This is a genomic window from Bacteroidota bacterium, assembly GCA_005882315.1.
In the GTDB taxonomy this organism is placed as follows: Bacteria; Bacteroidota; Bacteroidia; order Chitinophagales; family Chitinophagaceae; genus VBAR01.
Genome location: VBAR01000001.1, coordinates 2,595,213 through 2,652,883, shown reverse-complemented (window position 1 = coordinate 2,652,883; position 57,671 = coordinate 2,595,213). Strand labels below are relative to the sequence as shown.

The 57,671-nt window shown below is 38.8% G+C and carries 42 protein-coding genes, 2 tRNA genes and 2 pseudogenes (2 of these 46 cut by a window edge); 23 read left to right on the top strand and 23 right to left on the bottom strand.

Annotation, left to right across the window (positions count from 1 at the left end):
- The 8 genes and pseudogenes from E6H07_11000 to E6H07_10965 all read right to left on the bottom strand — a co-directional run.
- Nucleotides 1-721, bottom strand: the 5' portion of a protein-coding gene (locus E6H07_11000; protein ID TMI66392.1) for a hypothetical protein. 1,676 nt of this gene lie to the left of the window's left edge; only the first 721 of its 2,397 coding nucleotides appear in the window; it begins with the start codon at nucleotides 719-721; its stop codon lies beyond the left edge, outside the window.
- Nucleotides 722-742: 21 nt separating this feature from the next.
- Nucleotides 743-3,160: a DUF5110 domain-containing protein gene (locus E6H07_10995; protein ID TMI66391.1), complete on the bottom strand. Its 2,418-nt coding sequence runs from the start codon at nucleotides 3,158-3,160 to the stop codon at nucleotides 743-745.
- Between the two features lie 54 nt (nucleotides 3,161-3,214).
- Nucleotides 3,215-4,068 (bottom strand): annotated as a pseudogene (locus tag E6H07_10990) (sialate O-acetylesterase).
- 88 nt (nucleotides 4,069-4,156) lie between these two features.
- Nucleotides 4,157-5,446, bottom strand: coding sequence for a mandelate racemase/muconate lactonizing enzyme family protein (locus tag E6H07_10985; GenBank protein ID TMI66390.1), 1,290 nt, complete (start codon nucleotides 5,444-5,446; stop codon nucleotides 4,157-4,159).
- 89 nt (nucleotides 5,447-5,535) lie between these two features.
- Nucleotides 5,536-6,486, bottom strand: a complete 951-nt coding sequence (locus E6H07_10980) for an RraA family protein (GenBank protein ID TMI66389.1) — start codon at nucleotides 6,484-6,486, stop codon at nucleotides 5,536-5,538.
- Nucleotides 6,487-6,525: 39 nt separating this feature from the next.
- On the bottom strand, nucleotides 6,526-7,638 hold the full coding sequence (locus E6H07_10975) for a bile acid:sodium symporter family protein (GenBank protein TMI66388.1): 1,113 nt from the start codon (nucleotides 7,636-7,638) through the stop codon (nucleotides 6,526-6,528).
- A gap of 77 nt (nucleotides 7,639-7,715) precedes the next feature.
- Nucleotides 7,716-9,239, bottom strand: a complete 1,524-nt coding sequence (locus E6H07_10970) for a gluconokinase (GenBank protein ID TMI66387.1) — start codon at nucleotides 9,237-9,239, stop codon at nucleotides 7,716-7,718.
- Between the two features lie 10 nt (nucleotides 9,240-9,249).
- Nucleotides 9,250-10,131, bottom strand: a complete 882-nt coding sequence (locus tag E6H07_10965) for a helix-turn-helix transcriptional regulator (GenBank protein ID TMI66386.1) — start codon at nucleotides 10,129-10,131, stop codon at nucleotides 9,250-9,252.
- 189 nt (nucleotides 10,132-10,320) lie between these two features.
- Here E6H07_10965 and E6H07_10960 point away from each other — a divergent pair, with 189 nt between their 5' ends.
- The 16 genes from E6H07_10960 to E6H07_10885 all read left to right on the top strand — a co-directional run bounded on the left by E6H07_10960 (nucleotide 10,321) and on the right by E6H07_10885 (nucleotide 33,687).
- Nucleotides 10,321-13,533 carry a SusC/RagA family TonB-linked outer membrane protein gene (locus E6H07_10960; GenBank protein ID TMI66525.1) on the top strand — a complete coding sequence of 1,071 codons (3,213 nt, stop codon included), beginning with the start codon at nucleotides 10,321-10,323 and terminating at the stop codon, nucleotides 13,531-13,533.
- 4 nt (nucleotides 13,534-13,537) lie between these two features.
- Nucleotides 13,538-15,133 (top strand): SusD/RagB family nutrient-binding outer membrane lipoprotein, encoded by a 1,596-nt coding sequence (locus E6H07_10955; GenBank protein ID TMI66385.1) that lies wholly within the window; start codon nucleotides 13,538-13,540, stop codon nucleotides 15,131-15,133.
- Between the two features lie 283 nt (nucleotides 15,134-15,416).
- A complete protein-coding gene (locus E6H07_10950; GenBank protein TMI66384.1) occupies nucleotides 15,417-17,006 on the top strand; it encodes an aldehyde dehydrogenase (NADP(+)) in 1,590 nt (529 codons plus the stop codon).
- 23 nt (nucleotides 17,007-17,029) lie between these two features.
- Complete coding sequence (locus E6H07_10945) at nucleotides 17,030-18,763, top strand: dihydroxy-acid dehydratase (GenBank protein ID TMI66383.1); 1,734 nt, start codon at nucleotides 17,030-17,032, stop codon at nucleotides 18,761-18,763.
- Nucleotides 18,764-18,835: 72 nt separating this feature from the next.
- Nucleotides 18,836-19,705 (top strand): esterase family protein, encoded by an 870-nt coding sequence (locus tag E6H07_10940; protein ID TMI66382.1) that lies wholly within the window; start codon nucleotides 18,836-18,838, stop codon nucleotides 19,703-19,705.
- Nucleotides 19,706-19,728: 23 nt separating this feature from the next.
- Complete coding sequence (locus tag E6H07_10935; GenBank protein ID TMI66381.1) at nucleotides 19,729-20,562, top strand: 2-hydroxyhepta-2,4-diene-1,7-dioate isomerase; 834 nt, start codon at nucleotides 19,729-19,731, stop codon at nucleotides 20,560-20,562.
- 40 nt (nucleotides 20,563-20,602) lie between these two features.
- Entirely contained in the window at nucleotides 20,603-21,286 is a 684-nt protein-coding gene (locus E6H07_10930) for a DUF1080 domain-containing protein (protein ID TMI66380.1), read from the top strand.
- A gap of 32 nt (nucleotides 21,287-21,318) precedes the next feature.
- Nucleotides 21,319-22,311, top strand: a complete 993-nt coding sequence (locus E6H07_10925) for a glycoside hydrolase (protein TMI66379.1) — start codon at nucleotides 21,319-21,321, stop codon at nucleotides 22,309-22,311.
- On the top strand, nucleotides 22,311-24,806 hold the full coding sequence (locus E6H07_10920; GenBank protein TMI66378.1) for a glycoside hydrolase family 95 protein: 2,496 nt from the start codon (nucleotides 22,311-22,313) through the stop codon (nucleotides 24,804-24,806). Before E6H07_10925 ends, E6H07_10920 begins: the two co-directional genes overlap by 1 nt.
- Before the next feature lies 1 nt (nucleotide 24,807).
- Complete coding sequence (locus E6H07_10915; GenBank protein ID TMI66377.1) at nucleotides 24,808-26,397, top strand: glycosyl hydrolase 43 family protein; 1,590 nt, start codon at nucleotides 24,808-24,810, stop codon at nucleotides 26,395-26,397.
- A 29-nt stretch (nucleotides 26,398-26,426) separates the two neighbouring features.
- Nucleotides 26,427-27,773: a carbohydrate-binding protein gene (locus E6H07_10910; protein TMI66376.1), complete on the top strand. Its 1,347-nt coding sequence runs from the start codon at nucleotides 26,427-26,429 to the stop codon at nucleotides 27,771-27,773.
- Between the two features lie 51 nt (nucleotides 27,774-27,824).
- Complete coding sequence (locus tag E6H07_10905; protein ID TMI66375.1) at nucleotides 27,825-29,495, top strand: glycoside hydrolase family 43 protein; 1,671 nt, start codon at nucleotides 27,825-27,827, stop codon at nucleotides 29,493-29,495.
- A 296-nt stretch (nucleotides 29,496-29,791) separates the two neighbouring features.
- Nucleotides 29,792-30,865, top strand: a complete 1,074-nt coding sequence (locus tag E6H07_10900; GenBank protein TMI66374.1) for an SMP-30/gluconolactonase/LRE family protein — start codon at nucleotides 29,792-29,794, stop codon at nucleotides 30,863-30,865.
- A gap of 120 nt (nucleotides 30,866-30,985) precedes the next feature.
- Nucleotides 30,986-31,321 carry a hypothetical protein gene (locus E6H07_10895; protein ID TMI66373.1) on the top strand — a complete coding sequence of 112 codons (336 nt, stop codon included), beginning with the start codon at nucleotides 30,986-30,988 and terminating at the stop codon, nucleotides 31,319-31,321.
- A gap of 111 nt (nucleotides 31,322-31,432) precedes the next feature.
- Nucleotides 31,433-32,194 carry an acetylxylan esterase gene (locus tag E6H07_10890; GenBank protein TMI66372.1) on the top strand — a complete coding sequence of 254 codons (762 nt, stop codon included), beginning with the start codon at nucleotides 31,433-31,435 and terminating at the stop codon, nucleotides 32,192-32,194.
- 50 nt (nucleotides 32,195-32,244) lie between these two features.
- Nucleotides 32,245-33,687 (top strand): glycoside hydrolase, encoded by a 1,443-nt coding sequence (locus E6H07_10885; protein TMI66371.1) that lies wholly within the window; start codon nucleotides 32,245-32,247, stop codon nucleotides 33,685-33,687.
- A gap of 207 nt (nucleotides 33,688-33,894) precedes the next feature.
- Here E6H07_10885 and E6H07_10880 read toward each other — a convergent pair whose 3' ends face one another.
- From E6H07_10880 to E6H07_10870, 3 genes are all read right to left on the bottom strand, one after another.
- A complete protein-coding gene (locus E6H07_10880; GenBank protein TMI66370.1) occupies nucleotides 33,895-34,290 on the bottom strand; it encodes a hypothetical protein in 396 nt (131 codons plus the stop codon).
- 421 nt (nucleotides 34,291-34,711) lie between these two features.
- Nucleotides 34,712-34,786 (bottom strand) — tRNA-Glu (locus E6H07_10875).
- 154 nt (nucleotides 34,787-34,940) lie between these two features.
- Complete coding sequence (locus tag E6H07_10870; protein TMI66369.1) at nucleotides 34,941-35,513, bottom strand: DUF4136 domain-containing protein; 573 nt, start codon at nucleotides 35,511-35,513, stop codon at nucleotides 34,941-34,943.
- A 151-nt stretch (nucleotides 35,514-35,664) separates the two neighbouring features.
- Between E6H07_10870 and E6H07_10865 the strand changes: the two are divergent.
- A pseudogene (locus E6H07_10865) lies at nucleotides 35,665-35,936 on the top strand (DUF4242 domain-containing protein).
- Between the two features lie 4 nt (nucleotides 35,937-35,940).
- On the opposite strand, the gene E6H07_10860 reads toward E6H07_10865, so the two are convergent.
- Genes E6H07_10860 through E6H07_10845 form a run of 4 tightly spaced genes read right to left on the bottom strand, consistent with a single transcriptional unit; the run spans nucleotide 35,941 to nucleotide 39,858 of the window.
- Nucleotides 35,941-37,344: an MBL fold metallo-hydrolase gene (locus E6H07_10860; protein TMI66368.1), complete on the bottom strand. Its 1,404-nt coding sequence runs from the start codon at nucleotides 37,342-37,344 to the stop codon at nucleotides 35,941-35,943.
- A 44-nt stretch (nucleotides 37,345-37,388) separates the two neighbouring features.
- Nucleotides 37,389-37,721, bottom strand: a complete 333-nt coding sequence (locus E6H07_10855; GenBank protein ID TMI66367.1) for a hypothetical protein — start codon at nucleotides 37,719-37,721, stop codon at nucleotides 37,389-37,391.
- On the bottom strand, nucleotides 37,718-38,134 hold the full coding sequence (locus E6H07_10850; GenBank protein ID TMI66366.1) for a DoxX family protein: 417 nt from the start codon (nucleotides 38,132-38,134) through the stop codon (nucleotides 37,718-37,720). Before E6H07_10850 ends, E6H07_10855 begins: the two co-directional genes overlap by 4 nt.
- A 2-nt stretch (nucleotides 38,135-38,136) precedes the next feature.
- Nucleotides 38,137-39,858, bottom strand: coding sequence for a phospho-sugar mutase (locus E6H07_10845; GenBank protein ID TMI66365.1), 1,722 nt, complete (start codon nucleotides 39,856-39,858; stop codon nucleotides 38,137-38,139).
- Nucleotides 39,859-39,936: 78 nt separating this feature from the next.
- On the opposite strand from E6H07_10845, the gene E6H07_10840 reads away from it, so the two are divergent.
- Nucleotides 39,937-40,995, top strand: coding sequence for a DUF2279 domain-containing protein (locus E6H07_10840; protein ID TMI66364.1), 1,059 nt, complete (start codon nucleotides 39,937-39,939; stop codon nucleotides 40,993-40,995).
- Nucleotides 40,996-41,138: 143 nt separating this feature from the next.
- On the opposite strand, the gene E6H07_10835 is transcribed toward E6H07_10840, so the two are convergent.
- On the bottom strand, nucleotides 41,139-41,636 hold the full coding sequence (locus tag E6H07_10835) for a phosphoribosyltransferase (GenBank protein TMI66363.1): 498 nt from the start codon (nucleotides 41,634-41,636) through the stop codon (nucleotides 41,139-41,141).
- Between the two features lie 99 nt (nucleotides 41,637-41,735).
- Here E6H07_10835 and E6H07_10830 point away from each other — a divergent pair, with 99 nt between their 5' ends.
- Both E6H07_10830 and E6H07_10825 read left to right on the top strand, forming a co-directional pair.
- Nucleotides 41,736-43,052 (top strand): (Fe-S)-binding protein, encoded by a 1,317-nt coding sequence (locus E6H07_10830; protein ID TMI66362.1) that lies wholly within the window; start codon nucleotides 41,736-41,738, stop codon nucleotides 43,050-43,052.
- A 152-nt stretch (nucleotides 43,053-43,204) separates the two neighbouring features.
- Complete coding sequence (locus tag E6H07_10825) at nucleotides 43,205-43,732, top strand: hypothetical protein (GenBank protein TMI66361.1); 528 nt, start codon at nucleotides 43,205-43,207, stop codon at nucleotides 43,730-43,732.
- Here E6H07_10825 and E6H07_10820 read toward each other — a convergent pair.
- From E6H07_10820 to E6H07_10805, 4 genes are read right to left on the bottom strand one after another with little or no spacing between them, the layout of a single operon-like run.
- Nucleotides 43,729-45,123 (bottom strand): amino acid permease, encoded by a 1,395-nt coding sequence (locus tag E6H07_10820; protein ID TMI66360.1) that lies wholly within the window; start codon nucleotides 45,121-45,123, stop codon nucleotides 43,729-43,731. The two genes, E6H07_10825 and E6H07_10820, sit on opposite strands and share 4 nt — an antisense overlap.
- A 21-nt stretch (nucleotides 45,124-45,144) precedes the next feature.
- Nucleotides 45,145-45,639, bottom strand: coding sequence for a hypothetical protein (locus E6H07_10815; protein TMI66359.1), 495 nt, complete (start codon nucleotides 45,637-45,639; stop codon nucleotides 45,145-45,147).
- A 9-nt stretch (nucleotides 45,640-45,648) separates the two neighbouring features.
- Nucleotides 45,649-46,380 carry a lysine transporter LysE gene (locus E6H07_10810; GenBank protein TMI66358.1) on the bottom strand — a complete coding sequence of 244 codons (732 nt, stop codon included), beginning with the start codon at nucleotides 46,378-46,380 and terminating at the stop codon, nucleotides 45,649-45,651.
- 19 nt (nucleotides 46,381-46,399) lie between these two features.
- Complete coding sequence (locus E6H07_10805) at nucleotides 46,400-47,443, bottom strand: hypothetical protein (GenBank protein TMI66357.1); 1,044 nt, start codon at nucleotides 47,441-47,443, stop codon at nucleotides 46,400-46,402.
- An 85-nt stretch (nucleotides 47,444-47,528) separates the two neighbouring features.
- Here E6H07_10805 and E6H07_10800 point away from each other — a divergent pair, with 85 nt between their 5' ends.
- The 3 genes from E6H07_10800 (at nucleotide 47,529) to E6H07_10790 (ending at nucleotide 48,955) form a co-directional block, all read left to right on the top strand.
- Nucleotides 47,529-48,308, top strand: a complete 780-nt coding sequence (locus E6H07_10800; GenBank protein ID TMI66524.1) for a (Fe-S)-binding protein — start codon at nucleotides 47,529-47,531, stop codon at nucleotides 48,306-48,308.
- A gap of 9 nt (nucleotides 48,309-48,317) precedes the next feature.
- Nucleotides 48,318-48,851, top strand: coding sequence for a hypothetical protein (locus E6H07_10795; protein ID TMI66356.1), 534 nt, complete (start codon nucleotides 48,318-48,320; stop codon nucleotides 48,849-48,851).
- Nucleotides 48,852-48,879: 28 nt separating this feature from the next.
- Nucleotides 48,880-48,955: transfer RNA gene (locus E6H07_10790), tRNA-Gly, on the top strand.
- Nucleotides 48,956-48,964: 9 nt separating this feature from the next.
- Here the strand turns inward: E6H07_10790 and E6H07_10785 are convergent.
- The 3 genes in view from E6H07_10785 to E6H07_10775 are tightly spaced (at most 31 nt apart) and all read right to left on the bottom strand, a layout consistent with a single transcriptional unit that may run on beyond the window.
- Nucleotides 48,965-52,651 (bottom strand): hypothetical protein, encoded by a 3,687-nt coding sequence (locus tag E6H07_10785; GenBank protein ID TMI66355.1) that lies wholly within the window; start codon nucleotides 52,649-52,651, stop codon nucleotides 48,965-48,967.
- Between the two features lie 31 nt (nucleotides 52,652-52,682).
- A complete protein-coding gene (locus E6H07_10780) occupies nucleotides 52,683-56,339 on the bottom strand; it encodes a hypothetical protein (protein ID TMI66354.1) in 3,657 nt (1,218 codons plus the stop codon).
- Between the two features lie 26 nt (nucleotides 56,340-56,365).
- Nucleotides 56,366-57,671, bottom strand: partial view of a CHAT domain-containing protein gene (locus tag E6H07_10775; protein ID TMI66353.1) — the end only. 1,640 nt of this gene lie beyond the right edge of the window; only the last 1,306 of its 2,946 coding nucleotides appear in the window; its start codon lies beyond the right edge, outside the window; the stop codon is at nucleotides 56,366-56,368.

Here is a 57,671-nt window from a genome sequence, read left to right as displayed (position 1 = left end):
AATATTTTGAATCGCTGGTCATCTCGTATGCATCAGCAAAAATTTCATTCATACCGCCATGCTCCATATCCAGCATGGATTGCATTTGTGTATCTGTTAATGATGCCGTGATATTTATTCCCCAGTCGCAAAATTTCAAAAAGATTTCTTTTGCATCTTTGTTACCTGTGTACATCCATGCATCCCGCAAGCCTGCGTACATTTTATGTACATTGTACCAGGGTACCCATGCAGACCGGTAAGCTGCAAAATCACCTTGTTGTAAACTGCTCCATATTTTTTTCCCATTGGGCACAGCTCCTACATACCCTTTTCCCCAACCTGGATTATTTATACCGTTTGCATCCTGGCAAGCTTTCAATTCTGTAAGCATATAGTCCATCCGTTTTTTACATTCAGCATTTCCGGTCGAAGCATAATTCATCGCAAGCGCAGATAAATAATGTCCGCCCACATGTCCATCCAATCCATCCCAATTTGTAAATATTTTTGCTTTTTCAGGTAAACCGGCTTCCTTTCTGTAACCAGCTAATAAACGGTCAACATCATACTCCAAAAGAACTTTGATGTTCAGATCACGGGCATGTTGAAAAGGCCCATCGAGCAATTTTACATCTGCTAATGAAAATTCATTGCTATATAGTCTATTCTGGGCATCAGTAGAACTGACAGTTAGTGATAGGCAAGTAACAATAAACAGAATTATACTTATTTTTTTCATTTTTATTTTTATCGCAGCCTTTTAAAATTTCACAACTATTTTCTTTCCTGCGTAGCTAATTACTTTATCTGCGGCAGCTACTGTATTTTCTCCAACAGCTCTATTATTACTTACTATTACAATATTGAATGTTCTACTTTCCAACATTCCCGGGAAAGAACCGTTTCTATCAGCAATGGTTAACGTTCTTTTTGAGTTGTCCCAACTAAACGTAACAGTTGAATAAACTCCTTTTTCATAATTGTAATTATCGTTCTCATCCTCATACAATACAAATTTTCCATTCGCTTCCGGATAGATTCTTATTTCCAGATTATCCCATTTTTTTTCTTCGGCATATTGTACGCTTGGTCCAATAGGAATAATAGAACCTGCTTTTATATAAAGAGGAATAATATCAAGCGGAGTCTGTTTCGTTACTTTATTTCCCCCTGCTATTTTTTCACCGGTCCAGAAATCATACCAGTCAACGCCGACAGGCAAGTATGTTTCCTTTGATTTGATAGGGTTGAAATATTCCACCTGTATCGTATCTCTCCCATTTACACTGGGTTTAACATACATCGGGTTCGTAACAGGGCTTACCAGCAAAGATTTTCCAAACATAAACTCGTCGTTTATATCCAATGCATTCTTATCTGAAGGGAAATCCATCATCAATGCCCGCATCATGCTTGATTGGTTGGCCGTAACATCCCATGATGCAGAATAGATGTAAGGCAACAAACGGTAACGAAGGTTGATGTATTTTTCAATAGCATCGTAGTATTTTGTTCCTTTCGTTCCGAATTGATAAATTTCTCTTGGAGCATCAGCACCATGCGAACGCATTAAAGGACAGAAAGCGCCAAACTCCAGCCAGCGAACAAATAACTCACGGTATTCAGGGTCTTCTAATTTCCTGCGAAATTTTGAAAGAAAAAATCCACCAATATCACTGTTCCAGTATGGAATGCCAGTGAGTGAAAAATTTAATCCTGCAGAGATCTGATTTCGCAAAGCAGTCCATGATGATGTTACATCACCTGACCATGTATTGGCTCCATAACGTTGCTGACCGGCAAATGCCGAACGTGTAAGAATAAATACTCTTTTACTTGAATCAACTGCACGTTGATGCTGAAATACACCTCCAACCGTCATCAGGGGAAAAGCATTGCGAACTTTACGGAATGAACCCAAATAAGTTTTATTGTCTAAATCAGAAGGTTTAAAATCAAGATGGTCTGGTTCTGAAGAATCCAGCCACCAGCCATCAATCTTTAATGAATGTAAATATTTCAGGTAACGCCAATATATATCACGGGCAACAGGATTATAGGGATCATACACTCTTACACCGGATGGATAATCTTTCCTGGGTGGCCATTTTTCAGAACCGGATTGCGGCCATGTGCTAAAGTTCATTAAGGCGCCAATACTATCCAATTCCCTGTATTGTTTTGTATGAGGACCAAAGGAATTCCAGATGGAAATGGTTAAGTGTGCATTCAACTTATGTACATCATCAACAAACTTTTGCGGGTTGGGAAAGTCTACATTCAGAAACTCCATTGCATTCCATAAATAATTGTTACCCCAATATTGCCAGTCCTGTATAATACCATCAAGCGGCACACCCAATTCACGGTATTTCTTTACCACATCTACAGTTTCATCCTGGCTTTTATAACGTTCTTTACTTTGAAAGAAACCATAAGTCCATAAAGGGAACATCGGCACTTGCCCGGTAAGTGTACGCATCTTTGCGATCACTCCGTCTGCATTACCGCCATTCATGAAATAATAATCTATACAATCGCCAACATCTGATTTAAATGAAGTGCCCGCAACGCTATCAACAAACTGTGTGGGAGAATAATTATCCCAAAATAATCCATAGCCTTTTACCGATAGAAAGAATGGTACATAATCACTCGTATTATTCTGTATCATATTCAATTTTAAATTGCGCTGTATCATTTTACCCTGCTGTTGCTGACCTAAACCATAGATCGCTTCATCTTTATCTAAAACGTAAGTTTGTTCTATTGAGTAAGTATTACTTCCGGCATCATTGAAAGATTTAAATGAAGTGCTGTTTTCTTTTTCGTTTAATAATACAACTCCTGCATTGCTTGAAAAAGTTATTGTTCCGGTTGTAAGGTTGCATCGCACACTTATGCTTTCACTTTTCAATACAAGCATACCGGTCTCCTGCTTTGTACTAAAATTTATTTTTTCAGGTGTTGCAATAACGGAAAGACTTTTTTTAGTAAAAGTTGATCCTTCAAGCGATTTAATTATCCTTACGGTTGATGGATTATAAAATTCTATTTCAATATCAACTTTGTTGACAGTTGTTTTTATACCAGCATTCTTTTTTTGCCATATTTGTGCTTTACCGGTAAAGCCAACAGCTACCAGCATACAAATCATTATTAAAATTCGTTTCAGCATTCTTTTATTTTTTGAACATCTGGTCGATTAATAATTTTATATCATGTTTAAAAATTAGTCTGTCGCTTTTATTTTAACGTTCAGAAGTTTCATCATTTGCTCTGCATATCTTTTACCCAACATTCTATAACCCTCCGCTGTGAAATGCAGATTATCTGCAGCGTCGGGACAACCAGCAGAAGATATTACGTAGGAGTTCTTTATCATTTGTGGCAGCGTGGCTATGATCTTGTTCATGCCCGCACAAATGCCACCCTGATCTGCATTTACTGTTTCGCCAGCGAGCAACGGAACTTTTTTAGCTTTCAGGTGCAGGTCTTTTAATAAATTATCATACACCGTTTTTACTTTTCTCGTCCATAAAGAATCATTAGGATTTGATTCACCCTGGTGCAATAATATTCCTTTAATAATACCATCCTTTTGTGAATTTTAGCCAGCTCGACCAATCTTGCATAAGGATTACCATCGTATTGATTGATCATGCCGATCATCCAATTGGGTGCTTTTGTTATATACGTCTGATAATTATCTTTATCAAACAATTCGATTTTGCAGCCGCCTACTGCTACATTAATAATACCTACTCTTACATCCTTTGGTAAATTGGCAACTAATGTTCTGCCAAAATAATCAGCGGGAGTTAGTCCGGTTTTGCACCTGCTCAATGGCGGCACGGCAGTGTACCAATTACCTTTTATCCTGTGGAAATCGGAACAATCCACTGCTTGCAATACCTGGAAACGTTGATCCACGTTTACGGTATCCTGCGGTTGAATTTTTGCATTGCCTTCCATATTGGATTGGCCAAAACAAAGAAAGATGTAGAATTTTTTATCCTGCGAGAAGGATTTAAAACAAATAAGTATCGTCAGCGTAAGAATAATTCCGCATATTTTCAGCTTCATGTTATAGTGTTTCAAATGTGAAAAACATTTAGTACCATAAAAGCCATGATTTCATTCAGAATAATTTTTCAGTCCGACAGTGAAACTCTTACTCAAAAAATGGTACACCCTGTGTAGCATATTTCTTTAAACCTTCTTCGTTTATTTCTACACCGATTCCCGGTTTGTTTAATACTGTCAAAAATCCCTTATCATCAATAAAAGGCTTATCACTACCCTCATACTTAACAATCTCTTTCCACTTGGGTACTGTATCGAATTGGCTTTGCCATTCCAGAATATGGAAATTAGGAACTGCTGCGCAAACATGGGCGGTAGCCATGCAACCAAGGAATGAACCAACCATATGCGGCGAAAAAGGTGTGAAATAAGCATTAGCCATGTTTGCTATGCGCAGCCCTTCACCAAGCCCTCCGCATTTCTGAAGGTCAGGCATGATTAAATCGACTGCTCCTTCTGATAACAAACGGGCAAAACCGTAGGTCAGATAAAAATTTTCTCCACCACAAATTGGCGTACTTGTTTCTTGTGTAATGAATTTATATTGGTCAATATTGTCTGCGGGAACAGGTTCTTCCAACCACATAAGGTTCAGAGGCTCCATCACCTTTGCCACTTTTCTTCCTGTCGGTGCATCATATCGTGCATGCATATCGCAACAAATATCAATATGCGGACCGATTTCTTTCCGGACAGCAGCCATGCAATTATACATTCTTTCTACTTCAGCAAGGCTGGCAGTCCAGTTGACTCTGTCATACCTGTTAGGATCATTTGCTTCGTCAAGATCAAATTTAACCGCAGTATATCCTCTGTCAACTGCAGCTCTTGCCACTTTTGCAAATTCCTCAGGTTTGGGATTGCTGACAGAGTATAACTGCGTATCGCAATACACTCTTACTTTATCACGATACTTACCACCCATTAATTGGTAAATGGGAACGCCTAATGCTTTCCCGCATAAATCCCACAAGGCAGCATCAAAAGCGCTTAACACAGCTACATACATACCTCCCTGCGGTCCTCCAAAAGGATTTGCACGGAATTGGGTAAAAATGGCATTAGGATTTAAAGGACTTGCTCCTCTTCGTACTAACGCTCTGCCCATGTTCTGAACTAAATGATAAGTTCCGCCAACGGCATCTACTCCTTCGCCCCACCCCACTATATCCTGGTTCGTAAGAATTTTTACAAATAATCCTCCGCCGGAGTAAGCGCATTTAACATCGGTAATTTTTAAATCGGATGGCGCCGAAGACTTTGGTGCTTTATCAATTGCTTCTGTAAGCCCCTGTCCAAAAGTTGATAATGTTGCAAATGGTGTCATAGCTGCAGCTAATGCAGCTTTCGATATGAATGATCTTCTTGATTTTGACATTGTTTATTTTTTTATTTTTAATAAAGTAAAATTGAATTACAGTTATGCGTTGCCCGCTTTTTATTTTTGAATTTTAAATTCTGTTTCTCTTACCATGTACGGTCTTTTAGATATTCCTGTATCTGTGCTTTTCCAACAGGTAATTCATTGATGTGATCGTTCAACCACTTGGAAAAATCTTTTTCAATCTCATCTGACCACCTTGTATCAATTTGCCCGGCTGTGTATTTACCTTCTTTTAATCTTTGATGCCCAAACATATCTCTCAGTCGTACAATTTCAGAAGTAGTTACAACTCTTTCTGCCAGATGTGGTGGTATGAAAACAACTACACCTAGTTTTCCTAATACAACATCACCGGGCATAACTGTTACGGTGCGTATACGGGTGGGTTTGTTAATACCTATAATCATTGTAGTTAAATCTCTATTGGGCCCACCGCCGGGATTATGATAAGATGGATCATAACTGGTATAGAAAGATGTGAATCCGCCGATTTCTTTTAGACCTTCCACATCTCTTAATGCACCGTCATATACAATTCCGTTTCCTGTTCTGGCATAGATAGCATTGCCTACATTATCTCCAATCGTGGGTCCGTTTCTTTTAGCTCCGAACTGATCAGCAACATATACATCACCTTTTACCAACATTTCTACGGCCCATACATTTTGGGCTCTCCTTCCTTCTTTTTTTCCAAACGAGTCAATGGCCTTCCATACATCCGGACGTCCGGGCATGAAAGTTGTAGTTACCGCACGACCTACTAATACACTATCGGGGTTTATTACTTCCCATCCTTCTGCAATTTGGTAACGATAACCTGCATTGCTCAAAGTTGCCCATGCTTCTTCCACACTCACTGATTTCATTCTGCGGATAATGTCATCTGGCACTTTAGGTCTTCCATCAGGAAAACGTTCGCCTTTCCATTCGGGAGTAAGTGCTATTAATTCTTCTTTACTTATTTGTACCTGCTGGCTATTGGATTTCAGTCCAACGCTAATCGTTATTAAAAAAAGCAACAAATACCTGATCATGATTCTTATTTTTAAAAGTGATAAATGATTTTTAATCTGTCATAACAGTTCTTTTTCTGGTGGTTCATCTCCTGGTGTCCGGTTGTGCCACCAGCTTGCCAGCGATGAGCCAGTTACGTTCATCATCGTTCCGAATATTACGGAAGCCAATCCTACAGTGGCAATTTTACCCATGCTCTTAGCAAGTGCTGAAGCAAGCCCGGCATTTTGCATACCTACTTCCAAAGCAATTGTCCGGCAATCCCTTTCCGGAAATTTCAATAGACGAGCCGACCAATAACCAAGAAAATAACCGCCCATGTTGTGTATAAATGTGGCTACTATCAATAGCCCTCCTACTTTTAATAAATTATCTCGTCCAGCCGCGGTAATAACAAGTAACACCAATGCAATACCTATCATTGAAATAACCGGCATTACTTTATCTAGCCATTTTACTTTTCCCCGAACGATATAGTGAAATGCGAGTCCTGCTGCGATAGGGATTATCACAATCTTTGTTATATCCCAAACCATTGCCCATAGATCTATTTTTATATAACTACCACCAAGCAATTTCATCAGTAATGGAGTTAAGAACGGTGCTAATAATGTAGAGACAGTTGTAACCGAAACCGACAAGGCAAGATTAGCCTTGGCCAGATAGCACATAACATTTGAGGCAAGGCCACTGGGGCAACAGCCAATCAAAATAATTCCTGCTGCAATTTCACCGGGAAAATTAAAAAGGTGAGCTATTGTAAAACCAACTAATGGCATAATTGTATAATGGCATACGATGCCGACGATTACTCCTTTAGGCATTCGCATCACCCTTGCAAAATCTTTAAGGCTTAATTCTGTTCCCATTCCAAACATAATCACCTGCAACAGAATCGGAATAAAAAATGAAGCTTCTTTTCCACCAACTGTTTTAAAGTATTGCGGAAAATACATTGCTAAAGTAGCCACGGCAAGAATCACTACACTGTACCAGTAACCTTTAAACATCCTGCTTCCTCTGAACGCTATGGCAAGACTTACAAAAAATAAAGCCAGTAAACATCCACCCCAACTATGCATTTTCTGGTAGCTGGCAAAAGCAAAAGCCAATAATAAAATTATTGCTACTATGTAACAAGTGGTATAAAATGATTTTTTTAAAGTAGCCATAAGTCAGATTGGTTTTAACTTCGATCTTTAAAATAAAAATGTGCCGCAGTAACGTTCACATGTTCGTTCTTTAAAAATTATTGCAGTTTGACGACGTTCTCGAAATCATCTTTAAGCTTAGTACTAAGTTTTTCGAAAATTTCAAAATGCTTCATATAAATTCCATGAAGGTTGTTTTTAGGAAAATATTGTTCTGTTAACGTAATGCTTTTTGCCGCCTCATCAAGATTATTGTAAATACCCATTTCAATAGCACTCAGCAAATAGGCTCCAATCCCTACACTATAATTATGTTGGCTAATGCCGACAGGCTTATTAAAAATATCAGCAATAATTTGTGCACACAGGGGAATAGTTGCAAAGCTTCCGTTGATTGACAAGCTGTTGATCTTGCACTGCTCTTCCAGTATTTTTCCAATACTGTATATCTCGTATAAAATACCTTCAATTACCGCCCTGATAAAATGTTGGCGTTCATGTTTAATATTAATACCAAAATAAACACCCCTTGCATTTGCGTCCCATATCGGTGCCCTTTCTCCAAGTAAATAAGGAAGAAAAATAAGACCATCAGAGCCGGCACCAACTTTAGTTGCCACTGCAATGAGCTCATCCATTGTATGCTCTATATCGTATGGATTCTTAAAATCACCAAACTGTTTTGCAAACCATTCGAAAATAACACCCCCGCTGTTTGTTGGCCCGCCAGACACATAATAATTTTCCGTGAGCAGATAATTGAAAAACCGCTGTTTCTTATCATTCAGTACTTTTTTACCTATCACACGGACTGCTCCGCTGTCTTCAATTGTTATAGTTGCCTTACGTCCATCCCATACACCAGAACCAAGTGTTGCAAGACATCCATCACTTGAACCCACAATAATCTTTGTATCTCCATTAATTCCTAATGAACTTTGATATGCATTTTTAAGCTTTCCGGCAGATGCAAAAATGGGTACAACCTCAGCAAGCATACCCGGATTAATGCCCGCATATAGCAATGCTTCAGGCTCCCATTTTACTTTATGAATGTTTAGTAACCCTGTAGCAGATGCCAAACTGTAATCAATCAGATATTCACCGGTAAGCTGCTGGATAATATAAGTTTTTAATTGAATGAATTTACTCGCCTGCTTAAACCTCTCTTTATCGTTGTTCTTAAACCAGGCTATTTTAAAAAGTGGCGACATGGGATGCATAGGGGTTCCTGTAGCTGTATAAATAATTTTGCTTGCGGAAGAATTTTTCAGTTTTTGTGCTTCTTTCTTAGCTCGGTTATCTGCCCAAATCACTGCGTTACCTAATGGGATTCCGCTCTTGTCGATTGCTAGTACACTATGCATTGAAGCACTGAAACATATGCTAGCCACTTTGATCTTATGCGGATGAATATACTCATTCAGCAAATTCTTCAATACATATAACATAGTTATAAAAATCTGTTCAGGATCCTGCTCGCTATAATCAGGTTGAGAATGAAATGTCGGATAAGAACCTTTCATAGATGCAATGGTATTTCCTGAAAGATCAAAAGCAACTACTCTAACAGCATTTGTTCCAATCTCTATAGCAATAATGCAAGTTTTTTTGGCTGGCATAAAAATGGTTTTAGATATTATTTCTCCTGAACTGACTCGGTGTGTAGCCTGTCAGCTTTTTAAATGTTGTGGCAAAATGTTGTGACGAATAAAATCCTGTTTCAAGTGCAATATTTGTCACATTCGCTTCTGGTTTTTTTAATAATTTAATCGCTTCTGAAATCCTGATGTTAATCAGATAACTCATTGGCGAAAACCCGGAAAAACTTTTTACTTTATCGCCGAATGCAGTAGTACCCAATCCCACAAATGCTGCCATTTCTTCCACAGTCCAGTGGTGGGACAGGTCTTTACGCAAAGCTTCTTCCAATTTCAAAAATGTTTGAGGGAAGTCTCGCTGAGAAATATTTTGTTGGGAAAGCTTTCTGGTAACCAGGATTAATAATTCGTCAAGCAAATGATTTACCCGTGTTACATATCCAATTTCCTGGTTGAACAATTCATTGCGTAACAGAAGAAAAACTGATCCTGCATCTTGCAATTTTGAAACAACAGGCATATTGTTCAGAAACAATATTTTTTTGATAGAAATAAGTTCTGGCGAGGAAATATTACTCCATTTGCCAAGAGAATTTTTAGTTTCGGAGTTCTGTATATTTAAATGCAGATTCAACCAGTAAATAGAGCCGATTTCAAGATAACCTTTCTCAGCATATAGCTCCTGCCCCGGTAGAATAATTGCAAGGTCAGTAGGATATAAGGTGTGATTTTCATTATTGATAACCCAATCAAATTTTCCATCAAGTATAAAATAAAAACGCAGATACTCGGAGCAGGTATTATTAAATGAATTCAACCTTATCGAACTATTCTTTATAAAGGCAAATTCATTTATTTGCCCAAATTGAAATAACTCAGGAGAATTCTCATGTCGTAATAGAAATTGGCCCATCAAGCAATCATTTGCAGATTAAATTATGCAAGTAATTTTAAAAAAAGTAAATATCTGTGAATTCAGTTATCCTTTTGTACAAAATCCAACAATGTGTTTTATTGGAAGTTTCTTTGAGTAATAATTTAATAATATTGTATTGGTAAGGCCTCTTTATTTACAAAACAACTTGCTATTATGAAGAAAAAAATGCTGCTGGCATTTTCGCCAGGTTATTCCCGTTTATGTTTTCTGATTTCATCTTTCTTTCTTATTACTGTTGGCGTATATGCTCAAACAGTAAAGGGAACTGTCAGCGATGAAAATGGAAAAAAGCTTTCTGCTGTCACTGTATCGGTAAAAGGTGGTTCTGCAGGCACTACAACTGATGCTTCCGGAAACTATTCAATTGCTGCTACATCCAATGCAATTTTATTATTTAGCTTCGTTGGGTATACTAGCCAGGAAATATCGGTAAATAGCCGAAGCTCTATCGATGTCACTTTGATATCCGATGTACAAAACCTGGGCGAAGTAGTTGTTACTGCTTTAGGCATCAGTCGGAACACAAGGAAACTGGGCTATGCTACAACATCTGTCCATACAGATGAATTAATTAAGAACAGAACTTCTAACATTGGTGAATCCCTGGAAGGAAGAGTAGCGGGTCTGAATATAACACCTCCGGCTGCCGGCGCCGGCTCCAGTAATCAGATACGCATACGTGGACAAGTTGGTTTTGCCGGAGCTGATAATTCTCCTCTCTTAGTCATCAATGGCCTCCCAATGGATCAGGGTGCGAGGGGTAATGAGGGAAATAATCCATCACGTGACCGTGGTGATAATTTTGCCAACATTAACCCGGATGATATTGAAAGCATGACTGTCTTGAAAGGGGCTGCTGCCGCTGCGCTTTACGGTTCAAGAGCTGCTCGTGGTGCGATAATCATTACCACTAAGTCCGGTCAAAAAAACCAAGGTATCGGAGTTGATTTTACTTCCAGCTATACTACTTCACAAGCTTTGAATTTTATGGATGAGATCGTCCAGACTGAATATGGTCAGGGGCAAGGCGGAGTCAAGTTTACAACCGCCGCGCAGATTCAAGGCAATGGTCAGTTTGGATGGGGTGCGAAACTAGATGGTCAACCTACTATTAATTTTGATGGGGTTATGAGACCCTACTCTGCTTATCCTTACCAACTTTTTGACTTTTTGCAAACAGGAACAAATCTTACTAATACACTTGGATTGTCGGGTGGTAATGCGAACGGAAGTTTCAGGGCGTCTATCTCAACCACGAATGCTGATGGAATTGTACCAAGCAATGAATATAAAAGAAGAATCTTCAACGTGGGAATACAACACACAGTAGTTAAAAACCTCAAATTGCAATTAAACGTCAACTATGCAGATGAGGATTATATTAACCCCCCGCAAATTGGGACACAGGGTGATGGCGCTGTAAATTTCTTTAACAGGATGCCTATTTCTACTCCGATTGATGCTTATAGGGAACATGCAAAGGATCCTGCTACAGGGGCTGAATGGAGAACCAGCGGATTCCAGGGTACAGTTAATAACCCATTCTTTCCATTGCAATACGGCCAAAAATTTAAGGAGGACAGAAATCGTCTTCTCGGAACGGCTACATTACGTTATGATATTACAAACTGGCTCTTTGCACAAGGCAGGTTTAACTACGATCGTGGCACTAACTTCTCTGAGTCGTATGCCCTGAACGGTACAGGCTCCAACACGGTAGTTGCCACTACTACTCCCACTTTAACATACAGGGGTAATTATAATGTAAGCAATACTACTACTACCGATATAAATGCTGATTTTCTTATCGGTAGCAGCAATAAGTTTGGAAAATTCTCTGCTGACTTCAGTTTCGGTGGAAATACTTTGAGATCGGAGTTCAAGAACATGAGTCAGTCTGCCACTAATTTTACTGTTCCTGATCTTTATTCTTATAGGAATGGTACAGTCAAGGGTGCAGGTGATGGTTTTAACTATAGCCAACAACGTGTCAATTCACTTTATGGTTCGGCTGAAATAGGATACAATGGTTTTTTATTCATCAATGCTACAGGAAGAAAAGATTGGTTTTCCATACTTGACCCTGCCAATAACAATAAATTTTATCCATCCGTATCGGCTAGTTTTGTTTTCTCAGAGCTATTAAAGAATATGAGCTGGCTTTCTTATGGAAAATTAAGAGCTTCATGGGCGCAGGTAGGTAGTGTTGCTTTAGTGAACCCCTATGATGGTGTTCTGACTTATGGGCTTGGGGCAAATTTATTTAATAGCCAGACTTTAGCAAGCGTTAATGGCACAGGTGCCCCTAATCCATCGTTACAGCCATTTACCGTGACGGAAAAAGAAATAGGTCTAGAAACGAGATTGTTTAAAAACAGGTTGTTGCTGGATATCGCTGTATTTGATAAAGTAACCACGGATCAAATAATAGATGTCAATCTTTCCACTGCATCCGGATATGCCACTTCAAAACAAAACGAGGCCTCATTAAAGAATAGTGGTTTGGAAACGCTGATTGAATTCAAAGCTGTACAAACAAAAGATTTTAGTTGGACAACTTCCTGGAACAACGCCTATCTTGAAACGAAAGTCCTGGATGTGGGCAACCCAAGCGGAACCATACTGTTGCTTTATTTTAACGGCACAGGTAATGAGTTCCTCGGCGAAATAAGGTACACAGAAGGTTTAGGAATGAACCAATTGTACACAAGAACTTACAGGAAAAATACCAAAGGCGAAATTCTCGTAGGTAATAATGGTTTCCCGCTAGCATCAAATACAAATCCGCCGGGTATTACTGGCGGCTTTAACCCTTTAGGAAGTTCTATCCCTAAGTTCACCGGTGGATGGAATAATACTCTAACCTATAAAAATCTGAGTCTTGGAATACACATTGACTATAAATTTGGAGGTACCGTATTATCTTCTACACTTTTGAATATGACAAGACAAGGACATAGTCAATTGTCGTTGACTGGTCGTGAAGGTGGTTATATATTCCCCGGAGTTAATGTAAATACTGGCTTGGCCAACACCGTTGTGGTCACTACTGCAGGTAATGGTTTGCAGAATTTATGGACAGGCTACAGAAACGACCAGATAGGCGATCCTTTTACATTCAAGTCTGATTTCGTAAAACTTAGAAACATTTCTTTAGCGTATAATTTTTCAGAACTTATAAAAAAGGTAGCTGTACTAAAATTTGTCAAAGGCTTATCCTTGTCAGCCTCTTGTCGTAATGCAGCAATTCTATACAAGGATTTACCGGGTCTTGATCCTGAAGCTATCCAATCATCAGGCGATATCAGGTCTGGCTATGAGAATTCGTCATTACCTACTACACGTAATTACAATCTTACTTTAAATGTTAAATTCTAACGATATGATAAAAATATTTAAACGACTCATCCTTATTATTTGCAGCGGCTGTTTTCTTACAGCATGTGATAAGGATTTTGAAAAAATAAACACCAATCCATATGCTGTAACGGCAATTGATCCTGCTCTTCTGCTTGCAGGAGCTCAACGATCCCATATCGGCACATGGAATGCGGAACATATCATTGTTCAGCAATTCGTGGTCCCTTACAATACAGGAGCAAATCAGGGTTTTAGTTTCGGTATCGATATTGACGGAAATAGTAATCCTAAGTGGGATCAATCTTATGCTGGTGGAAATAATGGTAATTCACCACCGGTGAAAAACCTTATTCAGGCATTGAATATTTTGGGGCCTAGTACAACCCGTGTTAATTTAAAGAGCATGATACGGATCTGGAAAGCACAGGTATTTATGGGTTTGGTTGATGACTACGGAGATGTTCCTTACTCCGATGCTGGAAAGGCTGTTTCAGATGTAATATTTTATCCAAAATATGATGATGATGCAGTCATTTATGACGATTTATATAAAGAGCTCAAAGAATCAATAGCTGCATTGAGTACTACTGGTGAATTTATTTCTGCTGATCTTTTTTATGGTGCAAATGCCCAGCCATCAACCAAGACTACTAATGCTACAGACCAGGTGACTAAATGGAAAAAACTAGGTAATTCATTATTGTTACGTTTGGGAATGCGGTACACTAGACTTAATCCTACAAAAGCTGCGAGCATTGTAGCAGAAGCATTTGCTGGTGGAGTGATGACTTCAAACGCGGATAATGCGTTTGTTAAAAATGATGGAACAACATTTAACCATGGGGATAATGCGGCATTGCGAAACTTCTCTCACTTCAACTATGCTGCAGAGCCTTTTGTTAATCAATTAAAATCAACCTCCGATCCGCGTGGCAAGTTCATGATAGCACAATATGCAGATCCGGGTGCTATTGCAAACAATCTTACTCCCGATGTTGTTTTAGCTAATCAATATGGGGTACCTATTGGAGTTACCAGTGACCAGATTTTAGCTCTGGGCAGCCCTTACAGAGGCGGGAGGGGATCAGGACTTAATTATTCACAGTTTAACGTAAATATAATTGCCGCACCTGGAGTTCCGGAGTTTTGGGTAACTTATGCACAAACATCTCTATTGCTGGCAGATGCAGCTAAGAGAGGTTGGATTCCCGGTCTTGATGCGCAGGCCAAGATATATTACGACAATGCGATTGCTGCAGACATGGCAGCCTATTCTCTATACACTGGCACCACTCCTATCACTGCTGCAGAAGTTACTGCATATTTAGCTAACCCCGGAGTGGCATATACATCTATCGATGCACTTAAGCTGATCAATACTCAATACTGGATCGTTAATATCAGGAACGGGACAGAAGCATTTGCGAACTTTAGAAGAAGCGGGTTACCTGCTTTAACTCCTAATCCTGTAGCCGGGGATCTTGGCAGTGTTGGTTTTATAAGGAGGCTATCTTATCCTAATCTTGAAGCATCTGCAAATACAGCGAACTATAACACGGCAGCTGCAGCTATTGGTGGAGATAAATTATCATCAAGAGTATTTTGGGATATCCCTTAATTAAGGTTTTACTAATGCAGCACTGCACATAGTATAACATATTTTAAAAAAATTAAAAGTTTCAATTAGTTGCAAGGCTTATTCGATACAGGTTCATAAAAATAATGGAGAGCAACTATTGAACTACATGAAGCAGATGAACTAAGTACAGACAATTGTATGACATAACATTTAAAAAGCAAGCAGCAGTTTTTCATAAGCAATAAGACCTTTTGTATCTACATCAGGTCTTTTTTAAACTGGTATAATAAATATTTCCATCTAATAATAAGAAAGAAAATACATGAAACAAGAACAGCAAATTATCGGTTTTGATAATTCTGGTGACGGAGATGAAACCTTTTATTCTTATAACCCCATAAAACAAAGTAATAACGAATACCAATTTCATAAAGCAACTCTCGAAGAAGTTAACCTGGCAGCTGAAAAAGCAGCACAGGCTTTTCAGCATTACTATAAAAAAAGCGGTGCCGAAAAGGCATTGTTCTTAGAAACAATTGCTGAAGAAATTATGAATACCGGTGATGAGCTGGTTACTATTTGCTGCAGCGAAACAGGTTTACCAAAATCGAGAATTGAAGGTGAAAGAGGCAGAACAGTTAACCAGTTAAAAATGTTTGCTGCATTGGTAAAAGAAGGTTCCTGGGTAGATGCAAGGATCGAAACGGCTATACCCGGCCGAGCACCCGTACCAAAGCCTGATCTGCGGTTTATGTTTATAGCCCTTGGCCCGGTAGTAGTTTTTGGCGCCAGCAATTTTCCATTGGCATTTTCAGTTGCCGGTGGTGATACGGCTTCTGCACTTGCTGCTGGGTGCCCGGTAATTGTAAAAGCACATAGCTCACATCCGGCCACATCTGCGATGGTGGGTAAAGCGATACAAACGGCAGCCCGCAAAACCGGTATGCCCGACGGTGTTTTTTCAGTATTGTTTGGTGATGGTACCAAAACAGGAATGCAACTGGTAAAACATCCGCAGGTAAAAGCAGTTGGATTTACCGGCTCATATAAAGGTGGTAAAGCATTATATGATGCTGCTGTAAGCAGACCGGTGCCCATACCTGTTTATGCAGAAATGGGAAGCAGTAATCCTGTTTTTATTTTACCACAAGCCATGAAAGAAAGAGGTGCAGCCATTGCTGCAGCTTATTCCGGATCGGTAACATTAGGCGTAGGTCAATTTTGTACAAATCCGGGAATACTTTTTTATCCAAAGAATGATGGCAATGATTTTAGATCCACATTAAAGCAGGAGTTCGAAAAAACAACCGGAGGAGTAATGCTGGGCCCGCCAATTTTCAATTCATATAAACAAGGAGTTAGCGAGCACCTTGGTATTTCCGGTGTGGAGCAGTTAGCAGCCGGCAATAGTACCACGAACAATGGTGAAAATTTTGCAACTCCTGTACTGTTGTCTGCAAACAGTGAAACATTCAGCAAGAGTCCGCTATTAAGTGAAGAAATTTTTGGTCCTGCAAGTATTGCGGTTACCACTAATTCGAAAAACGAAATGATGGATATTGCAAAAAATCTTTCCGGCCATCTTACCGCAACCGTTCATGGTACAGATGCGGAGCTTATTGAATACAAAGATCTGATAGATATTCTTGAACAAAAAGTAGGCAGACTTGTTATTAATGGATTTCCCACCGGTGTGGAAGTATGCAGTGCAATGGTACATGGCGGTCCTTTTCCCTCTACTTCTGACAGTAAAACAACCTCTGTAGGCACAGCGGCCATTTATCGTTTTATAAGACCTGTCTGTTATCAAAACATGCCTCAATCTCTATTGCCTCCAGAATTAAAAGATAAAAACACACTAAGTATTTACCGGTTAATTAATGGCGAAAGGTCAAATAAAGACATTATTTAGTTTATGCAAAATGAAAGTATTAAATGAAAAAATTACCATCAGATGAAAAAAAATTAAGGAGCCACGATTGGTTTGGCAAAGATGATAAGATGGGTTTTGTGCATCGTTCATGGTTGCGTAACCAGGGATACCCTGATGATTATTTTCGTGGCCGTCCTGTGATTGGTATTTGTAATACCTGGAGCGAATTGACCCCATGCAACGGACATCTTCGTGATTTTGCAGAAATTGTAAAAAGAGGTGTAATAGAAGCAGGTGGTTTCCCATTAGAGTTTCCTGTTACTTCATTGGGTGAAACAATAATGAAACCTACCACAATGCTGTTCAGGAATCTTGCAAGTATGGATACTGAAGAAAGCATCCGTGCCAATCCTTTAGATGGTGTGGTATTGCTTACCGGTTGTGATAAAACAACACCGAGTACCGTAATGGGTGCATGCAGTGTTGATCTACCCACCATTGTTGTTCCGGGCGGGCCAATGCTCAATGGTAGGTTTAAAGGAGAATGCTTAGGCTCCGGTTCTTTTAACTGGATGGTTAAAGAAAAAAAGCTGAATGAAAATTATACAGCAGAAGATATTTTAGAAGCTGAAATAGGAACCGCCAGAAGCCAGGGTCATTGTATGAGCATGGGAACGGCTTCAACCATGGCCTGCATGGTAGAAGCATTAGGATTAACATTACCTGGTGCAGCTACAATACCAGCAGTTGATGCAAGAAAAAAAGTAATGGCACAGTTAAGTGGAAGAAGAATTGTAGAAATGGTAAAAGAAGATTTGAAACTATCAAAAATTCTTACCCGAAAAGCATTCGAAAATTCAATTGTTATAAATGCGGCAGTTGGAGGTTCCACTAACTTTTTGATTCACTTACAAGCTATCGCAGGAAGAATTGGCGTAGAATTGAAACTGGAAGATTTTGATACTATTGGTAGTAAAATTCCTTTGCTGGTCAATCTGAAACCATCAGGTGAGTTTTTAATGGAAGATTTTTATTACGCTGGTGGTTTACCTGTAGTAATAAATGAGATGAAGAAATATCTGCATAATGAGGTGATTACAGTAAATGGAAAAACCGTTGGTGAAAATTATAGTAACCCGGTATGTTATAACAGGAAGGTAATTGCTTCCGTTGAGCAACCATTACAACAGAATGCCGGTATTGCAGTGCTAAAAGGGAATTTATGTGTGGACGGCGCCATCATTAAACCATCGGCGGCATCAAAAAAATTAATGAAACACCGGGGCCGTGCAGTTGTATTTGAAACGATGGAGGATTATCATGCCCGGATTGATGACCCCAATCTTGATATTGATGAAACATGTGTGATCGTTTTAAAAACAGTAGGGCCTGTTGGTTATCCCGGAATGCCGGAAGTGGGCAATGTGGATTTGCCGGAAAAATTATTGCGCAAAGGAGTAAGAGATATGATACGAATATCTGATGGAAGAATGAGTGGTACTGCTGCAGGCACAGTAGTTCTTCATGTGTCTCCCGAATCTGCTATCGGCGGTACATTAGCATTGGTGAAAAATGGTGATATGATTGAACTGGATGTGGAGAAAAGAAAACTGCATCTTGACATCAGCGAAGAAGAATTACAAAAAAGAAGAGCAGCATGGGTACCACCACCTCCAATGACTGCAAGAGGCTATGTAAAAATATATATTAACCATGTGCAGCAGGCACACCTTGGTGCAGATCTTGATATTTTACAAGGCGGTTCCGGGGATGTAGTAACAAGGGATTTGCATTAAAATTGTTTTTTATTAAAGAATGTAGTGCCCGCTTATTATACTGGCTGTAATGGCCTGTAAAATAAAAGCAACATGAAAAAATATTTAGCTGTCTTATTATTACTACTGTTTATTACTGCCTGCTTTTCTCAGGATTCACTTTATAAATTAGGTCCCGATTCTCAGCGGCAACCTGGTGTACCCAAGGGTAGCATCACTAAGTATGAATGGGAAAGTAAGTTGTATAATAATTTCAGAGAATACTATGTTTATGTGCCGGCACAATATGATGCTGCTAAACCTTCAGCCCTCATGATTTTTCAGGATGGCCATGCGTATGTAAATGACAGTGGTGATCAGCGGGTATGCATTGTATATGACAATTTAATTCATCAAAAAAAACTGCCTGTTACTATTTGTTTATTTATAAATCCGGGCAACGCTAATAAAGATTATCCTGAAAACAGGTTTCGTGTAAGTAACCGTGTAAATGAGTATGATGTAATGGACGATAAATATGTTACTATGCTTATTAGTGAGATCATTCCTGAAGTCAAAAAGAAATATAACATAAGCGATAAAGCATCTATGCACGGCATCGGTGGACTTTCAAGCGGTGCCATTTGTGCATTTACCGCAGCCTGGGAACATCCGGATTTTTTTAGCAAAGTACTAAGCCAGATTGGTAGTTATACAAATATCCGTGGAGGCAATAACTATCCATCCATTATCAGGAAGAATAATAAAAGGGATATAAAAATACTTATGCAGGATGGAACAAACGATTTAGACAATGAACATGGCAACTGGTGGCTGGCTAATCTCGAAATGGAAGCTGCTCTTAAATATAAAAGCTATGATGTAAAATTTGTAAAAGGCAATGGTACACATAGTGGCAAGCATGGAGGAAGTATTTTACCCGAATCTTTGATGTGGCTTTGGAGTGATATAACAATACAGTAATCAAAGACCTAAAACAATAAAAAGTGAAACTATACAAAACGAAAAACGGAGTTATTATTGAAACTAATGAAGGCTTCTTTGAAGCTCAACTTCAGGACTGGGATAATTTCATAAATGATGATAATCTTTTTAAAACAATTACTGCTTTATTATCATCCGGGTACGGCACTAAAAAAGAATCTATTACTGATTCAACAATATTAGCACCTGTTGGAAAGCAGGAATTGTGGGCATGTGGCGTTACTTACCTGCGCAGTAAAGTTGGACGCCAGGAAGAATCAAAATTATCAGGCGGTGCAGATTTTTATGCAAAAGTGTATGAAGCTGAAAGACCGGAAGTTTTTTTTAAAGCAACACCGAACCGCATAGTAGGACCAGGTAAGAAGGTCAATATACGAAAAGATTCTACCTGGGATGTACCTGAACCGGAACTAACACTGGTAGTTACTTCATCTGGAAAAATAATTGGCTACACAATTGGCAATGATATGAGCAGCAGAAGTATTGAAGGAGAAAATCCTCTTTATCTGCCACAGGCAAAAACTTATGATGCCTGTGCAGCCATTGGGCCTTGCATTTATATAACCGAACAGCCACTGGATAGCAATACAATGATTCAACTTGAAATCATCAGGAACTATACTACTGTGTTTAGTGATAAGATTGCTATCAGTCAAATGAAACGTACACCACAGGAACTTGTGAGTTATGTATTTCGTGAATGTTCATTCCCTGATGGCTGTTTGATAATGACAGGTACGGGTATCGTTCCCGGCAGTGATTTTACTTTGCAATCTGGTGATGAAATTAAGATCACTATTGACAATATCGGAAGGTTAGTAAACGTAGTTGCTTAAGAAATGTAATTAATAATCATCAGAAGAAAAAATTACAAGCATGTTAAATCAAAAAATAAGCTTCCAGCTAACTTCTATTTTATTGTTTCTTTTGTTATCCTGTTTTAAATCGGAGGCACAGGTTGATATGGCATTGCAGCAAAACATGCCAAAAGCCGGAAAATTGCATAACAATAAACCCCGGGGAAAAGGTTGGATAAACATGCTGAAATCAGATTCAGAATGGAATTTTGAAAACAACTATTGGCAGTTTACAGACAGTAGTTTTCATGGCACAATGGGAAAAGAAAAGGAACATCACTACAGTTATACAAAAAAGAAATACAAAGATTTTGAATTAAATGTAATGATTAGAATGGTGGGTGATTCAAATGCAAATTCAGGAGTTTGTATTCGCATCAATCCTACCAATTGGGATAATGCACCAGGCTACCAGGTTGATATGGGTAAAGGTTATTGGGGATCACTTTGGGAAGAACGCCGGGGCGAGATGGTGCAAAAATTTCCTGATTCGCTTGTAAATAAATTGGTACACCAAAACGATTGGAACCACTACTATATCATTGCGAAAGGGCATCATATACAAGCCTGGCTAAACGGTGTAAAAACAATTGACATTGTACACGACGCAGGATTTCTGGAAGGCAATATCGGCTTTCAGCTTTGTCATTATCATAGCACGACTGTAGTAGACGTAAGGTCTTTATATATCCGGGAACTGTAGAAAAAGCGACGGCGTAATTAAAATAACAAAAAATGAAATTCAAACCCTCACTTGTAGTTGCAGCATTAAGTTGTTTTATAATAAATGTAACAACAGCGCAAAACCCAATTATTAAAGACATATTTACTGCAGACCCTGCACCAATCGTATATCATGATACTGTTTTTTTATACACGGGGCATGATACCGCTTCTGTAACAGCACCTAATTACAAAATGCCTGACTGGCATGTATTTTCTTCTACCGATATGGTAAACTGGAAAGACTATGGCGCACTGCTTTCGCCGCATACTTTTTCCTGGGCTACAGGTGATGCATATGCGGCACAGTGTATTGAAAGAAACGGAAAGTTCTACTGGTTTGTGTCAACCTTTCATAAAAAAGATAGTATCAGTGGTGGCGGAGCTGCCATAGGTGTAGCAGTTTCTGACAGACCAACCGGTCCTTTTGTTGATGCAATAGGTAAGGCACTTACTATAAATGAAATGACCACTGACATGAAATATGGCTGGGATGATATTGACCCAACCGTTTTTATTGACGATGATGGACAGGCTTATTTATTCTGGGGCAATGGTAGTTGCAAATGGGTAAAGCTGAAAAAAAACATGATTGAACTGGATGGCCCTATTACAACATTCAAACCACTTCATTACATCGAAGGCCCATGGGTGTACAAACGTAAAAATTGGTATTACCTCGTTTATGCAAGTGCTGGCACAAAACCTGAAATGATTGAATATTGTATGGCAACAAGCCCAATAGGGCCATGGGAATATAAAGGTATCATACAAGAAAATGTGCCTAATAGTTTTACCACGCATCCGGGAATAGTTGATTATAAAGGCAAGTCGTATTTTTTTTATCATAATGGCACTTTACCAACCGGTGGCAGCTACCGTCGTTCTATTTGTATAGATTATATGTATTACAATCCCGATGGTACCATTCAAAAAATTATTCAAACAACTACGGGTGTTGAGCCGGTCGCTGCAGATAAGAAAAAGAAAAAAAATAAAGGGTAATGAAAGTAAAATTAAAAGCAGCCAGGCACTTATTTACACTATTGCTTTCAGTTGCTTTATCAGCAACAGTTACTCATGCGCAAAATAATACAACATTAAAACTGTGGTATAACAAACCATCAGGAAAGATTTGGGAAAACGCATTGCCCATTGGCAATGGAAGATTAGGTGCTATGATTTATGGAAACGTGGAAAAAGAAACAATCCAGTTAAATGAACATACTGTTTGGAGTGGAAGTCCGAATCGCAATGATAATCCTTTGGCGTTGGATTCTCTTGCATTGATCAGGCAGCTCATCTATGACGGAAAAAGAAAAGAAGCAGAAAGGGTTGTCAATAATTCAATCATCACTAAAAAATCTCATGGACAAAAGTTTGAACCTGTAGGGAGCCTGCAACTTGCATTTGACGGACATGATAATTTTTCGAATTACTCTAGGGAGTTAGATATTGAGAGAGCTGTAACAAAAACTTCTTATACTGTTGGTGATGTTACCTACACAAGGGAAGCTTTAGCTTCTTTTCCTGATCGGGTTGTTGTCATGCGATTAACTGCCAGTAAGCCAGGCAGTATTTCTTTTACAGCTTTTTTTACAACGCTTCAAAAAAGAGCAACTATTAAAACAACGCCAACGAAAGAGTTAACGATTTTCGGAACTACTTCTGATCATGAGACTGTAAAAGGCATGGTGAATTATAAAGGTATTGTACGAATGAAATTGGAAGGAGGAAGTTTAAATGCAAATGATACATCTCTCACCATTAAAAGTGCTGATGCAGTAACAATCTATATTTCGATTGCCACCAATTTTAATAATTATCACGACATCAGTGGCGATGAAAATAAAAGAGCTGCTGATTATTTGAATAAAGCTTATCCCAAATCTTTTGCTGCAATTTTACCTGCTCACATTGCTGCTTATCAAAAATATTTTAATCGTGTAAAATTGGATTTGGGAATAACTGACGCAGCCAATCTTCCTACAGATGAACGGTTGAAAAATTTTAATTCAGCCAACGATCCTTCATTTGTAACACTGTACTACCAATTCGGCCGATACTTATTAATTTCTTCATCCCAACCAGGTGGGCAAGCGGCCAATCTGCAGGGAATATGGAATGACAAGATCAATCCACCATGGGATAGCAAGTACACCATTAACATCAACGCTGAAATGAATTACTGGCCTGCTGAAAAAACAAATCTTGCAGAACTACATGAACCCTTTATTCAAATGGTAAAGGACATGTACGTGGCAGGACAACAAACTGCAAAAGATATGTATGGGGCAAGAGGTTGGGTAGCGCATCACAATACCGATATTTGGCGTGCTACAGGTGCTATTGATGGTGCTAATTGGGGTTTGTTTAATGCCTCTGGCGGATGGATGAGCCAACATCTTTGGGAACATTATTTATATTGCGGAGATAAAAATTTCCTTACTTCAATTTATCCGGTACTAAAAGGTGCAGCAACTTTTTATGTTGATTATTTAGTGGAGCATCCCAAATATCATTGGCTGGTGATTAGTCCCGATGAGTCTCCGGAAAATACACCAAAAGCCCACCAAAGTTCTGCTCTTGATGCGGGTGTAACCATGACCAACCAAATTCTTTTTGAGATATTCAGCACTACTATACAAGCAGCAGAAATTTTAAAAAAAGATGCGGCGTTTATCGATACACTAAAGCAAGTTCGTAGTCGTTTGGCTCCAATGCATATTGGCCAGTATGGTCAATTGCAGGAATGGCTGGATGATATTGACGATCCAAAAGACAATCATCGCCATATTTCTCATCTCTATGGTTTGTTTCCTTCTAATCAAATATCTCCCTATCGCACACCGCAATTATATAGTGCAGCTAAAACCACACTCATTCATCGTGGTGATGTATCAACAGGCTGGAGTATGGGATGGAAAGTAAATTGGTGGGCAAGACTGCTGGATGGTAATCATGCATACAAATTAATAAGAAACCAGCTTTCACCTGTAAATACGACCGGTACAAGATATGATGGTGGTGGCGGCACATATAATAATCTTTTTGATGCACATCCGCCTTTTCAAATTGACGGAAATTTTGGTTGCACTTCGGGTATTACAGAAATGCTGATACAAAGTGCTGATGGCGACATTCATTTACTTCCCGCACTTCCCGATGCGTGGCCATCAGGAAGTATTAAAGGAATACGGGCAAGAGGAGGCTTTGAAATTGTAGATATGGAATGGAAAGATTCCAAAATAATAAAACTGGTAATAAAATCAAACCTTGGTGGTAATCTTAGATTAAGAACACCGAATACTGTTAAATTGATCAATGGTATTTTGAAAAATGCTTCAGGTAGTAATACAAATCCATTTTACCAGGTAACAGCGACGCCTGATCCAATTATTTCATCACTTGCATCCATATCAACAAACGATTTGAAACAAACATTTTTGTATGATGCACCAACATCAGCAGGGAAAGCGTACACATTTGTAATTAAATAAAATGAAAAAAAATATTACAGGATTCACAACTATTATTGCTATTCTTTTTGTTAGCCTTCTTTATAGCCAGGAAAAACAGACAGCGATAAATCCGGTGATTTTTGCGGATGTGCCCGATATGTCTATGATCCGTGTAGGTAATACCTATTACATGAGTAGCACTACTATGCACATGAGTCCTGGTGTACCCATTATGAAGTCAACCGATTTAGTAAACTGGAAACTGGTTAGCTATGCTTACGATACATTGGTTACTAATGATGCAATGAATCTTACCAATGGCAAAAGTACTTATGGCAGAGGTTCGTGGGCAAGTTGCATACGCTATCATAAAGGCATTTACTATGTTAGTACGTTTGCCCAAACTTCCGGTAAAACGCATATATATACAACAAGAAATATTGAAAAGGGGCCTTGGAAAGAAGTTTCGTTTGCACCATCCTATCATGATCATTCTTTGTTCTTTGACGATGATGGTCGTGTTTATTTAATCTATGGTGTAGGCAAACTTAAGTTAGTTGAATTAAACGAAGACGTTACCAAAATAAAACCGGGTACAACAGAGCAAATTATTATTGAAAATGCAAGTGCACCTGCAGGCACAAACATTAATCTTCAGGCAGAAGGATCCCAGCTTTTTAAAATTACTGGCAAATATTATTTATTCAATATCACATGGCCCCGTGGTGGCATGCGAACAGTTGTCATTCACCGTGCAGATAAAATTACCGGGCCTTGGGAAGGGAAACTTGGTTTTCAGGACTTGGGTGTAGCACAAGGTGGATTAATTGATATGCCCAACGGGAATTGGTATGCCTATCTGTTCAGGGATTTTGGATCTGTAGGCCGCATTCCTTATTTAGTACCAGTTAAGTGGGAAGATGGCTGGCCAGTGTTAGGTGCAAATGGTAAAGTGCCGGAAACACTTGATCTGGCTGCAAATAAAAGTTTGATACCAGGTATTGTTGCATCGGATGAATTTATCCGTAAGAAAAAAGAAGCTCCATTGCCGTTAGCTTGGCAATGGAATCATAACCCCGATAATAACTTATGGTCGTTGAATGAACGAAAAGGCTTTCTTCGTTTAAAAACAGGGAGGCTTGATACTTCGTTTTTGTATGCCAGAAATTCGTTAACTCAGCGTACCATCGGACCATTGTGCAATGGCTCTACTTCGTTGGACGTATCTAATATGAAAGATGGCGATTTTGCAGGACTTGGTTTATTGCAAAAAAATTATGGATTGGCTGCTGTAAAAGTAATTGGAGATAAAAAGACAATTGTGATGATTAACGCAAGCACAGGTAAGCCGGAAGAAGTTGCCTCTATACCACTTAATCAAAAAATAATTTACCTGAAAGCAGAATGTGATTTCGCCAATAAAAAAGATACGGCTAATTTCTTTTACAGCTTAGATGGAAACAACTGGATAGCATTGGGGACACCATTAAAAATGGCATATACTATTCCGCAGTTCATTGGTTACCGCTTTGCATTGTTTAATTATGCAACAAAGAATGTCGGAGGCTTTGCTGATTTTGATTATTTCAGGATCACAGAAACGATTTCAGCATCCAAAAAAGATCAATAAAAAATATCAGATAATAAAATCATTTGTATATGAAAAAAAAGTTGCCCCAATATCTGTCTGCTGTATTTGTTGTTCTATTCGCCATGAATGCAGAAGCACAAAATCCTATTATAAGAAACCAGTTCAGCGCTGATCCGTCAGCAAGAGTATTTGGAGACAGGGTTTATGTATATCCCTCCCATGACATCCTTGCTACAGAAGGCAAAGGTCGGGTAGGCTGGTTTTGCATGGAAGATTATCATGTATTCTCTTCTGCCAATCTTTCTGACTGGACAGATCATGGTATGATCGTTACCCAAAACAAAGTGCCATGGGTAAAACCAGATAGTTATAGTATGTGGGCACCTGATTGTATTGAACGAAACGGGAAGTATTATTTCTATTTTCCCACTTCACCCAAAGACACGATTACTTATGGCAGAGGGTTTACCATAGGCGTGGCTGTAGCAGATAAGCCTGAAGGACCATTTATTCCGGAAGCGACGCCTATTAAAGGAGTTCGTGGTATCGACCCTAATGTATTTATAGATAAGGACGGGCAGGCTTATCTATACTGGTCTGCCGGAAATATTTATGGTGCAAAACTGAAAGCCAATATGCTGGAACTTGATTCGGAAGTAAAGACTTTAGGCGAACTGCCAACTAAAGGATTAAAGGAAGGACCTTATTTATTTGAAAGAAACGGAATTTATTACCTCACTTATCCACATGTAGAAAATAAAACAGAACGATTGGAATATGCTATTGGTGACAACCCCCTAGGTCCTTTCAAATTTACTGGTGTTATCATGGATGAATCTGCTTCCGGATGCTGGACGAATCATCATTCTATTATACAATTCAAAAAGCAATGGTATTTATTTTATCATAATAAAGATTATTCCCCACGTTTTGATAAAGCCCGATCAATAAGAGCCGATAGTTTATTTTTTAATTCCGATGGCACTATTAAAAAAGTAATCCCAACATTAAGAGGTGTAGGAGTTACAAACGCAAATAAAGAAATTCAAATTGATCGTTATTCAGCAATCAGCAATGAAGGCACTTCCATTGAATTTATTGATACTGCTAACAGATTCATGGGCTGGAAAACAATATTCAATAAAGTAAATGCATGGACACAATACAATGCTGTTGATTTGGGAACGAAACCATTGAAAACAGTATCGATAAATGCAATGTCTGAAACAGGTGGAATATTGGAAATACATACCAGTAGTATTAATGGTCCTATCGTTGCAAAAGTTACACTACCGAAGAGCACAGAATTTAAGCAAACAAAAACTTCTGTCGTTAAATCACCTAAGGGAGTTCAAAATATTTTTATTGTACTAAAAGATAAAGAGGTTGCGGTTGACTGGATACAGTTTAATTAAAACATGTTATTGAGTAACTCTAAAAATATTAAAACTATTAATTTAACTATTATGATGAAGAAATTTTTTCTATTTTTTTTATTCTCTGTTTTGCTATTGGGAACAAAAGCACAAACATTTAACAACCCAATACTGGCAGGATTCTATTCTGATCCAAGTATATGCAGGGTGAGTAATGATTACTATATCACCACTTCTACTTTTGCATATTTCCCAGGGCTACCTATTTTTCATAGCACCGATCTGGTTAACTGGAAACAGATCGGTAATGCTATGGATAGACAGGAACAACTAGATCAAACGAATGCAGGAGTGTCAAGAGGTTTATTTGCGCCTACCATCCGCTACAATAAAGGCACTTTCTATATACTATGCACCTTAATTGATAAGAAAGGTAATTTTATTATTACCGCCAAAGATCCTAAAGGACCATGGAGTAATCCTATCTGGTTGCCAGAAGTAAGAGGTATAGATCCTTCCATTGATTTCGTAGATGACAGAGCTTATGTAGTGTACAATAATGATGCACCTGATAACAAGCCATTATACAACGGTCACCGTACCATTCGTATGTATGAATTTGATATCAACACCATGAAAGTAGTAGGACAAGAAAAATTGCTGGTGAATGGCGGTACTGATTTGTCTAAAAAACCAATATGGATAGAGGCGCCACATATTTTTAAGAAAGATGCCTGGTATTATCTTATTTGTGCAGAAGGTGGTACAGGGTATAATCATTCAGAAGTTGTTTTCAGGAGCAAAGCTGTTGATGGCCCTTATATTCCTTATGAAAAGAATCCGATACTTACTCAACGTCACCTTGACAAACAACGACAAAATCCGGTTACCACAACTGGTCATGCCGACTTTGTAGAAACACCCGATGGTAAATGGTTTGCGGTATTCCTTGCTTGTCGTCCTTACGGAGATGATATATACAATACAGGAAGAGAAACATTTCTCTTACCCGTTGAATGGAAAGATGGATGGCCGCATATATTAGAAGGAAACGAGGAAGTACCTTACACATTGCCGGTACCATTACCTGCATTAACTAAAAAAGTAAATAATCCCTTTGGTGGTAACGTAACTTTTAAAGATGATTTCAACAACAAGAAATTTGAGGATCGCTATCTGTTCCTTAGAAATCCTGAAATGGATGCGTATAGCTTAACTGCAAAGAGTGGTTTTTTTCAATTGTCACTTCGTCCTCAAACTGCATCCGAAAGAAAAAGTCCTTCCTTCCTTGGATCACGACAGCATAATTTAAAAGGATATGCAGCAACGAGTATTGATTTTACGGCTGCCTCTGAAAAAGAAAAAGCTGGTTTAATGATCTTCCAGAGCGAAAACAATTACTATTTTTTATGTAAATCTATTGAGAATGGCAAACCTGTTGTTCAATTATATAAATCTCCATCAAGAGGAAATAAAAATGGAGAACTATTAGCATCCCAGCCACTCACTTCAGCAAAATCATTGTACTTGAAAATTGAATCGAATGCAGCAACTTATGCATTTTATTTTGCTGATAAGAAGAATAAGTGGAAACTATTGAAAGATGGAGTGGATGCTTCATTTCTTAGCACAAAAAAAGCAGGAGGATTTGTGGGAAGTTTGTTTGCTCTCTATGGTACATCTGATGGCGAGCCCACAACATCTGTTGCAACCTACGATTGGTTTGAATATAAAGGCAATGATGACGGGATAAAAAAATAAACAGCCAGTCATTGATTCCAGATTACAAAGATGGATTAAAATAAAGCTCGCAATGAAACCATTTCTGGTAATTATTGTGACGACTGTTTAATTAAGATTGTCTGTGCAGGACTAACATTAGTTATTACTCCTTGAAGACAGATGAGCAAAAAACCATACTGTTGTTCAAAATTCTTCGCCGGTATCTATTGGTAGTTTTTACTTCTAAACTTAAATAGTTTTCCTATTGATGCAGAATTCTGCACAATTGTGCAATTGTTACTCATTTTATTTTAAACTTAAAATTGTTTGCTAGTATGAAAAAGAAAATGATTTTTTCCCTGGCAATGTTATGTGCCGTGGGGCTTTTTTCCTGTAAAAAAAGCATGCTTCGTTCCGAAGACACTAATTCTAATGAATTAGTAACTGGAAAAGTATCTGCTGGTTCGAATGTTTCAGGTAGTACTTTTTTTGATCCAGGTGGTCTAATTTCAGCAAGCCAGCACGGAGTGTTAGACACAATTCAAAAAGGATTTGGGTTTACAGAAGGACCTGCTGTCGATAAAGATGGAAATGTATTTTTTACTGATCAGCCCAATGATAAAATTTATAAGTGGACAGCATCAACCGGGCAAATCACAACATTCTTAACTGGTACTGGCCGCTCTAATGGAATGGCTATTGATAAAGATGGTTATCTTATTGCTTGCGCTGACATGCATGGAGAACTTTGGAAGATAGCTCCTGATGCTAGTCATACTGTATTGGTAAATAATTACAATGGCAAATTATTAAATGGCCCTAATGATGTATGGATCAATCCGAAAAATGGAGGCATCTATATTACTGATCCTATATTCCCGAGAGATTATTGGGATGCATCTGATCCCCGCAAACAAAATTGGGAGCCAACACACTCTGAACAAGCTGCAACCGGTAAAGGCGGCCATGTATATTATTTAGCGCCGGGTGCTAACACACTTGTCAGGGTTACTACAATGGCCGGATGGAATGCTGATATATGGCCAAACGGTATCACTGGAACTCCTGATGGTAAAAAACTGTATGTAAACAATTGGACCTATAATGGTACTGGGCAAATCAAGGTCTTTAATATCAATTCTGATGGCACACTCTCCAACATGCAGACGCTTGTTAATAATCTGAACTTCTGCGATGGTATGTCACTGGATGAAAATGGAAATATTTATGTTAGCGGTGGCCCTGGATTAAACGCTTATGATAAAGATGGAAATAAAGTATTAACAATTCCTGGTGGCGGCGGTACCAACAATGTTTTTGCAGGAACAAACAACAAAATATTATTTATGACAAGCCCTGATAGGGTCACTTCTGTAAAGATGAATGTTAAAGGTGTAGAACGATTTTAAATTTCTGATAAATTGTTAGCGCAAAAAAAATCTGCAATACAGAATTATCGGAATGTTGTTAATAATTTTGACAGAATTCCGATTAATTTAATAAATTCAATCACATTAAAAACATGCTATATGAAATACATTTTTAGTTTATTACTCCTCTTAGTAGGTTTTACAGCTTTTGCACAAAACCCTATTGATGGCAACTGGAAAGGCTCCCGTGAAACACCGAACGGCACTTTTGAAGTCAATTACACTTTTAAGGTGGAAGGCAATGTAGTTACTGGTGTTTGGAAAACTCAATTTGGTGAATCTAAATTAGAGGATGGAAAAATTGAGGGGAAAAAATTTTCTTACAGTATTTCCTTTAACGATACTAAAGTATCCAGTACTGCAGAACTGATAAGTGAAAATGAAATATTGGTAAAGAATGAAAGAGGAGAAATGAAACTTACAAGAGTTAAGTAACAACTATTATTTATAAATTAATATCCCAGGTGTTGAACAAACATTCTGGGATATTATTATTTTTTCAGCCATTCTATTTAAGAACAAAAATCTTTACAAAAGATATCTGCTATGAACAGAAAATTTAAATCCCTTTTGCCTGCTATGGCTTTTGTCGTTTTATCGGGACTACAGCTTTGTAGTTTTACAGCCTTCGGACAGAATCCTCCGACACAACCACAAAGACCAAACCTGCCTCCAATACCGATCAGCGGCGATACGACACATACGCTGACTAGATATTTTATACCGGCGGCAGGCAGCAAAAAGACACCCGACAGCAAGGGGTTTATTCAACGTTGGTTGGTGCTGGAACCCGTAAAAAAAACTATTGCGAGAAATAACATATTCACCGACAACTATCTCAGGACAAATTTTTCCGCTGATAATTTTTCTGCCAATTACACTATAGTTCCCAAAAATGGCGAACAAGTAAAAGTAGGAGATCAGGAATTAAAATGGTATGCGCTGGACAGTAAGACCTACAACTTTAATTTATACCATTTTACTTATGCAATCAACAAACCGCCATACGGTGTACTCTTCTGGTTAGTCACCGTCATCAATTGCCCGGAAGAAATCAAAAATGTTAGACTAGCTGCAGGTTGTAATTCCGGAAGCATGTGGTGGCTGAATGGCGAAGAAGCATTGATGCTATCCGGTGACAGAGATATGATAGTGGATAATGGAACTTCTTCGCTTGTAACACTGAGAAAGGGAAAGAATATTATTCGTGGCGCAGTAATTAATGGACCAGGTATGTGTAATTTCTGTGTTCGTTTTGTAGATGAAAAAGGATTGCCAGTAAAAAACTTCAGTATTAGTTACGAATAAAATTTGTTAGTCTGTTTAAAGTATCAATTATTTTGAAATCGAAATTTATTATGAAAAGAATGAAAATAACCGGCCTGACTGCCTTGTTAGCAATATTGATAACACAAACATTAATAGCACAGGTAGGAAAACCATTTATACATGATCCATCAACCATCGTTGAATGTGAAGGAAAATATTACACGTTTGGCACAGGCGGTGGTGGATTAATATCCGAAGACGGTTGGACATGGTATGGCGGTGGAGTAAGGCCGGGAGGTGGAGCTGCACCTGATGCGATGAAGATTGGTAACCGCTATCTTGTTGTGTATGGAGCAACTGGTGGCGGAGGCTCACACAAAGGTGCCATCTTTACTATGTGGAATAAAACATTGGATCCAAAGTCTCCTGATTTTAAATATTCGGAGCCAATTGTAGTAGCTACATCTGACGGTTATGAAGAAAATGATGCCATCGATCCCGGTCTTATGTTAGATCCTGTTACTGGACGCCTTTGGTTGACATACGGTACCTATTTTGGATTCATCCGCATTGTGGAACTGGATCCGAAAACAGGCAAACGAGTACAAGGCAATAAACCGGTTGATATAGCCATTGTTTGTGAAGCTTCAGTATTAGTATATCGTGAAGGCTGGTATTATTTGCTTGCAACTCATGGTAGCTGTTGCGATGGTGCTAACTCTACTTACAATGTAGTAGTTGGACGTTCAAAAAATATTTTGGGCCCATACATCGATAACGTGGGAAGAACCATGTTGGAAGGCGGGGGTAAAATGGTTGCTGTTACACGTGGCGGATTGATAGGCCCCGGGCATTTTGGACACATGATCCTTGAGAAAGGAGTTGAAAAAATATCCATTCATTATGAAGCAGATTTAGAACAGGGAGGTCGTAGCGTATTGGGCATTCTTCCACTGCTTTGGAAAGATGGATGGCCTGTTGCCGGAGAGAAGTTTAAAGAAGGTACCTATGAAATTGAATCCGTAAGAAGAGGATATGCTTTGGAGCTGGCAGTGGATTTTACAAGAATGGCTGGTGGACCTCGTGGATTTGGCCAGCCCAACAATGAACCAATAAAACCCGTTCCAGCTCAAGAATTAGCAGATGTAATTAAAACCTGGCCAACAGGAAATATTAATGCAAGAATAGGTGATTACATGTTCCGTCCTCATCAGAAATGGGCGATTACAGATGCACCTGATACGACTGGTTATTTAGGCGGGCCGTACTATAAAATAGTAATAGCAGGAACAGAACGGGCATTAGCAGCTACTGCAAATGCTGAAGTGATAACAGTACCGGCATTTACCGGTGCACCGGAACAATTATGGCGGATAGATCAGCTGACTGATGGAACATACCGTATTATGCCCAAAGTAATTCCTGATGCAAAAAAGCAATTAGTGTTAGTGTCTTCAGGGGATAGCAATCCCACACTTGCAATGTTTGATATGAATAGTGACAATTCTAAATGGAACTTTAAGGCTCACTAAATATCGCTATGCCTTCGTAAGTATAGGTCTACATATAAAGAAAACGCTGTTTTGAGCATGTATCACAGGTCAGCTTTTCCGTAATAAGTTAATGAATACTATGGATAGCTTGGGAAACACTACTAAAATGAAGAATATTTAATAATCACATCGATTAATGATATTGAGATAATTTAGAATCTCTACAGTCATAGATGGAAATCTCTCTTAATTCCTGGTTCCTTTAAAAAGATAACGCAATGGCATAGATGCTTGATCTTGCACATAGAGATAAACAAGCGAATCTCCTTTTATTCTTCCTTCGTATGAATAGTTGCTACCGCCTGAAGAAGACGTATAGCCGAACTCTGAGTTGTTGTTAACCGGCAGGTTGTGTGTAAAAAAAGTAGTAAATCCCGCTTTTACAGTCAGTACAATCGAATCACGGGACTTAGCTTGTATTGTTACCTGAGTGGGATACGTCTCACTTTGCAATGCCCCTGCTAAATCCTGCTCCTGTAATATTCCTGTATAGCTTCCTTTAAAACTCCCTGCCACATCTTTTTTACAACTTACCACAAAGGAAAAAATGGTAATAAGCAAAGCAATTGGTAAAGACCTCATATAGATAAGTTTAAGCATAAGGAAGATAGTGAGATTTTGCAGCACCCCTGCTGTGTGCAATCATCTTTTAACATTTAACAAAGAAGATAAATTTATTTCATCAATACCGAAAAGAAATTCTGAATGTCACTGTACTTATGGGTGAAGATAATCTTCAAATTGAAGGTGAAGTAATTCATGTAATTGTGACGAAATGTTATGATGATCGGAATCAGTTCTGTTTTAAGATTCTTTTTAATTCATTCGGATAAAAAATGATTGCAGCTTTCATTGCTTTTAAATTTTTGGTGAAGCAACACCTTTTGGTGAAGCATGGGTGAACCAAAAAGCGACGAAAACTGAGTTGTAGTGAAACTAACTGCAAAAAAAATCCCCACAATATTAGCATACTGTGGGGAAACGAATCTTATTGAAAGAATTCTTGTAGCCCGTACGAGATTCGAACTCGTATCACCACCGTGAAAGGGTGGTGTCCTAGCCCTTAGACGAACGGGCCGTCTTTTGAGAATTTTCGCGGTAAAAACCGTTAAAATACTCCGTTTTTAGGGACGGCAAAGATAGGTCTGCGACCCTTTTCAACCAAACTTTATTAAAATAAAATACCCCCGAACCGGCGGGGGTATTTCCATCCTAATCCGTCCTATATGGTATTAGTTTTTGGCCAAATCAGCTTTTTTAAAGATTGATTTTATAAGGTTTTGAACCTCTTTTGATGTCAGGTTTCTGCTGTTTACCTCATCTGTTGTCCATCCCTGCCAAACGGTTTTATCCGTTTTTGAATCGATCAATGTAATGGTAACAGTGCCTTCTCTTACCGCCTTTTGTTCCCTGTCATATCCTAAAAATTGTGAAGGATAATAAACAGAAGCATACCTCCGGGTATAAGGGTTATAGATCAATCGGCTATAAGGTTGTGAATAAACAGGGTTACTTAATTCTTTCACCGATTTCTCAACCAGTATATCATAATCGATCAAAAGATCCGGCCTGCTTTTTACTTCCCTCCATCCTGCTTTGGTCAGCTCCTGGTGAACGGCAGTATGAATGTTTTTTTCCAGCAATTCACTGGCACTGGCATCTTCGTCTTTACCAGCCCACGCAAATGTGTTGTATTTAGAAAAATTTACAGTGTCGTCTTTTTCAATATGAGTCGTAGAGGCACAACTGCTCAGCAGTAAGACAACACCAAGTACTCCGCTCCACGACATGATTTGTTTTTTCATTTATTTCATTTTTTTATTCTATATATAAACGACAAATTCATTGCCGCGTTTATTAAAGAGATGTGAAAAAAAATTAGCTTTCAGAAAATAAGTTTCAGATTTCCTTAAAAAGATTTCCGTCCCAATTTTTTTAACATTTAAAAAAAATTGTATGCCAAAATTTGCACTTGAAAGGGAGATACCGGGAGCAGAAAAATGACACATGAGCAGTTGCATGCCATTTCGCAGACTTCATGCGGCGTATTGAATAAAATGGGCCCGCAAATACAATGGGTACATAGTTATGTGACCATTGATAAAATTTATTGCATTTATAATGCACAGAACGAAGAAATGGTAAGGGAACAGGCAAAGCAAGGAGGCTTTCCGGTTAATTCGGTTGCAAAAGTTTTTGCAATAATAGATCCTACAACTGCAAAGTAGAAAATCAGGTAAGCCCGATCTCATAATGCCTTTCGGGGATCTCAACATCAACGAATCCTTTTTTAATTAATCGCTGTTTGAACTCTTGCTGCACTTCATATTCACCGTGTACAAGGAAAGTCCGTTTTACTCTTTTCTTATCCTGGCAGGCAAGCCACTGGCTTAGATCTTCGTAATCGCCATGGGCACTCATGCTGCGAATGGAACCGATCTCGGCATTAACCTGGTGATCTACTCCAAAAATTTTTATTTCCTTATCGCCATTCATTAATTGTCCACCCACTGAATGGGGTTCGCAATACCCAGTCAATAAAATCGTATTATGACTGCTCTCAATATTATTACTGACATGATGTTTTACCCTGCCTGCATCAGCCATTCCGCTGGCAGAAATAATTACAAAGGGGCCATTCTGAAAATTCAGCAATTTGGATTGCTCAACTGTTTTAATAAACTTAAGTCCTTTGAAGCCGAATGGGTCACTATCGCTTTTTAGTATCGTTTGAATTGTTTTATTAAAATAATCAGGATAACGTTTGACAATTTCAGTTGCTTCTACACTTAATGGACTATCCACATAATAATCCAGTTCCGGCAATCTATTTTCCAACTCAAGTTGATTGAGTGCAAACAATATTTCCTGCGTACGACCCACACTAAATGCCGGCATGATCAATTTACCTTTTTTGTGTACACAGGCTTTTTCGATCCAACGCAGTATCAGGTCAGGTGTAGTGGTGTTTACATCATGCAGGCTGTTACCATAAGTTGATTCACAAATGATATAATCTGCCTGTGGAAAATCTTCCGGGGATTTTAAGATCACATCCCTATAGCGGCCCACATCACCGCTAAATGTGATAGCGGTATCTTTTCCATTCTCTTTAATTTTTACATGCACACATGCACTGCCGATAATATGGCCCGCATCGGTAAATAAAGCCTGCACATCTTCAATCACATCAAACCACTGGCCATATTCCTTTGCGACAAAATGTGAGTTGGCTTGTTTTGCATCTTCCGAAGTATATAAAGGTTTCAGGTAAGGCAATCCTTCAGAAGCTCTTCGTTTATTCTGGTATTTGATCTCATCTTCCTGAATTCCGGCAGAGTCTTCTAACAAAACTTCGGTTAGATCTTTGGTAGCTGGTGTACAGAAAATATTTCCTTTAAACCCATCTTTGACCAGTTTGGGTATAAGACCGCTATGATCAATATGTGCATGAGACAATATCATTACATCCACTTCAGCCGGCTCAAAACCAAAATCACGATTGAGCATATCCGTTTCTTTGCCCATACCCTGGAACATGCCACAATCAAGCAAGATCTTTTTGCCGTTCTTTAAAGTGATAAGATGTTTCGAGCCTGTTACGGTTCTTGCCGCCCCGTGAAATGCAATTTTCATATTTGATGTTTCGGTTAATGTAATTGTTAATGCTGTTTTATATCTTATTCATTTGCTGTTACCCATTTAGAGCCATTCCATCGTAGGTCCATCTGCACTGTATCAGAAAAATTTTCATCAGGCTTTGGAATTTCCAATGGCGGATATTTCCAGGTACCTGTTGCATGACTTATTGTATTGAAAATATCTTTTCGCTTCTCATCTTTTTTTATTGAAAGTACAGTGACACCACTCACATTCCATATCCCTGCACCGTCTGCTGAACTTTTCTGCATATACCAAATCTTTACCATTTCTTTTACTTCATCTTCTTTGGGTGCTTCTGTTGAACAGGAATAAAAAAATACCGCAAGAGAAATAAAAAGTAGTTTTCTCATAGCAGTGGTTTAATATTCAAATCATTCTTTCTTTCAGCGAGGAATATTGCAAGTAATACTCCAACCAGAACAACACTATATTCCATTCCGCCCACTTGTGCCCCAACTGTAAACCATCCATTTGGGCTATGAACCATTAATATGCCGCCGATTTGAATAAGGATCTCAATTACACAAAAAACCTTTACTGCATAGCGAAGGAACATTGCTGTGCCTCCTATTATTTCAAACACAGTTATAAACCATGCAAGGTATAATCCACCCGGGATTCCATGATCACCAATAAACCCACCAAATCCTGTAACTGAGTGTTCATACAATCTTGCACCGCCATGCAGAATAAAAACAATTCCCATCAGCATTCTTAAGAGGCCGATCGAATTGGAAGGCTGGAGTAAAAAATGTGGTTTCATAGTTATAATTTCAAATCATTAATTATCGCCTTTATTTTCTCATCCAACTCTTTTCCTACTTTTTCAAAGTCTGCAGCATTCTTCAACTTTCCATTTACACTAAAATAGAATTTGATCTTTGGTTCTGTACCACTTGGTCTTGCACTTATCTTACTTCCATCAGTTAATATGAATTGCAACACATTTGATTTGGGTAATTTTATTTCCCACTCCTCTCCTGTCAACAGGTTTTTTCCTTTGCGCATTTTATAATCCAATAACTGCTCAACATTTACTCCATTTATTTTAAGTGGCGGATTACTGCGGTAACCTTCCATCATTGCAGCAATTTGTTGCTGGCCATCCATTCCTTTTTTAGTAATGGATATCAAATGTTCTTTATAAAAACCATACTGCACATACAGGTCAATCATTTTTTGAAACAAGCTGCGACCTTTTTCTTTTTCATAAGCTGCCATTTCACAAAGCAAAGCCACAGCGCTGATCGCATCCTTATCCCTTACCTTATCACCGATCATCAAACCAAAACTTTCTTCACCCCCCACAACATAGTTTTCTTTTCCTTCTTTTTCTCTTATTAATTCAGCGATCCATTTAAAACCAGTAAGCACATTATAACAGGCAATGCCACTTGCTTTTGCTATCTGGTCGATCATCTCCGTTGTTACAATTGTTTTTACCACCATATCATTGGGCTGAGCAATGCCTTTCGCTTTTCTTGCTTCGATCATGTAATTAAAAGCAAGCACAGCAGTTTGGTTGCCATTCATCAGCACCCAATTGCCATTATTATCTTTTACGCCGATGCCTACACGGTCGCTATCAGGGTCCGTACCTAATAAAATATCTGCATCCAGTTCCTTTGCTTTTTTCAACCCAATACTCATTGCTTCACTTTCTTCAGGATTGGGATAAACTACTGTTGGAAAATTTCCATCCGGCACTTTCTGTTCTTCCACCACCGTTACATTAGTAAAACCAAAACGTTTCAGCACTTCCGGCATCAGCACAATACCTGTTCCATGAATAGAAGTGTAAACTATTTTCAGATCATGTTGCTTTTTGATAACATCCGGGTACACACTCAGGCTTTTTACCATTTTCATATACACATCATCCAGCTCTTTACCGATGATGGTAATATTCTTTTCACCACCACTCCACTTTACATCATCAACTGATAATATCTTATCTACTTCTTTAATTACATTTTTATCATGCGGTGGCACCAGCTGTGAGCCATCATCCCAATAAGCCTTGTACCCATTAAACTCTTTTGGATTATGCGAAGCTGTGCACACTACTCCACCTTTGCATTTTAAATGACGGATAGCGAATGAAAGTTCCGGAGTTGGACGTAACGCTTCGAATAAATAAACTTTGATCCCATTTGCGCCAAACACATTGGCAACTGTTTCGGCAAAGAAGCGGCTATTATTCCGGCTATCATGCGCAATTGCAACACTCACATCATTACCAAAACATTGCTTCAGGTAATTGGCATAGCCCTGGGTAGCCATCCCCACCGTATATTTATTCATCCGGTTGGTTCCTACTCCCATAATACCTCGCAAACCACCCGTACCAAATTCAAGATTGCGATAAAATGCATCTTCCAATTCTTTTTCATTATCCTTCTGCAGGCGGGTGATCTCATCCTTTGTCACAGTATCAAAATTTCCGCTAAGCCAGTTATTCACTTTTGCAAGGATCGTTGCATCCATAATAGTTGGTTTAAAGAGGGAAGTTATTGAATTTTCCTATTCAATCTAAAATGGTCTTTGTCCCGTATTTTTGTTTGAATGAAACCGGCACCTGTGCAAAATTTAGCTTCTGTTGCGTCGCACTCTTGTACTGCTGTAACCCTGTTCTGCTTTCTGATGTTTCCTGTATGCGGCTTATTTTCCCAGGATACAACAATACAAAAGCAAATAGTAGTTGATAGCATAACACAAATGCCTGCTCAATCATCACCGGTTCCACTAAACCCACCAACTGCCCTTACACCTGAACAAATAAAAAAACGTACCCGTATCGTTATTGGAGCCAATGTGGTCGGCTATGGCGCTGTTATGATAGGATTGTACAATTCCTGGTATAAAGACTACCCGCAATCATCGTTTCATACCATTAATGACTGGCACGAATGGAAACAAATGGACAAGGTCGGACATATGTATAGCGCATATATAGAAAGCCGTGCCAGTATGGAGCTTTGGCGGTGGACAGGTATTGACAGAAAAAAAAGGATCTGGATCGGTGGTATGAGCGGCGCATTTTATCAAACAGCGATTGAAGTACTCGATGGATTCAGCGAACAATGGGGATGGAGCTGGTATGATTTCAGCGCAAATATTTTAGGCAGTGGCATACTGGTGGCGCAGGAACTTGCATGGGATGATCAACGCATCAAACTCAAATTCTCTTATCACAAAAAAAATTACAGCGACCCACAGTTACAAGAAAGAACTGAAGAATTATTCGGCACCAGCGCACCAGAAAGGTTTTTGAAGGATTATAACGGGCAAACCTATTGGGCATCGGCCAATTTCAAATCATTTTTTCCCAAATCAAACCTGCCTCCGTGGTTAGGTGTTTCAGTTGGATATGGAGCAGAAGGATTATTTGGCGCAGAGGAAAATGTAGATACGGATGAAAGTGGCAATGTTATTTTTAACAGAACCGATGTACCAAGAAGAAGGCAATGGTATATTGCACCCGACATTGATCTGAGTAAAATAAAAACCAACAGCAAAACCCTTAAATTTTTTCTTACTGTTCTGAGTGCTTTTAAATTTCCTGCACCGACACTTGAGTTAAATCCTGGAGGCAAGACGAAATTTTATTTTCTGTACTTTTAAACAAGACAACCTGTATAACTTCGACTGGTTAATGTCGGTTTCAGGAATTGTCGCCACATTTACTGCGGCTATAAAAATCACTTCAACCGACCAGTACGATTACCAAACAACAAAAGAAGTAGATATAATATTAGAACCTTAAGTTATTGCAGGAAGGCGCCCAGCACTTCTGTTTCGCTTACTTCTACATAAATATGTTCCTGCGATGTGCTGGCAACTGATAACCCGACATAATCTGCCGTAACGGGAAAACTAGTATGTGTCCGCTCTACAAGCACCAATGCCTGGATGGACTTTGGATGAAAAGACAGAAAAGGCTTGAGTGCATAGAGTATGGTTTTACCACTATTGGCTACATCATCAATCAATACCACTGTCTTATTATTGAAATCAATCGCTTCACTCAACTCAACTTCCTTCGGATTCTTTTTATCCAGCGTAAGTGTGATCAGTTTTGTTTTAAGTGATGAAAGTTCTTCAATACTTTTCTGAATACAACTTGCTACGACGGTACCGCTGCCACGAATGCCCGCAAGTATCAGTTCTTTTTCATCGGGATTATGCTCAATAATTTCTAATGCAAGCCGACGGATCTTTTTTTCTGCCACTTCTTTTGTAAGTATATATTTTTTATCACTCATAATTTTCTGTAAGGATTATCTTTTCAATATTAGAAGTCCTGAATCCGGCATCCGGAATCCAACAACAACCCTTAATTTAGCTATTCGAAACCAGACTGCATGCAATTTATACCACAAATTTTATTTATCCTGCTTTCAGCAGTTGCTATCTGGCTTTTTTCAAAGAAAGCAAAAGAAATTATCCGCAATATCAGGTTAGGTAAAAATGACCTGGTTAATGATAATCCTTCACAACGCTGGCGTAATTTATTTTTGCTGGCATTTGGTCAGCAAAAAATGTTTCGCAATCCGTTGGTAGCTGTTATGCATTTTTTTGTTTATGCCGGGTTTATCATTATCAATATTGAAGTACTGGAAATAGTATTAGATGGAATACTCGGCAATCATAGGTTATTTGCCGAACCATTAGGAGGCTTATACAGTTTCCTTATCAATGCATTTGAAGTATTGGCTTTGCTGGTACTGGTGGGCTGTGTTATCTTTTTGGTCCGTAGAAATATTATCAAACTCAAACGTTTTATCAGTAAAGATCTTAACGGCTGGCCACGCAGTGATGCAAATTATATTCTGATAACAGAAATCGTTTTGATGAGTTTGTTCCTTACAATGAATAGTGCCGACCGTGCATTACAGTTGCAGGGACATGAACATTATAAACAAACCGGCGATTTTGTTATCAGCGGGATCTTTGCAGAAAACCTTTCAGGTCTTTCTGCCTCATCACTTATTTTTCTTGAACGATCTTGCTGGTGGTTGCACATTGTTGGCATTTTTGCTTTTTTAAATTATCTGCCTTACTCAAAACACCTGCATATTATTCTTGCATTTCCCAACGCCTATTTTGCAAAATTTAACCCGATGGGTAAGATGACCAATATGCAATCAGTACAGAATGAGGTCTTATATTCCATGCGACCGGAACTAGCACCAACCGATGCAGCAGCTCCTGCACGATTTGGAGCAAAAGATGTTTTTGATCTAGGGCAGAAGCATTTATTGGATGCATATAGTTGTACTGAATGCGGTAGATGTTCTGCCGCTTGCCCTGCCACTCAAACGGGCAAACTGTTATCACCTAGAAAAATAATGATGGACACGAGGGACAGAATGGAAGAAGTTGGAAAGAACATCAATGTAAATGGCGAGTTTAAAGATGATGGAAAAAACCTGCTCAATTATATTACTGTTGAAGAACTGCGTGCCTGCACTACTTGCAATGCCTGTGTACAAGAATGTCCTGTTTCCATTTCACCGCTTGATATTATTATTGAACTCCGTCGTTCATTGGTTATGGAGGACAGTAATGCCCCACAGGAATGGAATGCCATGTTCAGTAATGTAGAGAATAATTTTGCGCCGTGGAAGTTTTCTCCTGATGAAAGGGACAAGTGGGCGGAAGAAATGAAAACCAATTGACCCAAATATGTCATTAATAATAAACCAGAAGCTGAAACAGCTTTACCAGTTATTAGCGGAATCCCATCGGAGTTCTACACAAATGGGCTGTAAACTCTTTATTGTTGATTGATCATTGAAAATATTTTTCCATCCTGTTCGTTAATAGAGCTATGCGTAAAATATTATGCTTATCAATTCTTTGTTTTTCATTTGCTACTACTGCCCTTTCACAAAATCCCTGGGAACTCGGCGGTGAGTATATGCGTTCGATGGGAAAAAATTTTAAAAGCAGCCATGTTGGTCCCCGCTATGAAACCTTCAGCAAAAAGCATAGCTGGGTGATCGGGTTAACGTATAATTTTTCTTCTAAACAATCTTACTCTGGTTATAAAGGTTTTGGCATGTATGCCGGTTATCGCTACGGATTTATATTTAATGAAAAAGGAACAGGAAATGCATTTGTCGGGGGAAGGCTTTGGTTTTCTTTTGACAATTTTGACGGCAAAACCAGCCTCAATAGTTTATTCATTACACCCATGGCCGAAGCGGGTTATCATTTTACATTTAAAACTCATTACGCAGTTACGCCATTTGTTGGTTATGGCTTCACTAAGAAAGTAACCAAAGAGTTTAATTCCCTCGATGAAGATTTCGGTGGACGGCTTTTACCGGGTATTGACCTTGGTTATCGTTTCTAATCTTTTTTTCTATTGAACCAATACCACATTGGTATACCGGTAGCCATTAATGCCAAACCTATTCCTGCTTCTCTTGGTTGTGTGATAATTGTATTTACAAACAATGCAGCAGAAATTATTATCACAATTGCAGGAACTATCGGGTAACCCCACACTTTATACGGCCTATGTGCATCCGGCATCTTTTTTCTCAACACAAAAACACCAAATGCTGTAGCGCCATAAAAAACAAATACGGCAAAAATGATCATATCAGTTAACTGGTCGAATGTTCCTGACAACACCAAGATACTTGCCCACACACATTGATAAAAAAGTGAGTTATGCGGAACAGCATGTTTGTTGAGTTCGGCAACGGGTTTAAAAAACATTTTTTCTTTTGTCATTGCATAATAAATACGACAACTTGAAATAATAGTAGCATGTGTGCAACCGAATGTCGTTATCAGTATCAAAACAGAAATAAACAACTCCCCTCCCCTGCCCCAAAAAACTTTTACCGCCTCAACAGCAGCAATACCGCTGGATGATGTTTTTATTTGTTCAAGCGAAGTAATTGGAAGCAATGATAGATAAGCTGTATTCACCAACAAGTATAATGCGATGACAATAAAAACTCCGATAGCAATTCCACGGGGAATATTTCGATTGGCATTTTTTGCTTCGCCGCCAATATATCCTACCGATGCCCAGCCCTGATAACCCCAGAATGCAGCAAGCATAGCGGTAAACATCGCACTGAATGTTACAGGTTGATTATTGGTTGTATCCAAACTAAAGGCCATGCTAAGATTTGATTCCTTACTTGTCAATCCAAAAAATATAATGGTAAATAAACCGGCAAACACTAGTAAAAGAATAACTGTTCCCAACCATGCACCTGTTTTCAGTCCTTGTGTGTTGACCCAGGTGAGCAAAAGAATTAAACAGATTGCAGTAAGTTTTACATTAAAATCCCTGAAAGGATAAAAAATGCCAGCAATATTAAAATTAGATGAGGATTCAAGTACTGGTGGAAAGTGAGCAATATTGTGAAGTGATTGTGCAAATACATACGCCAATGAAGAGATAGCTGCTGTTTGTATAATTGTAAACGTTGACCACCCAAACTGAAATGCAAAAAACTTATTGTAGATCTTTTTATAATAAGAATAATCTCCTCCCGTATCTGCAAGCAGTCCCGCTACTTCAGCATAACTCAATGCACCAAATAAACTAATAATACCACCGATTACCCATGCTATCAACACCCAGCCTGATGAATGCAGCGCATCCGCCATCGGCGCTACTTTTTTATAAACACCTGAGCCGAGAATATTGGCAATTACAAATACAAGTACGAATTGCAAACCGAGAGTTTGCTTTAATGCAGCCTTACCAGAATCTTGCATGTTGGTGGTTTTAGTGTATTACTATCTTCCCTCGTCTGCGCTGGGGCCATACATACCGGGCACCGGCACATCCAATAACCTTAAATATACAGACAATTGCCCGCGGTGATGATACAAATGATTCATGCCGAAATTTCTTGCAACAATAACTTTTGGCATAGTGGCATATACACGATCGCCTCTTCGCATTACCCAGTTACAAAGAAATGATTCGTCAGAAACTTTTTTAAGTTCTTCCATTGCTTTAGCTGCGCTTTCATCAAAAAGTTTTATCAACTCTTCTTTAGTTGCAGGATTATTATTTTCAAAACCGTTTGCAAAATCAATTTCATCATCGATGATTGCCTTTGTCATCCAAATAGGCGTTTCGGCAACATGAGCTGCCAGCCTCCCTAAGGACATTGACTTTTCATGTGGCTTCCAGTCAGCTTTTTCCATTGGTACCCTTTCAAGCATTTTACGGGTGTTTTTCAATTCCATTTCATACTCTGGGATGAGTGCATCTCTTATTGGCATATATTATTTTTAGTGTTTACTGAATTTCTTATCGGCTTCTTCTACAATTTTTTCAATCTTGTCTTGCATACCTTGTGTTACTTCCTCGGGGTGTTCAATCTGGTGAACCGCATCCTTTTTCTTCATTATCTTCCATAATTGAATAAGTGCTGTGATGCTGAATATTCCTCCTATTATCCAACTAAGGATGTGCTGGTTATTACTGATCTTATCAGCAATAAATTGTCCTCCGAAAATAAAAAGAAGATTGCCGATAAAAGTACCGATACCGATACCGATGATATAGAAATTATAATGATCATTTCGTGGCAATAATATTTTTTTACTGAACAGTACAGTACTCCAGCCAAACCAGAAAGGAATTTGAACGGGATTCAAAGCACTCATTATAAAACCCAGTAAAATGTTTGGCAATTGACTACTCAGGATTTTATTTTCACTCTCCGACGGATGTAAAGCAGCATAAAAACTAAATACCGCCAGTGCCGCTACGATTGCCAGTGTTACCCATTCCAGTATTTTAAAAAACAATTCCTGTTTTCTTATCCAATCCATTGCTACCAGTGACATTCGCACATAGATTATCTCGGCGATCAATGAGCCGAGGGAAAACAACATAGCCTGCGTTATTCCATCACTCACTGATATCTGCATGGCCGCTACATTCAATGTGCCAAGTGGCAATGAACCCACAAAACTTACCAGCAAGCCGGTAAAAAATATTTTTAGCAAGGGATGCATAGAACGAAAATACAAAAGCTCAATCGTATTTTTCGATCATCTTAAAGTGCTGTTTTGATACCTGTAAAAACCGGTAGCCTTTCATGAAGGACCAGTAAGGCGTGCCGTTGTGATGATTGTAGCGGCTGATCTCAAACAAAGCTTTCCAATGCTTCAGTATTTCAGCATAAGCGCTGAACAAACTCATACCACAATCGTAAATATGATTGGGCTCGGCGCCGCATCCATTATATTCAAGTATCATAATGTTGCGACTCTGTTTCAGATCTTCAATAGATGTAGTCTTAATATCATAACGTCCGTAAAAAAATTTCTTATTGTAATCAAACAGATCATCAAATACTTTATGCAGCCGTTCATCTATTTCCTTATGCAGGTTAGTGAAATGGGCGCCGCGGTTATGATTACCTGCATAGCTCAGGTAAAAAATTTCTCCTGCCGGAATTACTCTTTCAAAACGATGACCATGCCGGTGTTTCATTTCATCGTAGCGGTGTTTTGCACGGGCATGATCTTTTATCAATGTTTCAAGATCACTCTTTCCGTCACCTACCACATGCAACAATTCTTTATGAATAAATCCGCTAACAATTCCTTTTTTGTCTGCAGGATGACGGTAATAAAATACACTTACTTCCACCGGCAACATTATCAGATCCTGGATGATATATTCAACCGGTATCCTTTCATGATATTTTTTTAATTGTTCTTCATTTTCAATTTTCCTGAACAAAATTCCTTTCATTCCGATATCGGGTTTTACAATAAACGGATATGTAAACCCGGCTTCTTCAACTCTACCTTTTACTTCCTCAAACGGTAAGTCGTGCATGATAAAAATGGTACGGGGAACAAATTGCTCCGGCAATTGATCATACATTTCTTTTTTGCCTTCTCCTTCCATACCACCAAAAGTGATCGTTGGGTTGGAAGAACTAAAAAACCAGAATGAGCCGCTACGGATGCAATACCATAGCCACACAAATGAAAGAGGGAAATAGAGAACATAGAAATTCCAGAGTTCCCAATTGGTAAGTCGCTCAAAAAATTTTTTAACTTTCATGCAGTGCAGCAAATATAAACTGGCCGACTGAATGAAAAGTATCCGGATACAGGTTTATGTTTTAGATTTGGGCAAAATTGGACTTATGAATGTTCCTTCGGTAGCTGAATTACTTGCACAGGGAAAATCGCCGGATATATTGTTTTGGGTTGGATGCGCCGGAAGCTTTGATCAACGGGCACAAAAAATCACCAAAGCATTTGCTACGATCCTGGATAAAGTTGGAATAAATTATGCAATACTTGGTAAAGAAGAAATGTGTACCGGTGACCCGGTACGTCGTGCAGGCAATGAATTTATGTTCCAGATGATGGCTTACCATAATATACAGACTTTAAATAATTATGGTATAAAAAAAATCGTAACTACCTGTCCGCATTGTTTTAATATAATAAAAAATGAATACAAAGAACTCGGTGGTGATTATGAAGTGATACATCACACTGTCTTATTGCAGCAACTGATTGATGAAGGAAAAATAAAAATGAAAGAAGGCGGTTCATTCAAAGGCAAGAAAATTACTTATCACGACAGTTGCTATCTCGGCCGTGGAAATGATATTTATGAAGCGCCAAGAAAAGTACTGGAAGCATTAGATGCTGAACTTGTAGAAATGAAACGCTGCCGCAGTAATGGATTATGCTGTGGCGCCGGTGGTGCACAAATGTTTAAAGAAGAAGAAAAGGGAACAATAAGAGTAAATGTTGATCGGAGCAATGAAGCCATCGCAACGGGATCAAACATTATTGCTGCTGCCTGTCCGTTTTGCAATACAATGCTTACCGACGGCGTAAAGCAGGCAGAAAAAGAAGATAATGTGCAGGTGATGGATGTTGCGGAATTGATTGCCGCCAGTTTGGATTAAATTTGCAAAATGAATCTGGATTATAAAAATCTCCTCGACGAAAATTTTTCTTCTGATAGTCGTGTATGGATATATCAAAGCAACAGGTTATTCAGTTTAAGTGAAGCATTTGAAATAGAAGACATACTGAATGATTTTTCCAGCAAATGGCTTTCACATGGTACGCCGGTAAAAGGCGCCGGCTATTTATTCTTTGGACAATTTATAATTTTAATGGCCGATGAAAAAGCAACCGGTGTAAGCGGATGTAGTACAGATAGCTCAGTCCGATTGATCAAAGACATTGAGCAGAAGTATAAAGTAACTCTATTCGATCGTACTACTCTGGCATTTGTAGTAAAAGATAAATCCGATAACTATCGGATCCAATTACTACCACTTTCACAATTACAATACGGTGTTGACAATGGTTTTATTTCCGCTGATACACTCTACTTCAACAATCCTGTACAGACAAAAGAAGAACTTGAAAACAACTGGCTGATACCAGTAAAAGAAAGTTGGCTGAATAAGAAAATTACATTTTCAAATACAGTTTCGTAAATTAGTCACAATAGCCAACAGGATACAAGCGGAAGTAGCTCACCTGGTAGAGCGACAGCTTCCCAAGCTGTAGGTAGCGGGTTCGAGTCCCGTCTTCCGCTCAACTTAATTTTTTACTGGCTTGTAATAGTTAATATCACATCAGGTTCTACATTTACTGAAGCCCCCGAATTAATTGTAAGTTTTTTTACAGTTACATTGGAAGTAATGACTGGGTAATGTGGTTTACTACCATTAATCACTACTTCAGAATTAGGCAAAGGCACAAAACTACATGTCCAGTTTTCTGGATTAAACCAATCTGTATCAACAGTGCCTGTCCATAGAATTGCACCTGCCGGTGGTGTATTAAAACTTATAGTAGTCCAGTTATCACAGAAGGAGAACGTATTCGGATCGTCCAGATCCAGAATAGTTGCTCCTCTGACATGAATATAATACGTGACGCATGAAAACAAAGAACCAACGGTCACTGATGTTGAAGTTGTATTAATGCCATTAGCCGGTGGAAAGGAAGAAGTAGTAACTGCATATTGAAATTTTTTAATCGGATTATTATAATCGAGCCATGAGAAGCTTACAGAGTTTGAGCTTATTGCAGTCGTCGACAAGTTTGTAATGCCTCCATAATAAACATTTACCGTAGGGGAATATACCGAGGGACATCCTTCCTTACTTGATTCTACTCTATAAGCTCCATCATCAAAACTTACCATATTAAACTGCAGGCTTTGATTGCCGCCATTACCACCAATAGGACCATATGTCGGTGAGCCGCTACGTAACCATGTATAAGATTGTGAAATTTCGGTGACTGGGATGCCCACATTTACTAATACCCCTTCGCAGTAAATACCCGTGCCAGTTAATTGAGGAGCTACAGGTGGCACCTGGAGCAAAATCTCATTCGAAAATACATTAGTGCAGGAACCTGCATTGCCTTTTGCATAGTAGGAGCCTGTTGTTGTGGCGCTATACGAAGGACCTGTGGCGCCGGGAATCAAAACTCCATCTTTATACCATTCATAAGAAGACCCACCAGAAGCAGTTAGTTGTACAGGATTACCATCAAAGCAAACAATATTAGAAATCGCTGATATTGTAATCTCTGATGAACAAGGCAGATAATACTTCCATAGATCATTCAAGTTATCATTATAATTGTTTTGTGAAAAGCCAGAACCTCCAAACATCCATAAGCTACTATTATTATCTTTCCATGCAACTGACCCATTTCTTCCGCCTGGTTTATTTGAATTATTCGGTGTATTTAATATACCGTAAACACTCGATACATAAACAATTGAGTCTCCTTTTACCCATTGCCATTGATTTGTACCTTGATTATACTTCCATAAATCATTCAATAGTCCAGAACCAGAGCCTGCATATCCTTCGCCACCAAATAGCCAAAAAATTCCATTTATATCAATCCATCCAGAAGCCTTAGTTCTTCCACCTGGTTTATTTAATACTCCAGACTTCCCGGTTGTACCATATACACCAAATACATTTTTACGATTGTCTCCTTTTATCCATGTCCATTCATTTATTGTTGTATTGTATTTCCATAAATCATTAAGATAACCAAGAGTCCCAGAAGTGTCATAACCATTGCCGCCGAAAAGCCAAAAGTTACCTGATATATCGCTCCAGGAAATATGATCAGTCCTTGCACTAGGCATATTATCAACTCCACTAATGCCTTTAACACCATAATATCCGTAAGCATTTGCAAAATCATTTCCTTTTATCCAAGTCCATTGATTTGTTGCAATATCATACTTCCATAGATCATTCAGTTTCCCTGAGATTCCGGCGTTATCATAACCTTCACCACCCAACAACCATAAATTTCCACTTACATCTGTCCATGTACATGCATTTATTCTTGCTCCAGGTTTATTTGAAGCAGATGGTACTCCAATAGAGCCATAATCTCCGGCATCATTTACTGTGCTATCACCTTTTATCCAGGTCCATTGATTCGCTACAGTATCATACTTCCATAAATCATTTAAATATCCTTCTACATACCCACCTCCTAAACCAGAACCTCCAAACATCCATAATTTTCCATTATTGTCTTTCCAGGTTGACATTGAAAGTCTCCCCCCAGGAGCATTAGATACTAATGAAATTCCCATAGTACCATAATTACTTTTTTGATTTGCTGCATTTGCCCCCTTTTTCCATGTCCATTCATTTGTTGATGAATTATATCTCCATAGATCATTCAAATATCCACTAAAAGTATTTGCTCTTCCTGTTCCACCAAATAGCCAAAAACTAGCCCCATCATTCCAGTAACCTGCTTCATATCTTCCACCAGGTTTGTTAGCGACTGCAGATGTACCTTGAACTCCATATGTCGCAGGGAAAATATCTTCAGTTAAATTATTCCCTCTTACCCATGTCCATTGATTTGTTGATACATTATACTTCCACAATTCATTGTAGATGTTCCAAGTATCTTCCCCAAAGGTCAACCATAAATTTCCGCTTTGATCAGTCCAGGCGGATGCTAAATCTCGGGCACCAGGAGTGTTGTTTGCAGAAGGCACTCCCTGTAAGCCATATGTACTGGCTTCATCTGTTTCTTGTGAACCACTCATCCATGTCCATCTATTAGTCCCTATATCGTATGCCCACAAATCATTTAGTCTTCCATTTCCAAAAGCTCCTTCTCCATCGCCACCAAACAACCAAAGTTTATTTCCAGTACCTAAAAAACCGGAAGACTTATACCTTGAACCGGGCTTGTTATTAGCATTAGAAATTCCTCTCGTTCCATATACCCCTCCACTAGGAAGTGAATTATTCCCCTTCATCCATGTCCAATTACCAGTTGCAGTACTATATTTCCACAAATCACCTAATTGCATTGGACTAAGATTAATATTATGGCCAAATCCACCAAAAAGCCAAAAATCGCCATTCGAGTCTTGCCAAGTCGTCACAAGTCTTCGTCCACCAGGTTTATTATTTGAGCTAGCCACAGTCATTGTACCATAATCTCCTAAAGCATTTAAAGTCTGGTTTCCTTTTATCCATGTCCATACCCTTGTAGCCCTATCAAAACTCCAAAGATCACTGAGAAAACCGGGTGTTGATGTTGTTGTATGTCCATATCCACCAAACAAAAGCAAATTACCACTTGCATCAAAACCACCACCACCCCCATTTTCCCGTGCGCCGGGCTTATTGTTAACATTAGCCGTATTGATCGTTCCATAAACAGCAGTAGCATTAATAGTGTTATCCCCTTTCATCCAGGTCCATGTATTGCTTCCCGGATCATATCTCCACATATCATTTAAATAACCTCTCCCTCCAGATGCCCCATAGCCTTCTCCTCCAAATAACCAAAACACACCTGATGCGTCGGTCCACACCATTGCTCCAATTCTTGCACCTGGCTTATTATTAATATTTGCAGTATTTACAGTCCCATATGTACCTGTGGCATTAACCGTGTTATTGCCTTTCATCCAGGTCCACTGATCAGTAAGGGGATTATATTTCCATAGGTCGTTTAAATATCCAAAACCATTTGTTGCATTTCCTTCTCCACCGAATAACCAAAAATTTCCCTGGAGATCCCGCCAGGTAACAGCTCCATCTCTCTGGCCGGGTCTGTTCGCAGCATCGGGAACAGTAACTGTACCATAAACAACTGAAGAATTATCAAACGTTGTTGGAATATTATCCCCCTTCATCCATGCCCATTGATTATTCTGACTGTGTAGTGAAGAAGTAATAAATAGAATTGCTGCAAGTGAAATAAAAAATTTTCTCATCTGATGGTGGTTTTGTTATCAGTAATATTCTTTATTGGCTCGTTATGTTTATCACAACTCCTGGTGCCACCTGCATGGTTGCTCCGGAATTGAGTGTAATTTTTTTAATCGTCATATTGGATGTTACGTTCGGATAAAATGTTCTTCCTCCATTGATCACTACTTCGGATGTTGTCGTTGGCACATTTCCGCATTTCCAGTTTTGCGGGTTGAACCAATCTGTATTTGCTGCACCGATCCATTCACAAGGTCCGCCGGTTGCTGTAGTTGTAAATGAAATAGTACTCCAATCGCCATATGATGAACCAAAATTGCAGGTGGCACGAGCATGAATATAATATTGTGTAGAAGGGCTCAATGAGCCTACACTTATAATACTATCATTTGTAACTGTTCCATTATCCGGTGGTGTGATCGATTGTGTAACTGCATAATGATAGCTTTGTGAAATATTGATCGGTGCTGTACGTTTCCAGTTAAAAGTGACGCCGTCCGAACAGATATAAACAGTTGCCAAATTATTTACAACTGCTAAACCAACATAAACAGTATTTGAATAAACAGTGTTACATCCTGGCTGAGTGGATTCAACTATATAGGTACCAACACGGCTTTCCGTCATATTGAAATTAAGACTCTGGTTTCCTCCATTACCACCAATGGGGCCATATGCACCGGCTCCGTTTTGTCGCCATAAATAGATTTGATCTACTTCTGTTTGCGGAATACCAACATTTACATTGTTTCCCAGGCAGTAAACACCGCTGCCTCCAAGTGCTGGTGGTGTTGTTCCCGGATCAAGAATTACTTCATTTGAAAAAAGCGTACAGGAACCAACAATTGATTTTGCATAATAAGAACCAGAACTGGTAGCATCGCAGGTTGTGCCTGTTACTCCTGGTATCAATATTCCATTTTTATACCATTCATAAGTTCCGCTGCCACCAGATACCGTAAGAAGTATAGATGACCCAAAGCAGAAATTGCCACCATCAGGTGTAATAGATAATTCCGCTGTGCAAGGAGAAAATTTCCATATATCATTTAAATTTCCTTCGGTGATCGCTGGATAGCTGGTTCCTATTCCATAACCACCAAATAACCAGAAATCATTGGTGGTGCTTCGCCACACTGATGCATTTGTTTTTCCACCGGGATTATTTTGAGGTGATGGTACCCCGATAGTACCGTACTGACCATAATTAAAATTAGAAGTAGTTGCACCTTTTATCCATGCCCATTTGTTTGTTGTAGCATTGTATTTCCATAAATCATTGTAAAAAGAAGAAGAGCTATGTGGCATTCCACCAAATAGCCAGAGATTGTTATTAGCATCTGTCCATCCTTTTGCAGCCTGTCGGCCTGCGGGATTAAATGCATTACCCGAAGTTCCCTGTGTACCAAAAATACTTGCCGAATCTGAACCTGAATCACCTTTTATCCATGTCCACTCATTGTTTGAAATAGAATACTTCCATAAATTATTTTGACTTCCAGTGGTAAATCCAGAAATATCATTTCCATAACCTCCAAACAACCATAAATTACCAGCATTGCCAGTCCATCCTGTTGCTTCAAATTTTCCGGCTGGAGTGTTAGCTGCGTTTGCTGTTCCTTTCACTCCATACTGACCCGAAGAATTAGTATACTTATATCCCTTCATCCATGTCCATTGACCTGCGGCTATATTGAACCGCCACAAATCATTGAGGTATCCAAAATCAGCTTCACCATTCCCTTCTCCTCCGAATAAAAAAAGATTTCCACTTGCATCTGCCCAACCAACTGCCCCATGTCTACTACCGGGCTTATTACCAGACGACTGATTGCCCTGTGTTCCATAAATACCATTGATATAGGTTGTCTTATCCCCTTTTACCCATGCCCATTGATTGATCGCCGGATCATATTTCCATAGATCATTTAAATAACCCTGATCAGTTTCTGAATAACCATTTCCACCAAAGAGCCAGAAAATTCCATTATTATCTTTCCATGAAACTGCTTTTGCTCTGGCACCAGGATGATTGGCTACCGCAAATATTCCCTGTGTACCATATACACCAACTTTATCTGCAATTGAATCACCTTTTATCCATGTCCATTGATTGGTAGAAAGATTAAGTCTCCACATATCATTGAGATTGCCGTCAGCAAACATGCCTCCGGCACCTATCCCTCCAAATAACCAAAGATTACCAGTTGCATCAATCCATTCACATGCTCCATACCTTGATCCGGGTTTATTGTTTGCAGCTTCTACACCTTGTGTTCCATATATTCCTTTAAATCCTTCATACGCATAATCTCTTACCCATGCCCATCGATTAAGGATTGGATCATATTTCCATAACTCATTGCAATTTCCTCCATAAATCCAAAACATACCAATTGCATCTTTCCATACTGCCATGCTTCTTCGGCCACCTGGTTTATTATTTGTATTGAAAATGTTTTGCTGTCCGTAAACACTTGCCCCATAAGCTGTCTTATCGCCTTTCATCCATGTCCATTGATTCGTTGCCCGATCATATTTCCATAAATCATTTAAGTAAGCATAATCAGTTTCTGAATAACCATACCCGCCAAAGAGCAAAAGATTTCCTGAAGCATCTGACAATCCTGTTGCATAATACCTGCTTCCGGGTTTATTGCCAACTGCAGGAACACTCTGCGTACCATAAACTCCATACACACCGGTTGTTTTATCTCCTTTCATCCAAGCCCATTGGTTGGTAGCAGGATCATATTTCCATAAATCATTTAAGTACCCATAAAACCCTGTTTCAGGATATCCCTCCCCACCAAATAACCATACAATACCATTAATGTCACGCCATGCTACTCCTTGTTGTCTGCTACCGGGTTTATTACCGGCTGCAAATACTCCTTGCGTTCCATAAACTCCATTTACACCAATTATCTTATCCCCTTTCATCCATGTCCATTCATTGGTTGTCGGATTGTATTTCCACAAATCATTTAAATAACTATAACTACTAGTTTCCGGAAAGCCGTATCCTCCAAATAGCCATAAATTACCAGAAGCATCAGACCACGAAACTGATCCGGAACGACTTCCGGGCTTATTAAGAGTTGCAGAAACTGTTACAGTACCATAAACACCATTTACATTATTGATTTTATCCCCCTTCATCCATGTCCATTCATTAGTCGAAGGATTGTATTTCCATAGATCATTTAGTAAATATGGATAACCATGATTTTCGCTATAACCTTCACCACCGAATAACCAAAAATTTCCTGATGCGTCAGTCCAAGACACCGCACCTTTTCTTGAACCAGGTTTGTTGGACAACGCTGGCACTGTAACTGAACCATAAATACCAAATACATTTTTTATTTTATCTCCTTTTACCCATGTCCATTGATTTGTTGAAGGATTGTATTTCCATAAATCATTTAAGTTTCCATATGAATCAGTCTCTGTAAATCCTTCCCCGCCAAACAACCAGAAATTACCACTCGCATCCGTCCATGTAACAGCATTTTCTCTACTGCCCGGTCTGTTTAAAGCAGAGGGTACTCCTTGTGTACCATAAACTCCACTTCTTGTGCTTGTCAATGAGCTATCTCCTTTCATCCACACCCATTGATTATTCTGAGCAATCAAAGCGTTTTCAATAAAGAAAGACAATAAAAGAAAAATAAACAGTTGTTTCGTCATTAGTGATGGTTATAGTTCAGTAATAATTATCGAATCAAAACCCATGCGGCCCATTTATAGGGTGTGTTCCTGTATTTATCCCGCAATGTGTTTTGTGTTTTATAAAATGCCTGGTCAATTGGTATACCTGTAAAAATTTTCTTATAGAATTCTTCCATAAATTCAGCTGTTTCATCATCTGGTACTTTCCATAGGCTCATCACAAGGTTTTTTACACCAGCCATTTTCAATGCCCGCTGTAGCCCATATACTCCTTCACTTCCTTTTATATCTCCCAATGCAGTTTCACAAGCGGACAATACAACAAGTCTTGTATTAGGCAGGTACAGATCAGATAATTCATACGCCGTAAGAATTCCATCATCTACGGTGCTATCAATATATTTTCCCTGCCAGGTATCATTGGCGCCGGCAAAAAGTAACCCGGCCCTGAACAAAGGATTATCAGACTGCTCAAATACTTTACTTCCGGTTATCATCGCTGAAGCAGAATTTGTTTTTTTCTTTTGCGGATCATCAAAGAAAAAACCATGCGTGGCAATATGCAGTATTGCCGGCGATCTTTTTCCATTCAACATTTTCACTGAATCTTCTTTTGCCATCCACCCTTTTACAACTATGGGTTTGTATTTATTTTTTAAGCCATCTGTTTTTATTTGTGTTACTTCTCTTTCTGTTCCGGGCAAATATTCAAAGCCGCTACGTTTTGCTGCATTAGCTGATTTGATCACCGGATCTTTTTTTGCCGGATCACGGGTATATTCAACTCCGCCGAACAAAACAATCTTTTCTGAAGGAGCAACTGTTTCCTTTACAAGTGTGGTTACTGCTGCAGTAGTTGACAATTGTACCAATTGATATTTGTCACTTAATACATGAGTACTGTCAACTGACAAGGCTGCAAACGAAATGCGATGTAATAAACCTGCAGGGGCAAAATAAATTTTTGTAACTCCGTTCAGTTTAGTTTCCAATGGCTGCCATATTAAATTGAAGCCATTTTTTGAAACATTATCTCCTGTATTTATTTCAACTTCTCCACCACGGGTGTAAAATCCGTTAATTCCCTGCCAGCTTACAGAACCCTTCGAAAGCAAACTATCCAATTGTTTTTTTTCAAAAAGACTTACATACTCAGGCTCATTCATTTCTTTTCTCAGAACGAGTGCAGCATAATATGTGCTGTCAGTAAACTGTTGGCCATTATGATAATTGAACTCAATAAATTCAATAGCTGCTTCATCAGCACCCAGCTTTTGTTGAATTGTTTTCCATCCGGTAACAGTGGAATAACCCTTATCAAGAGTCGAAGTATAACGTACAAGATTTTTT

Coding starts and splice junctions, on each gene's coding strand:
- E6H07_10995 (TMI66391.1), bottom strand. CDS start 3,160: ATGCTGAAACGAATTTTAATAATGATTTGTATGCTGGTAGCTGTTGGC.
- E6H07_10985 (TMI66390.1), bottom strand. CDS start 5,446: ATGTCAAAATCAAGAAGATCATTCATATCGAAAGCTGCATTAGCTGCA.
- E6H07_10980 (TMI66389.1), bottom strand. CDS start 6,486: ATGATCAGGTATTTGTTGCTTTTTTTAATAACGATTAGCGTTGGACTG.
- E6H07_10975 (TMI66388.1), bottom strand. CDS start 7,638: ATGGCTACTTTAAAAAAATCATTTTATACCACTTGTTACATAGTAGCA.
- E6H07_10970 (TMI66387.1), bottom strand. CDS start 9,239: ATGCCAGCCAAAAAAACTTGCATTATTGCTATAGAGATTGGAACAAAT.
- E6H07_10965 (TMI66386.1), bottom strand. CDS start 10,131: ATGGGCCAATTTCTATTACGACATGAGAATTCTCCTGAGTTATTTCAA.
- E6H07_10960 (TMI66525.1), top strand. CDS start 10,321: ATGCTGCTGGCATTTTCGCCAGGTTATTCCCGTTTATGTTTTCTGATT.
- E6H07_10955 (TMI66385.1), top strand. CDS start 13,538: ATGATAAAAATATTTAAACGACTCATCCTTATTATTTGCAGCGGCTGT.
- E6H07_10950 (TMI66384.1), top strand. CDS start 15,417: ATGAAACAAGAACAGCAAATTATCGGTTTTGATAATTCTGGTGACGGA.
- E6H07_10945 (TMI66383.1), top strand. CDS start 17,030: ATGAAAAAATTACCATCAGATGAAAAAAAATTAAGGAGCCACGATTGG.
- E6H07_10940 (TMI66382.1), top strand. CDS start 18,836: ATGAAAAAATATTTAGCTGTCTTATTATTACTACTGTTTATTACTGCC.
- E6H07_10930 (TMI66380.1), top strand. CDS start 20,603: ATGTTAAATCAAAAAATAAGCTTCCAGCTAACTTCTATTTTATTGTTT.
- E6H07_10925 (TMI66379.1), top strand. CDS start 21,319: ATGAAATTCAAACCCTCACTTGTAGTTGCAGCATTAAGTTGTTTTATA.
- E6H07_10920 (TMI66378.1), top strand. CDS start 22,311: ATGAAAGTAAAATTAAAAGCAGCCAGGCACTTATTTACACTATTGCTT.
- E6H07_10915 (TMI66377.1), top strand. CDS start 24,808: ATGAAAAAAAATATTACAGGATTCACAACTATTATTGCTATTCTTTTT.
- E6H07_10910 (TMI66376.1), top strand. CDS start 26,427: ATGAAAAAAAAGTTGCCCCAATATCTGTCTGCTGTATTTGTTGTTCTA.
- E6H07_10905 (TMI66375.1), top strand. CDS start 27,825: ATGATGAAGAAATTTTTTCTATTTTTTTTATTCTCTGTTTTGCTATTG.
- E6H07_10900 (TMI66374.1), top strand. CDS start 29,792: ATGAAAAAGAAAATGATTTTTTCCCTGGCAATGTTATGTGCCGTGGGG.
- E6H07_10895 (TMI66373.1), top strand. CDS start 30,986: ATGAAATACATTTTTAGTTTATTACTCCTCTTAGTAGGTTTTACAGCT.
- E6H07_10890 (TMI66372.1), top strand. CDS start 31,433: ATGAACAGAAAATTTAAATCCCTTTTGCCTGCTATGGCTTTTGTCGTT.
- E6H07_10885 (TMI66371.1), top strand. CDS start 32,245: ATGAAAAGAATGAAAATAACCGGCCTGACTGCCTTGTTAGCAATATTG.
- E6H07_10880 (TMI66370.1), bottom strand. CDS start 34,290: ATGAGGTCTTTACCAATTGCTTTGCTTATTACCATTTTTTCCTTTGTG.
- E6H07_10870 (TMI66369.1), bottom strand. CDS start 35,513: ATGAAAAAACAAATCATGTCGTGGAGCGGAGTACTTGGTGTTGTCTTA.
- E6H07_10860 (TMI66368.1), bottom strand. CDS start 37,344: ATGAAAATTGCATTTCACGGGGCGGCAAGAACCGTAACAGGCTCGAAA.
- E6H07_10855 (TMI66367.1), bottom strand. CDS start 37,721: ATGAGAAAACTACTTTTTATTTCTCTTGCGGTATTTTTTTATTCCTGT.
- E6H07_10850 (TMI66366.1), bottom strand. CDS start 38,134: ATGAAACCACATTTTTTACTCCAGCCTTCCAATTCGATCGGCCTCTTA.
- E6H07_10845 (TMI66365.1), bottom strand. CDS start 39,858: ATGGATGCAACGATCCTTGCAAAAGTGAATAACTGGCTTAGCGGAAAT.
- E6H07_10840 (TMI66364.1), top strand. CDS start 39,937: ATGAAACCGGCACCTGTGCAAAATTTAGCTTCTGTTGCGTCGCACTCT.
- E6H07_10835 (TMI66363.1), bottom strand. CDS start 41,636: ATGAGTGATAAAAAATATATACTTACAAAAGAAGTGGCAGAAAAAAAG.
- E6H07_10830 (TMI66362.1), top strand. CDS start 41,736: ATGCAATTTATACCACAAATTTTATTTATCCTGCTTTCAGCAGTTGCT.
- E6H07_10825 (TMI66361.1), top strand. CDS start 43,205: ATGCGTAAAATATTATGCTTATCAATTCTTTGTTTTTCATTTGCTACT.
- E6H07_10820 (TMI66360.1), bottom strand. CDS start 45,123: ATGCAAGATTCTGGTAAGGCTGCATTAAAGCAAACTCTCGGTTTGCAA.
- E6H07_10815 (TMI66359.1), bottom strand. CDS start 45,639: ATGCCAATAAGAGATGCACTCATCCCAGAGTATGAAATGGAATTGAAA.
- E6H07_10810 (TMI66358.1), bottom strand. CDS start 46,380: ATGCATCCCTTGCTAAAAATATTTTTTACCGGCTTGCTGGTAAGTTTT.
- E6H07_10805 (TMI66357.1), bottom strand. CDS start 47,443: ATGAAAGTTAAAAAATTTTTTGAGCGACTTACCAATTGGGAACTCTGG.
- E6H07_10800 (TMI66524.1), top strand. CDS start 47,529: ATGAATGTTCCTTCGGTAGCTGAATTACTTGCACAGGGAAAATCGCCG.
- E6H07_10795 (TMI66356.1), top strand. CDS start 48,318: ATGAATCTGGATTATAAAAATCTCCTCGACGAAAATTTTTCTTCTGAT.
- E6H07_10785 (TMI66355.1), bottom strand. CDS start 52,651: ATGAGAAAATTTTTTATTTCACTTGCAGCAATTCTATTTATTACTTCT.
- E6H07_10780 (TMI66354.1), bottom strand. CDS start 56,339: ATGACGAAACAACTGTTTATTTTTCTTTTATTGTCTTTCTTTATTGAA.